Source organism: Gynuella sp., from assembly GCF_050297175.1.
Classification (GTDB): domain Bacteria; phylum Pseudomonadota; class Gammaproteobacteria; order Pseudomonadales; family Natronospirillaceae; genus Gynuella.
In genome coordinates this window covers 1-57,671 of sequence record NZ_JBNKSF010000061.1, presented here as the reverse complement: position 1 = coordinate 57,671, position 57,671 = coordinate 1, and the positions used below count along the sequence as shown (strand labels likewise).

At 47.5% G+C, this 57,671-nt stretch carries 55 protein-coding genes and 1 tRNA gene (1 of these 56 running past the window's edge); 21 read left to right on the top strand and 35 right to left on the bottom strand.

Annotation, left to right across the window (positions count from 1 at the left end; translation table 11 throughout):
- Positions 1-477, bottom strand: the 5' portion of a protein-coding gene (locus ACQY6I_RS23270; protein WP_428244241.1) for a lecithin retinol acyltransferase family protein. 12 nt of this gene lie to the left of the window's left edge; the window shows 477 of its 489 coding nt (coding positions 1-477); its start codon is at positions 475-477; its stop codon lies beyond the left edge, outside the window.
- 502 nt (positions 478-979) lie between these two features.
- Here ACQY6I_RS23270 and ACQY6I_RS23265 point away from each other — a divergent pair.
- A complete protein-coding gene (locus tag ACQY6I_RS23265; RefSeq protein ID WP_428243995.1) occupies positions 980-1,366 on the top strand; it encodes a helix-turn-helix domain-containing protein in 387 nt (128 codons plus the stop codon).
- Positions 1,367-1,414: 48 nt separating this feature from the next.
- A complete protein-coding gene (locus ACQY6I_RS23260; RefSeq protein WP_428243993.1) occupies positions 1,415-1,651 on the top strand; it encodes an antitoxin in 237 nt (78 codons plus the stop codon).
- Between the two features lie 28 nt (positions 1,652-1,679).
- Here the strand turns inward: ACQY6I_RS23260 and ACQY6I_RS23255 are convergent, their stop codons facing one another.
- The 4 genes from ACQY6I_RS23255 to ACQY6I_RS23240 all read right to left on the bottom strand — a co-directional run bounded on the left by ACQY6I_RS23255 (position 1,680) and on the right by ACQY6I_RS23240 (position 4,784).
- Positions 1,680-2,483 (bottom strand): hypothetical protein, encoded by an 804-nt coding sequence (locus tag ACQY6I_RS23255; protein WP_144407520.1) that lies wholly within the window; start codon positions 2,481-2,483, stop codon positions 1,680-1,682.
- Positions 2,484-2,530: 47 nt separating this feature from the next.
- The gene (locus tag ACQY6I_RS23250) at positions 2,531-2,788 is read right to left on the bottom strand and encodes a hypothetical protein (protein ID WP_144407519.1); all 258 of its coding nucleotides are present in this window, start codon (positions 2,786-2,788) and stop codon (positions 2,531-2,533) included.
- 635 nt (positions 2,789-3,423) lie between these two features.
- On the bottom strand, positions 3,424-4,077 hold the full coding sequence (locus ACQY6I_RS23245; RefSeq protein ID WP_428243992.1) for a hypothetical protein: 654 nt from the start codon (positions 4,075-4,077) through the stop codon (positions 3,424-3,426).
- A gap of 413 nt (positions 4,078-4,490) precedes the next feature.
- Complete coding sequence (locus tag ACQY6I_RS23240; RefSeq protein ID WP_428243991.1) at positions 4,491-4,784, bottom strand: type II toxin-antitoxin system RelB/DinJ family antitoxin; 294 nt, start codon at positions 4,782-4,784, stop codon at positions 4,491-4,493.
- 604 nt (positions 4,785-5,388) lie between these two features.
- On the opposite strand from ACQY6I_RS23240, the gene ACQY6I_RS23235 reads away from it, so the two are divergent.
- Both ACQY6I_RS23235 and ACQY6I_RS23230 read left to right on the top strand, forming a co-directional pair.
- Positions 5,389-10,713: an RHS repeat-associated core domain-containing protein gene (locus tag ACQY6I_RS23235; protein WP_428243989.1), complete on the top strand. Its 5,325-nt coding sequence runs from the start codon at positions 5,389-5,391 to the stop codon at positions 10,711-10,713.
- 11 nt (positions 10,714-10,724) lie between these two features.
- Positions 10,725-11,201 (top strand): SMI1/KNR4 family protein, encoded by a 477-nt coding sequence (locus ACQY6I_RS23230; RefSeq protein ID WP_428243988.1) that lies wholly within the window; start codon positions 10,725-10,727, stop codon positions 11,199-11,201.
- Positions 11,202-11,482: 281 nt separating this feature from the next.
- On the opposite strand, the gene ACQY6I_RS23225 is transcribed toward ACQY6I_RS23230, so the two are convergent.
- From ACQY6I_RS23225 to ACQY6I_RS23210, 4 genes are read right to left on the bottom strand one after another with little or no spacing between them, the layout of a single operon-like run.
- On the bottom strand, positions 11,483-12,559 hold the full coding sequence (locus tag ACQY6I_RS23225) for a TniQ family protein (RefSeq protein WP_082070500.1): 1,077 nt from the start codon (positions 12,557-12,559) through the stop codon (positions 11,483-11,485).
- The gene (locus ACQY6I_RS23220) at positions 12,556-13,446 is read right to left on the bottom strand and encodes a TniB family NTP-binding protein (RefSeq protein ID WP_044615390.1); all 891 of its coding nucleotides are present in this window, start codon (positions 13,444-13,446) and stop codon (positions 12,556-12,558) included. Before ACQY6I_RS23220 ends, ACQY6I_RS23225 begins: the two co-directional genes overlap by 4 nt.
- Complete coding sequence (locus tag ACQY6I_RS23215) at positions 13,443-15,368, bottom strand: Mu transposase C-terminal domain-containing protein (RefSeq protein WP_044615389.1); 1,926 nt, start codon at positions 15,366-15,368, stop codon at positions 13,443-13,445. The genes ACQY6I_RS23220 and ACQY6I_RS23215 overlap by 4 nt, the downstream gene beginning before the upstream one ends.
- On the bottom strand, positions 15,361-16,056 hold the full coding sequence (locus ACQY6I_RS23210; RefSeq protein ID WP_428243987.1) for a TnsA endonuclease N-terminal domain-containing protein: 696 nt from the start codon (positions 16,054-16,056) through the stop codon (positions 15,361-15,363). The genes ACQY6I_RS23215 and ACQY6I_RS23210 overlap by 8 nt, the downstream gene beginning before the upstream one ends.
- 75 nt (positions 16,057-16,131) lie before the next feature.
- Between ACQY6I_RS23210 and ACQY6I_RS23205 the strand changes: the two genes are divergently transcribed.
- The 6 genes from ACQY6I_RS23205 (at position 16,132) to ACQY6I_RS23180 (ending at position 23,591) form a co-directional block, all read left to right on the top strand.
- Positions 16,132-16,842, top strand: coding sequence for an ATP-binding protein (locus ACQY6I_RS23205; RefSeq protein ID WP_428243986.1), 711 nt, complete (start codon positions 16,132-16,134; stop codon positions 16,840-16,842).
- Between the two features lie 436 nt (positions 16,843-17,278).
- The gene (locus tag ACQY6I_RS23200) at positions 17,279-17,926 is read left to right on the top strand and encodes a DsbA family oxidoreductase (RefSeq protein WP_428243985.1); all 648 of its coding nucleotides are present in this window, start codon (positions 17,279-17,281) and stop codon (positions 17,924-17,926) included.
- A gap of 343 nt (positions 17,927-18,269) precedes the next feature.
- Positions 18,270-19,715 carry a magnesium transporter gene (locus ACQY6I_RS23195; RefSeq protein WP_428243984.1) on the top strand — a complete coding sequence of 482 codons (1,446 nt, stop codon included), beginning with the start codon at positions 18,270-18,272 and terminating at the stop codon, positions 19,713-19,715.
- A gap of 179 nt (positions 19,716-19,894) precedes the next feature.
- A complete protein-coding gene (locus ACQY6I_RS23190) occupies positions 19,895-22,180 on the top strand; it encodes an ATP-binding protein (RefSeq protein WP_428243983.1) in 2,286 nt (761 codons plus the stop codon).
- A 71-nt stretch (positions 22,181-22,251) separates the two neighbouring features.
- The gene (locus ACQY6I_RS23185) at positions 22,252-22,866 is read left to right on the top strand and encodes an FKBP-type peptidyl-prolyl cis-trans isomerase (RefSeq protein WP_428243982.1); all 615 of its coding nucleotides are present in this window, start codon (positions 22,252-22,254) and stop codon (positions 22,864-22,866) included.
- A 224-nt stretch (positions 22,867-23,090) separates the two neighbouring features.
- Positions 23,091-23,591, top strand: a complete 501-nt coding sequence (locus ACQY6I_RS23180) for a bacteriohemerythrin (RefSeq protein ID WP_428243981.1) — start codon at positions 23,091-23,093, stop codon at positions 23,589-23,591.
- 86 nt (positions 23,592-23,677) lie between these two features.
- Here ACQY6I_RS23180 and ACQY6I_RS23175 read toward each other — a convergent pair whose 3' ends face one another.
- From ACQY6I_RS23175 to ACQY6I_RS23140, 8 genes are all read right to left on the bottom strand, one after another.
- A complete protein-coding gene (locus tag ACQY6I_RS23175; RefSeq protein WP_428243980.1) occupies positions 23,678-25,021 on the bottom strand; it encodes a GH1 family beta-glucosidase in 1,344 nt (447 codons plus the stop codon).
- A 13-nt stretch (positions 25,022-25,034) separates the two neighbouring features.
- Complete coding sequence (locus tag ACQY6I_RS23170) at positions 25,035-25,889, bottom strand: carbohydrate ABC transporter permease (protein ID WP_428243979.1); 855 nt, start codon at positions 25,887-25,889, stop codon at positions 25,035-25,037.
- Position 25,890: 1 nt separating this feature from the next.
- A complete protein-coding gene (locus ACQY6I_RS23165) occupies positions 25,891-26,892 on the bottom strand; it encodes a carbohydrate ABC transporter permease (RefSeq protein ID WP_428243978.1) in 1,002 nt (333 codons plus the stop codon).
- A gap of 158 nt (positions 26,893-27,050) precedes the next feature.
- A complete protein-coding gene (locus ACQY6I_RS23160; protein WP_428243977.1) occupies positions 27,051-28,259 on the bottom strand; it encodes an extracellular solute-binding protein in 1,209 nt (402 codons plus the stop codon).
- A gap of 287 nt (positions 28,260-28,546) precedes the next feature.
- Positions 28,547-28,990, bottom strand: a complete 444-nt coding sequence (locus ACQY6I_RS23155; RefSeq protein WP_428243976.1) for a GNAT family acetyltransferase — start codon at positions 28,988-28,990, stop codon at positions 28,547-28,549.
- Positions 28,983-30,410, bottom strand: coding sequence for a nitrogen regulation protein NR(I) (gene ntrC / locus ACQY6I_RS23150; protein ID WP_428243975.1), 1,428 nt, complete (start codon positions 30,408-30,410; stop codon positions 28,983-28,985). Before ntrC ends, ACQY6I_RS23155 begins: the two co-directional genes overlap by 8 nt.
- Complete coding sequence (glnL, locus tag ACQY6I_RS23145) at positions 30,407-31,480, bottom strand: nitrogen regulation protein NR(II) (RefSeq protein ID WP_428243974.1); 1,074 nt, start codon at positions 31,478-31,480, stop codon at positions 30,407-30,409. The genes ntrC and glnL overlap by 4 nt, the downstream gene beginning before the upstream one ends.
- 249 nt (positions 31,481-31,729) lie before the next feature.
- Entirely contained in the window at positions 31,730-32,173 is a 444-nt protein-coding gene (locus ACQY6I_RS23140) for an acetyl-CoA sensor PanZ family protein (protein WP_428243973.1), read from the bottom strand.
- A 250-nt stretch (positions 32,174-32,423) separates the two neighbouring features.
- Here ACQY6I_RS23140 and hisB point away from each other — a divergent pair, with 250 nt between their 5' ends.
- Genes hisB through hisF form a run of 4 tightly spaced genes read left to right on the top strand, consistent with a single transcriptional unit; the run spans position 32,424 to position 35,231 of the window.
- Positions 32,424-33,014 carry an imidazoleglycerol-phosphate dehydratase HisB gene (gene hisB / locus ACQY6I_RS23135; protein WP_428244239.1) on the top strand — a complete coding sequence of 197 codons (591 nt, stop codon included), beginning with the start codon at positions 32,424-32,426 and terminating at the stop codon, positions 33,012-33,014.
- A 50-nt stretch (positions 33,015-33,064) separates the two neighbouring features.
- Positions 33,065-33,712, top strand: coding sequence for an imidazole glycerol phosphate synthase subunit HisH (gene hisH, locus ACQY6I_RS23130; RefSeq protein ID WP_428243971.1), 648 nt, complete (start codon positions 33,065-33,067; stop codon positions 33,710-33,712).
- 14 nt (positions 33,713-33,726) lie between these two features.
- Positions 33,727-34,467, top strand: coding sequence for a 1-(5-phosphoribosyl)-5-[(5-phosphoribosylamino)methylideneamino]imidazole-4-carboxamide isomerase (gene hisA / locus ACQY6I_RS23125; RefSeq protein WP_428243970.1), 741 nt, complete (start codon positions 33,727-33,729; stop codon positions 34,465-34,467).
- 2 nt (positions 34,468-34,469) lie between these two features.
- On the top strand, positions 34,470-35,231 hold the full coding sequence (gene hisF, locus ACQY6I_RS23120; RefSeq protein ID WP_428243969.1) for an imidazole glycerol phosphate synthase subunit HisF: 762 nt from the start codon (positions 34,470-34,472) through the stop codon (positions 35,229-35,231).
- Positions 35,232-35,352: 121 nt separating this feature from the next.
- Here hisF and ACQY6I_RS23115 read toward each other — a convergent pair whose 3' ends face one another.
- The 8 genes from ACQY6I_RS23115 to ACQY6I_RS23080 form a co-directional block, all read right to left on the bottom strand.
- Positions 35,353-35,889 (bottom strand): methylated-DNA--[protein]-cysteine S-methyltransferase, encoded by a 537-nt coding sequence (locus ACQY6I_RS23115; protein ID WP_428243967.1) that lies wholly within the window; start codon positions 35,887-35,889, stop codon positions 35,353-35,355.
- A 152-nt stretch (positions 35,890-36,041) separates the two neighbouring features.
- Positions 36,042-36,260, bottom strand: a complete 219-nt coding sequence (locus ACQY6I_RS23110) for a DUF6500 family protein (RefSeq protein ID WP_428243966.1) — start codon at positions 36,258-36,260, stop codon at positions 36,042-36,044.
- 396 nt (positions 36,261-36,656) lie between these two features.
- Positions 36,657-36,732 (bottom strand) — tRNA-Thr (locus tag ACQY6I_RS23105).
- A gap of 180 nt (positions 36,733-36,912) precedes the next feature.
- On the bottom strand, positions 36,913-37,632 hold the full coding sequence (gene phoU / locus ACQY6I_RS23100; RefSeq protein WP_044615357.1) for a phosphate signaling complex protein PhoU: 720 nt from the start codon (positions 37,630-37,632) through the stop codon (positions 36,913-36,915).
- A gap of 13 nt (positions 37,633-37,645) precedes the next feature.
- Positions 37,646-38,392: a phosphate ABC transporter ATP-binding protein PstB gene (gene pstB, locus ACQY6I_RS23095; RefSeq protein ID WP_428244238.1), complete on the bottom strand. Its 747-nt coding sequence runs from the start codon at positions 38,390-38,392 to the stop codon at positions 37,646-37,648.
- A gap of 163 nt (positions 38,393-38,555) precedes the next feature.
- Positions 38,556-39,860, bottom strand: coding sequence for a phosphate ABC transporter permease PstA (gene pstA / locus ACQY6I_RS23090; RefSeq protein ID WP_428243965.1), 1,305 nt, complete (start codon positions 39,858-39,860; stop codon positions 38,556-38,558).
- A complete protein-coding gene (pstC, locus tag ACQY6I_RS23085) occupies positions 39,860-41,347 on the bottom strand; it encodes a phosphate ABC transporter permease subunit PstC (protein ID WP_428243964.1) in 1,488 nt (495 codons plus the stop codon). The genes pstA and pstC overlap by 1 nt, the downstream gene beginning before the upstream one ends.
- 145 nt (positions 41,348-41,492) lie before the next feature.
- The gene (locus ACQY6I_RS23080) at positions 41,493-42,527 is read right to left on the bottom strand and encodes a PstS family phosphate ABC transporter substrate-binding protein (protein ID WP_428243963.1); all 1,035 of its coding nucleotides are present in this window, start codon (positions 42,525-42,527) and stop codon (positions 41,493-41,495) included.
- Between the two features lie 332 nt (positions 42,528-42,859).
- Here ACQY6I_RS23080 and ACQY6I_RS23075 point away from each other — a divergent pair, with 332 nt between their 5' ends.
- Entirely contained in the window at positions 42,860-43,255 is a 396-nt protein-coding gene (locus ACQY6I_RS23075; RefSeq protein WP_425402628.1) for an acyl-CoA thioesterase, read from the top strand.
- 119 nt (positions 43,256-43,374) lie between these two features.
- Here the strand turns inward: ACQY6I_RS23075 and ACQY6I_RS23070 are convergent, their stop codons facing one another.
- Entirely contained in the window at positions 43,375-43,764 is a 390-nt protein-coding gene (locus ACQY6I_RS23070) for a DUF3461 family protein (RefSeq protein WP_428243962.1), read from the bottom strand.
- 247 nt (positions 43,765-44,011) lie between these two features.
- Here ACQY6I_RS23070 and ACQY6I_RS23065 point away from each other — a divergent pair, with 247 nt between their 5' ends.
- Positions 44,012-44,758, top strand: a complete 747-nt coding sequence (locus ACQY6I_RS23065; RefSeq protein WP_428243961.1) for a TrmB family transcriptional regulator — start codon at positions 44,012-44,014, stop codon at positions 44,756-44,758.
- Between the two features lie 6 nt (positions 44,759-44,764).
- On the opposite strand, the gene ACQY6I_RS23060 is transcribed toward ACQY6I_RS23065, so the two are convergent.
- The 3 genes from ACQY6I_RS23060 to ACQY6I_RS23050 all read right to left on the bottom strand — a co-directional run bounded on the left by ACQY6I_RS23060 (position 44,765) and on the right by ACQY6I_RS23050 (position 46,386).
- Positions 44,765-45,328 carry a hypothetical protein gene (locus ACQY6I_RS23060; RefSeq protein WP_428243960.1) on the bottom strand — a complete coding sequence of 188 codons (564 nt, stop codon included), beginning with the start codon at positions 45,326-45,328 and terminating at the stop codon, positions 44,765-44,767.
- A gap of 149 nt (positions 45,329-45,477) precedes the next feature.
- Positions 45,478-46,056 (bottom strand): hypothetical protein, encoded by a 579-nt coding sequence (locus ACQY6I_RS23055; RefSeq protein ID WP_428243959.1) that lies wholly within the window; start codon positions 46,054-46,056, stop codon positions 45,478-45,480.
- Between the two features lie 87 nt (positions 46,057-46,143).
- Positions 46,144-46,386: an accessory factor UbiK family protein gene (locus ACQY6I_RS23050; RefSeq protein ID WP_428243958.1), complete on the bottom strand. Its 243-nt coding sequence runs from the start codon at positions 46,384-46,386 to the stop codon at positions 46,144-46,146.
- A 299-nt stretch (positions 46,387-46,685) separates the two neighbouring features.
- Here ACQY6I_RS23050 and ACQY6I_RS23045 point away from each other — a divergent pair, with 299 nt between their 5' ends.
- The 3 genes from ACQY6I_RS23045 to glnK all read left to right on the top strand — a co-directional run bounded on the left by ACQY6I_RS23045 (position 46,686) and on the right by glnK (position 48,737).
- Positions 46,686-47,024, top strand: coding sequence for a P-II family nitrogen regulator (locus ACQY6I_RS23045; RefSeq protein WP_044615346.1), 339 nt, complete (start codon positions 46,686-46,688; stop codon positions 47,022-47,024).
- Between the two features lie 26 nt (positions 47,025-47,050).
- Positions 47,051-48,289 (top strand): ammonium transporter, encoded by a 1,239-nt coding sequence (locus tag ACQY6I_RS23040; RefSeq protein ID WP_428243956.1) that lies wholly within the window; start codon positions 47,051-47,053, stop codon positions 48,287-48,289.
- Between the two features lie 109 nt (positions 48,290-48,398).
- Positions 48,399-48,737: a P-II family nitrogen regulator gene (gene glnK, locus ACQY6I_RS23035; RefSeq protein ID WP_044615344.1), complete on the top strand. Its 339-nt coding sequence runs from the start codon at positions 48,399-48,401 to the stop codon at positions 48,735-48,737.
- Positions 48,738-48,777: 40 nt separating this feature from the next.
- Here glnK and ACQY6I_RS23030 read toward each other — a convergent pair whose 3' ends face one another.
- The 6 genes from ACQY6I_RS23030 to ACQY6I_RS23005 form a co-directional block, all read right to left on the bottom strand.
- Positions 48,778-49,551 carry a DsbA family protein gene (locus ACQY6I_RS23030; protein WP_428243955.1) on the bottom strand — a complete coding sequence of 258 codons (774 nt, stop codon included), beginning with the start codon at positions 49,549-49,551 and terminating at the stop codon, positions 48,778-48,780.
- A 152-nt stretch (positions 49,552-49,703) separates the two neighbouring features.
- A complete protein-coding gene (speE, locus tag ACQY6I_RS23025; protein ID WP_428243954.1) occupies positions 49,704-50,558 on the bottom strand; it encodes a polyamine aminopropyltransferase in 855 nt (284 codons plus the stop codon).
- Positions 50,559-50,649: 91 nt separating this feature from the next.
- Positions 50,650-52,764: a RelA/SpoT family protein gene (locus tag ACQY6I_RS23020; protein WP_428243953.1), complete on the bottom strand. Its 2,115-nt coding sequence runs from the start codon at positions 52,762-52,764 to the stop codon at positions 50,650-50,652.
- 254 nt (positions 52,765-53,018) lie between these two features.
- Positions 53,019-53,231 carry a DNA-directed RNA polymerase subunit omega gene (gene rpoZ, locus ACQY6I_RS23015; RefSeq protein WP_428243952.1) on the bottom strand — a complete coding sequence of 71 codons (213 nt, stop codon included), beginning with the start codon at positions 53,229-53,231 and terminating at the stop codon, positions 53,019-53,021.
- A gap of 115 nt (positions 53,232-53,346) precedes the next feature.
- A complete protein-coding gene (gene gmk / locus ACQY6I_RS23010) occupies positions 53,347-53,988 on the bottom strand; it encodes a guanylate kinase (RefSeq protein ID WP_428243951.1) in 642 nt (213 codons plus the stop codon).
- Positions 53,989-54,027: 39 nt separating this feature from the next.
- Positions 54,028-56,211, bottom strand: a complete 2,184-nt coding sequence (locus ACQY6I_RS23005) for a putative bifunctional diguanylate cyclase/phosphodiesterase (RefSeq protein WP_428243949.1) — start codon at positions 56,209-56,211, stop codon at positions 54,028-54,030.
- A gap of 475 nt (positions 56,212-56,686) precedes the next feature.
- Here ACQY6I_RS23005 and ACQY6I_RS23000 point away from each other — a divergent pair, with 475 nt between their 5' ends.
- Positions 56,687-56,908: a LuxR C-terminal-related transcriptional regulator gene (locus ACQY6I_RS23000; protein WP_428243948.1), complete on the top strand. Its 222-nt coding sequence runs from the start codon at positions 56,687-56,689 to the stop codon at positions 56,906-56,908.
- Positions 56,909-57,483: 575 nt separating this feature from the next.
- A partial coding sequence (locus ACQY6I_RS22995; protein ID WP_428243946.1) for a hypothetical protein occupies positions 57,484-57,671 on the top strand: 188 nt, incomplete at its 3' end.

The window sequence follows — 57,671 nt, the reverse complement described above, 5'->3', positions numbered from 1 at the left end:
TTGCATGCTCATCCTATAGTCGTAATTTCTGACATGATTGTAGATCATGCAACCAATCATGCCGCCTGCAACAGCATATCCTAACCAGTTTTTATTTCCGGCTTTCCAGGCTGCAAAACCAGCGATCAAGGCACCTGCTATGGATGCTTGTATTTGAGGGCTGGAAGAGCGGCCCCATAGCAAATAGCTTGCAATGTGCTCGCAGTTTCGATGGGTTGCTCTATATTTGCGGTTTGCGTTGAGGATTTGATGCAAGCGGTGGCGTAATTGCTCGATATCATCGAATTCCATGCTAACAACCCTAATAGTTTGCCCTTCCGCGTAGGTTTGGATATTTACAACTTCGACATCGTTATTAGGAGAGTTATGAACAACTTGATCTCCCCCCAGATAGACGCCGACATGCTCAATGATTCCTTTGCGGCGATACAGTAAATCGCCAGGTCTTAATTTTGGATACATATTCTTTTTTCCTATTTTGTTACGTTTAACGCATATATACGCTAAACGTAATTGTATTCAAAGTCAATGCTTTGTAATATGCGTTTTTTAATACTTGGCTGGAATCCAGAGCACATAGGCCAATGTGTAGCTGACAGCATTCCTCTGGTGTCTGAAATGGGAGAAGCAAGGCCTTTTCTCTATGCTTGATAAAACCTAAATCCAAGTATTGAGAGATATACTACCGATCATGATGGAAAGGAGGCGTCAGGCCAAAGCAGACCTAATTCGGTATAAAAAAATAGAAAGCTAAAGAATCGAACAAATGACTAAGCACTGGATACCTGTTTATGAATATGAAGCAAAGGTGGGCAACTCTGTGATGGGGTACAGAGTTATGGCTGTGGCCAGAACAAATCATTTTCGGCATCAAGATAGTTATTGCAGGGTATTTCCAACACGCCTTCTCCCTGCCGGCGTTTATAGAAGTGTGTTAATCAGTATGAGTAAAAATGACTGAGCCTAATATGGAAGCTATATGAGTGTAGAACAGACATCCTATTCCGCAGTACTGGGTGTAGTGCTTAGAAATCTTCGGATAGACCATGGGATTGAGCAAAGTGATATGGCTGCACGAATGGGATTGTCCCAGGCAAGTTATAGTCGTTTGGAAGGTGGTATTTCTGTATTTTCTGTCGACCAAATGTATCAAGCTGCTGGTGCACTTTATGTAAGTGATGAAGAAATCAGCAATCGAATATGCCAGACCGTCGCCCATCTTCGGGCCAACGGCGTTAAGATCGTACACCCAGTAAGGAAAAATAGTACGCAGAGCCAGAAAGAGAGTTCCAAAAGTGGAGTGGGAAGTTTTTTGACTGGAGCGACATTGGGCGCGTTGTTGATGGGATTGCTATCCAAGAAATGATCATTTGCCTGTAACTTATTGTTAGAGAGTGTTCCTATGGCGTGGAAAATGGCGAAAGTATTAAGAAGGGGGAAAGACCAATTTGTCATACTGCCGGGAGAATATCAATTTGAAGGTGATGAAGTTTGTATTCGACGAGATTTGAAGATAGGCGATGTCATTTTGTCTAAGAAGCCCATTGACTGGGATAGCTTTTTTCTTGTCCGAGAAAAAGCGAATGAGGGAAGAAGCGATTTTATGAGTGATCGTGTTCAAGGCAAGATTGTTGATAAAGATTTGTTCTGATGAAGGAGTATGTTGATATTGTAATGGCTTACGGTAAAGGTATGAAATATTCCTGCTGACTTAAGACGAGCATTATCCCATCACCATCTCTAGTAAACTCGGAATTCATGATAGTGCTTCTAGTTTGTTTGGTAGTTTTGAAATTATGAAAATACTCCAGAGCTATAGGAATCCATTTGGCCAGAAAATCAGGATCAGACTTTTCATGAGTTAACTGGATTAATTTTTTCTCCAACTGTGTTTTTCTTTTTTTTCTAACCTTTGCCTTGTCAACTTTCGGTATCAAATGAAGCGAGTATTTATTATTTAAGAAGTTAATAAACCCAGTAATAGCAGCTTTCTGACCAGGTGATTCAAGTAGGTATTGGTCTAAGATAGCTTGTGTCGGGTAAGTAGTTTTGAATTTCTCTGTGAGATTGACTAATGCAACAGCTGGAGTCAATGCCAACCGAATGGACCGGATAGTGGTTTTGCCAGCGGATAACCGCTTTTGAAGTTCAGATCCATACTCTGCCAACAATCTGCCGAAAGTAGTATGAGGAGAATATTTTGAAAGGAGGTTCGTAATACGAATTGAGTCTGCGGCATATTCTCTAGCCTGTGGAATCACATGAAGCAAACCTGTCTTTTCCATCCACATCATAATACGCCGTACTCTCCGTAACCTCTCAGGATGAAAATATGAGACTAATGCTTCATAGGAGGGTATTTCTCCCCATTTTTTCTCAACTTCAATAAAAAATGGGATATATCGTTGTATGCAAAGAGCTGTCGTTTTTGCGCCCGAATAAGTCATGAGCCAATGACCGAAATTAACAAAATGACTAGCCATTAAGGGATTACTGAAAGCATTACGGTTCATTTTTATTTTTTTATTGGCTACATCGAGCCAATAACAAGTGTCGCATCGGATGCCTTTTCCACCGGGTATAGACTGACCACAGGTACCGCAAATATTTCTTCCACGTATACAGTATCGACAAAGAGTTCCATCTTGCGATGGTTGCAACAGGCGAAACTTCTGACACCCAGGGCAAGTACGAAAGTCAGCCCGCGCACATTTCGGACATCTTCGCAACCCGTCGGCGAAGCGAGATAGCCGTGTGAGTTTGGAAGACAATGTACCACAGACTTCACAAGATTCCTGTGATCTGAAATATAGGGAACAGGATGCGCATGCTGGTCCATATGGAGTTATCTTGCCTAATGGGTATTGTTTCTTTCCACATCGAATACAGGGTAAATCAGTTTCGCAACGTCTGCAGACCGTATTTGGTTCGCGCTTGAGTAATCTGGCTTGCCTACCGCACTTGGGACATGGCCTTTTCTTAAATTCCCGTAAATAGCAAGTTGAGCAGTATCGGTGACCATTACATTTTCGGTGCGTTTTGCACATCTTCCGTCCGCACTCGTCACAACGAATAACTGGCAGATGCTCATTGTTGTTCATTGGCATGGTACCTCTAAATGATGGATTTACAGAAAATCATGAGCAGTAGTGTAAAAGGATGTATTTAAATTTACTGATTAAATGGTCAAGGATTTACGTTCAGGTGCTGAGATTTATGGTGATTTAAAAGACCATATTGGCAGTGGTGAAAAGATCGTTGTAAAAATTGATAAACTGGATAGATAACGGAAAATGATTCAAACACTTACTGGAAAGCGTTGGCCAAAAAATACCCTCATCTCACCTCAAACAGCGACCCAGCGATGCTGGGTACACATAACGGAGAACCTGCTCAACAATAAGATAGGAAGAGCAGCTGCTATCAACTCACCATTTGCTCGAAGACCGATTGGACCTGTTTACTGATAGCCTCCACTTGCTCTCGCTCTTTTATAGATTTGGGTCTTATAGTAAATGATCGGTCCAGTTGAATAATGGGTGATCTTGAACTGAAGTTTAAAAATGCTTTTAATTCTTCAGTGGCATGCTGTTCAACCTCAAAGCCTTTAAAGATAGCGGCACATATAAAACAGCCATTTGCAACATATGGATTTATGCTTGAATCCACATATCGAATGACATTTTCGACACTGTGTTTGAGAGAATAACTAGATCTTGTCCAGTTTATTGTCTTTCTGGAGTGCATGAACTCCAAATATAAACATGCCCGATTACATTCATCAGTAGCCTGTAGGAGGCGTGCTCTATTCTCATGGAAGTCCTGTTCCATTTCATCCCGAGTTATTTGCCCAGAACGAAACTCATGCCACTTTTTGTCTGGCCCCCAATAGTTTAAATGCGGAAATGCATTCAAGATTGCCTTGATATCTGAACGGCTCATCCATTTTTTTGAGGGAGACTGATCAACCAGCAGCGATTGGGCCTTATGCCAGGGAAGCCTGACTTCTTGATGTGCAATAACATCTAAAGCCTTAGATAAAGGTATGAATTCGGTTTGTGCCAGTTGTTTGGCCATACGCTTTGCACGACGCACCGATAGGCCAGAAGGAAAATATAGTGTAGGTATACGCATCGTTAAACATCCATTGAGGTTACGTGCTTAGCCCACAAAACATCGTACAAGACGTTTAAAATACATATAGCATTCATTTCAGGTGTCATCACTTGGGATGTTCGCCACAACGGGTGGGCTGCAGGCATACACCAATGCCTGTTTGGCAGTCTAACAAAACAAGCTTATGTTACAAGCATTTCGTATCTCGGCCCATGTCGATAGCGTCGTTCATTTTTCCGGTTTGCAGAAACGGCATTGGTACACAATTTTTGCTGTTTTCGCTTCGATATCGTCCTTTATTCGTTGCGCAGCATCTGGATTGTCATCAGAGATGTAGTCCACAATGGACAGGAAGTCCCGCCAGCCATTCCAGATCAGGCACGCTTGCGCTTCCTGTCGATCAATGCCTGCACCTCATCCAGGACCTGCTGATGTGGTACCGTATTTTTTGCGTCCATCAGGGCCTCTTCCACTTTACTGCGGAACCAGGAGTCATGCGCCTCCGGATCAACCGTCAGTCCCACGGGCAATCCTCCCTCTTTGGTGATCCGTGTCAGCAGAATGCGAACAGCATCGGATACTGTCAGACCAAAGCTGGCCAGCTTTTCTGCTGCATCAGTCTTCAACTCATCGTCCACGCGAACGTGCAGCATTGAAGTACGAGCCATGATAGATTCTCCAAACGTTTGACATGACCCTATGTTGTATCTCATTTGCGATACAATCAAGACATCATCACAAGAAAGATTATCTAGCCTGAACAGACACCTGTAATTTATGCACGATTGATTTACCATCCCTGCTTAATCACAATGATATTCTGTACTGATTAGCTCGCAAATTTTTTCTCCCACCGCCTGAAAGCATGATTCCGAAGGGATACCAGGTTTTCTCTGTACAGCTCCATACCAGTCCACCCGCCAGTATCTGTCATCTTTGGGGAATTCCCTGATTGCAGGAATTCTGGTTGCCATATGCAGCCCTCAGTACAGAATATCGTTGTTCAGTCCAGTTTATCGTTGTAATTCACATCAACCAATAAACTGCAGTTTTTTGATGTCACAAGTGAATCTTCTTGATCAGCCTCATAAGCCGTCATGACATAAGTTGCACAGACAATGTGCGTGCTATGATGGAGGTAAAAACTCATCCTTTAATATGAGAACAGTTTTGTTTTTTCGTTCTGAGGTCTGCTTCGCGGAATGCCATGCATTCATTAAATAATATGCTACAGAGTTAAATTCTTACTTTCATCACGGACAAGGACACAAGATGAGCGATTCCTATTGGGGACTACCCGGGAATGATGAGCTGTATCCCGAATACTCCGCTAAACCGACCATACCCACTGAATTATCCAAAACCAGATTTTCCGGTAATAAAGACATCGTTTCACGCCTGCCCACAGACGTTCGCAGTAAACTGCCTGGTCACTGGTCAGATTGGGGTAGTATCACCACAGGTGAGGCACAGCGGTGGCTGAGTTTCGATCAGGATATATTCCGTATTTATGTCCGTGATGGCAGTAGTTATCGTCTGTCACACTATGCATCAGCTAATACCTTTACGAATACAGACAGCACCCTGTTTTTGTTGCGTGACTGTTCTGTAACGCGCAGTCAGGCAGACGTTCACCACAGCGGTAATGCTGGCACAGAATCATCCTCAACTCCCCGGTCTTCAGGGCCCGAAAACCCAAATCTGACTTACTTCCAACCAGCACCTGTTGTCACCCGCAGAGATCACGATCTGTTGTTGAACTATACCGATCAGGATGGTGCATCGGTGCCTAAACTCAAATACCTCGTTACCGTCGATGGCGTGGCCTATAAAGGCCAGCTCAATGAGGAAGGCAAAGCCGAAATCAAGCATCTGCCAGATGGTGAAGCTGAAGTTTCGTTCTCAGTGGACGAGGCTGAGATAAACCGTATTCGTACCGAGTTTAAATCCACTCTTTCAGAGATGATCGAAGACCGCCAGGCACGCAAACAAATGCTCGATGATCTGCTGATGGAATACAACGCGGTCGAGCGCGGCATGATTCTGGGCGTGGCGTTTTTACATGGGTTATTTGATGAGTCAGTAGAAATCGTTGAAGGCGTGATTGAGCCTTTTGTCAACATCGCCACCGGCACTCAGAAACTCATGGCGGCACTGTATGACAAACTTGCCGATGGCTACAGCCTCGATGAACTCAAGGACGATTACGCCACTGTGTGCAGTGAGCTTGGCGAAGCCATCGATCAGGCCCGCCAGACCTATACCATCTTAAAATGGCTGGCCACTGACACAGAGGTGTGGAAGGCGCTGATCCATTTTCCCAAAGACTGGTTTGGTTCGATGTCCCGTGTCGAGCAAGCCAAATTCTTTGGTGCAGCGGCGCTGGAATTGATTTTGATCATCGCTGCGGCGGTCGCCACCGGTGGTGTCGGCGCGGTTGTCGTAGCCGGAACCAGTCTGCTGAGCAAATCCCGTCATCTGGTGCGCATTGCCGAACTGCTCAAAACCCTGTTCCAGTACCTGACCTTTAAAGACCGCCTGCCTAAACCCATCCGCTTGCGCCTGGAAAAAGACAAACACCACGCCAATGGTCAGCACCATTACGAGCAGGAAGCGCTTAAGCATAAAAAGCCCGAAGATGCCCGGCACCAAAGCCAGAACGATAACGGCGAATGTTCACCAGTCAATGCCAGGTGTGATACCAAAGGTCACCCAATTTCCATGGTCACCGGTGAAGAAATTACCGAAATTACGGATTTCAGTTTACCCGGTCCAATACCGCTGATCTGGAAGCGGGTCTACCGCTCCAGCGCTATCCGCCGCAAAAGCGAACTCGGGTTTGGCTGGAGTCATCCCTGGGATATCACGCTGAAGCACAGTACTCAGATCGTTGAAATTCCAGCAGAGGATGCAAGTCAACCCACAACCACGGCGGAACAGACGGTGATGACCGTGCGCACAGAGGAAGGTCTGTCGGCTGCATTTCCGATTCCGCTGAATGACGCGTCATCCGCGTCCGTGCACAACATTCACCATCCTTGTGGTTTACAGCTTCAAGTCATCGGTGATGATTTCACTTTGATCAAGGAAGGTCTGGCCTATGAATTTGAAACTCGTCCCGGAACGGTGGATCAATATCGCCTTAGACAAGTACACAGCCGTGACCACGTTCATCACTGGAACTTGCGTTATGACCCAGCCCAGGGGCAACTGATCTCCGCCCACTCCAGTTGGGGACAGCATTTATGGTTCAGTATGGGTGAGTATGGTGGTTGGCGCGCCATTGATACACATTATACCGGCAAAGATCACGCTCAAGCTGAGACCCGCCGATGTCTGATCCGCTACCGTCTCAACCGGAATGGTGATCTGATCGCCAGCAAACAACCCGGCAAACCCGGTGAGCAGTTCCGTTATGATCATCACCTGTTTGTCCGTCATAAAACCCCTGGCGGTTTACGTTTCGGCTTTGAGTGGAATGAGTTATCACCCCATGCCCGTTGTGTCAGACAATTTGCCGAAGACGGTCATTATGATTATCGGTTTGCCTGGAATATCCGACCTAACACTCATGAAGTGACCGACGGTCGAGGCTGTGTTGAAGTCTATGAGAATGATGATCATGGCCGGAAAATTTACCGTATGGATGGTGAAGGCCATGAGCAACGCTGGTCCTATACGGACAAAGGCGATATTGCTCATTACATCGATGGCAATGGTGGCGAACACGACTATGAATATGATGACCAGCAGCGCCTAATCCGTTATACCGATCCCGCCGGCCAGATACAAACGATCGGTTACTGGCGTGAGACACATTTTCCCAGCCACATCACCAGGCATTGGCAAGGGGGGACAAAAGGCGGACCCGATACCCGTGAGACGACTCATTATCTTTATGACGCCTTTGATCAGCTTATTCGTGTCAAACATCCAAGCGGTGAAACCGAACACTGGGACTACCATGGTCAGACCCTGCGGCGCTATATTGACCGTCAGGGTCGATGCCACCAGTATTTCTGGAATAGCCGCTGGGGAACTTTAAGTGAATACCGGTTGTTCCATGAAGACGTACCATATCCGAGTTCGGAATTACCCGATTCTCTGAGTGAGACTAAAGGTATCTGGCCACACGATTCTAAAACCGATACCGGGCCCTCCAAGCCCATTCAGCAACTCTGGTTCGATTATGACGAACAAGGCCGTTTGCACCGCCAGCGCAGTCTGCACGGCCAGGATGACCAGTTTGTATATAACGATCAGGGACAACTGATTCTCAAAACCAACGCCCAGGGACAACACGAAAAATATACCTACGACCGCATGGGGCGTGTCATTGCCTATACCGATCAAGCCGGTCGTATTACGCAACGTCACTACGGTGCCTACGCACAAATCCTCGCCCAGACCCTACCGGATGGAACCCGGCTCAGCTACGAATACGATCAGGAACGCAACCTTACTGCGATCATCAACGGCAATGGCCAGGCGCACCGGTTTGAATATGATGGCTGTGAACGTATTAGCACCGAAATCGGCGTTGATGGCAGAACCATCCATTACCGCTACGACGGCAATGGCAAACTGATCGAACAACACGAAGGGGACATCACCGCCACCTTTGAGCGGGATGCCTTAGGCCGACTGATAAGCGAACGCTACCTGCACGCTACCGAGCCGGCTAAAAATGTCCTGCAAGCCTATCAGTATGATCGCAATGGCCGGCTTATTGGCGCAGTCAACGAACACGCCAAAGTTGAACTGGGTTACACCACAAACGGCCTGTTGTCGAAAGAGCACACAAGCCAGCGCTTTGTCGACTATAACGGTGAATACCAGTCATTTAAGCATGATATCGATTTTGTCGAATACACTGACGCAGGCTATATCAGCTCAGTGCGTTACTCCGCACACCAGCCCTATCAGCGTGGTGGGTACTTCGACTTTATTCATCGCGACAGCATCGGTCGGGCGTGGACGTTTGAGCAGAATTACGCCTGGAACACACGCGGTATGCTGAGCAGTATGAGTGTGCGCCCACATGAAGCCATATCACCTGTATCGTTGTTTGATCAGCAGTTTAATGCCCATGATCAATTAGCCAAACGTCATCAAGGCCAGCATACCGCGACCTGGAATTATGATCCTGAGCAGCGTTTACAACAGTATCAACGTACGTCGTTGCAGAACGACTCCAATCGTCTGACACTGCATGAACGGCACTATCATTACGATACCAAAAACCGTATTGCCGGAATTGACGAACTGCATGGCAGTACCCGCTATCACTACAACGATCTCGATTTGCTGACCAAAGTTGAAAATCGGGAAGGTCAGCAGGACCTCCATTTTGATGCTGCTGGCAACCGACTGCCGGAAGGCTTAACCCGGCTCGACAATAATCGCCTGCCATTTATGGGTGACCGGCATTTCAGCTACGACGAATACGGCAATCTCGTTCAGATCAAAAAAGGTAAAGATCAAAAGATCGTTCAAAGCCTGGAATACAATGCCAAGCATCAACTCATTAAATTTGAAGAACGCATCAACGGTACACTCAAACAAGCGCTGACCTTCCGCTATGACCCATTTGGCAGAAGGATCGAGAAATCCGTCTTCAAACAGGATAAACCCGAACAACAAACCGAATGGGCGACAAACTACAAACGCTATCGCACCCATAACCAACCCGATCTCTGGTATCAATACGCAGAACGCTACGTCTGGAACGGCGGCAATCTGATTCAGACGCGACACATCGATTGTAATCTCAATAACCGAACCTTCCAGCAATACTACCTCTACGAGCCTTACAGCCATAAACCGGTAGGCTTGTATGATTATGAACTGGGCCTGCTGGATATCGAAGCTGATCATCTGGGCACTGCCAAAGCCCTATACAGTCACGAGACCGGAGAACAACTCTGGGCAACTGAGCATGAGGTTTATGGTAAGACCCTCAACAGTCAAAGTCATAAAACCCATCCGAGGAATGGCTTTGCGGTTGATCCAAAGCTCAGATTCGCCGGGCAGTATGAAGATATCGAAACCGGGTTGTATCAGAACTTTAATCGGTATTATGATCCCCGGACCGGGCGGTATATCAGTCATGATCCGATAGGACTAAGAGGCGGTTTAAATCTGTATCAATACTGTCCCAACCCTGTTAGTTGGATTGACCCCCTTGGTCTGTCAAAATATCCTGGTGTTGATTTTACCGACTCTCCCGATCTGTATCCTGTTGGAGAAGGACAGAAAAATATTGTCAAGATCCAAATGCAAGGCACACGAGGGCGAGATTTCACTCAGGGATTTAAAGAAGCCGGTATTTCTCCAAAAAATGCAAAAGGATACACATGGCATCATGTGGATGATTTCAACTCAGAAACCGGCTATACAACGATGCAGTTGGTTAAAACAAAAGCGCACGAGGCTACCCTACCTCATGGCGGTTCTGTTTCACAGTTTGAAAAGACGTTTGGGGTAGAATATGGATCTCAAGAGGCAGTAATTATTTCTCAAGAACAAGGATGGTTACGAGGAAAACCTCCAAAACCAGAAAATCAACCAAAGAAAAACAAAGGCGACTGTGGTTAAGGTGAAAAGAAATGACAATAACGACATTTTCTGATATCGGATCACAACTCTCTAAATCTGATCTTGCTGAAATAGAAAAGCGGCTTGGTTTTCAACTACCTGATACATTGAAAGTATTTTATTTGCAGACCAATGGTGGGACTCCTGAACCGGATCATTGGATTGGCGATAATGATTTTGAACCAATCTACGTTTCAGGTTTTTTGAAAATGAAGGACGCGTCTCCCAATGAAAGTTCTCTTGAAGATACATATCAAAATGGAGTATCTAAAGGGATTATTCCAACTCACTTACTTCCATTTGCATTGGATTGGGGCAATAACTATATCTGTATTGATATGACAGGTAAGGTTTTTTTTCTGGCGACAGATTCATGGCATGATGATCTAAGTATGGAAGATAATGTCAAAAAAAATACCAGATTGCTCTGCAATACACTGGATGAATTTATTGATTCTCTGGTGAGTGAAGATGAAGCATATGGCTAATCATTATTTGCTAAATGAGAACTGAGACTTTCGTAGCTCACAAACAAAAACTAAGAGAGCAGCATCTGAACAATCCGTATATACATACGGCCAAGCTCGCTGGTACGGCGGTTGTCCGGCGCGAGGTGCCCGGTTTATTGGCAGATGCGGAAAACGGTCTGAGCGATACCATCCGAGATCTCAATTGATCTTAATCGAAGTATCATGCTGAAATCTCTAGAAAATCAATAAGTTAGCCTATTTGACCATTTTCACGCAGTCACTGAGTCCTCCTCATTGTATTAACTCCGAGTATTACGTCTCACTCGATGCCAAGCTATAAGGACAGCTCGCTTTGAGCGCGGCACTTTTGTATGAATTTCAATAGATCGGCGAGATCGATGACAAATATCTAACTGTGTTAAAAAGTGAAGTGTTGGAGGGATTGAAACCTTCCATTCAGTTAATGAATTCTGGCTTACACCTGCAGCATCAAGAGACTGTAGCAGTTGATCAGGATTGATATTCAGAAATTTGAATGTCGCAGCCATAAGTCGTTCCCGATTGGTCACCGACAACATTTCCAGTTGGTGACTGAATAGAGAAACATTCGGCTCGTAGACATCGATGCCAAAATCTTTGAGTACGGCTGTGAGTTTGGATAATGGTCTTCGCAGCACTCGACGAGTCAGTGCAATGATAAAACGACATAGAGCAAACCAATCATGTCCGAGAACTAACTGGTTCCAATATATGGCCTGCCTGTGTTTGAGTACTTGATCAGCTAAGTTTTGAAAATCCAGGGCATGTTTGTTGTGCGGCTGGCACTCGATATTCCGATAATCGAATTGACACCTCACGCAACTTACCAGATGTCCGTTATGTGCCTCCAGCCGATGAGGTTCAATCGGTGAGTCACATGATGGACAACGATCAATGAGTCGAATGGAGTGCCTGTAACAGGCTGTATGCCACGCAAATCGCCAATGCCGCCTAAAATATGGGTATTCGTCGTCGCTCAGACATTTTGGGCAAATTTGAAGTCCACCCCGGTATGTTCGGTTGCGTGTTCCCAAAGCCAGTATCCATGGCCAGGTACCATGTTTAGGTGGTGGCATCCCGGTGATTAACGATACATCAGAAATGAGAAAGGACTGCTGGAATCGCTTTATAGGAATGCCTGAATATCGAGTAAGCGCTGACAGTCTGTCCTCTGATATTTCTCTATCCAAGTCCGTGGTCCACGCTCGCCAGTCTGGCCACAGAAAGCCTGTTAAGGCTAACGGATCGCAGCCATGTGCCAGTGCTGTACGAATAAGCCAAGAGTACGTCGATTCCTGAGGTAAAAACGAAATAGGAATCGCCCAGCGTTCTGTCACACGCTGATCTCACGAATGCCTTTGGTTGGACGTAACCAGGATTTACTTTTGATCAGCTTTAACGTGATCTGCTCCTGCTCAGAAATGATCGCTTCCTTGGCGCATTCAATGAGTAATCTATGAAGGTTACCCAGGTTGCCACCAGATATGGTATGAAAGGTCGATGCAAATTCTGGCTGATGGAGAGCGGAGGGTTTTTTGAGCGGTAGTACTTTCTCAAAAGACGCCAGGAGTCGCTGAAAATCCTGATTAAGATACCATAACGGAAGACTGATGACATCGAATCGACTGGCATGCTGAGGATCGCTGTGTAACACACGTACAGCCTCGCGGGTACCGACTCCCACAATGGGGATACACAGTTCATTACACAGGAGCTTAATAGCGTTCATGACTTCACGCTGTTTAACCGCAGACCCTGTTAATAGAGAGTGAAACTCATCGATCACTAACATGCGGACATGGCAGGATCGGAAAAGATGAATCACCTGGTATCGTAACTTGGCGACTGGGTCACTGGCTCTGTAAGGGGTGAAAAATCGTTCAAGCAGAGAGATGTATAACCCTTTTTCATCAGCACTGGGTGGTGCTTCCGCAAGGATCACCGGTTTTACAGGGTTTGCCTCTTCATTCACGTATCCTTGACCACACAGATCATAGAATCGTCTTATGATGGTAGTTTTGCCATTGTTTGGATCTCCGACGATTAGCAAATTGGGCATCCGTGGTCGCTTGGGTTTGTCCATGAGTCCATAGAGTGAATCCATGATTTGCTGAGCAACTTGGTATCCTATCCATCGAGGTTCATCCAGAAAGGCGATGCGTTCCTTGTCTGTTAGCGCAAATAGGTGCTGGAAATCTGGGTGAATATGTTGATAAGCACTCATGCAATATCTCCGAAGGTATCGATATCACCGTCAATCAAATCTGAGGTTAGATCTGATTGAGTAGCAGGGACATTTAGCGGTTTATCATTTGATTTTCCTACCGGCAGTACTGGCGAGGATTTTGTCTCATGTTCTTTACGCCGTTGCGCTTGCCGTCTGGCTTTTTTGCTTTTTTCCTTGGCTTCATCCACTTGTGTTCGCAGTTCTGTGATGGCCTGAAAAACCTGGTGTTCGTTAACGCTTTTGGCTCCTTCTTTCTTGAGTTTTTCTTTTGCCTGTTTGAACTCCCAAATACTCATCGAGGGTAAGGACTGATCAGCAAAAGGGATTTTGAAATATTGCTTGATTTCCGGGTCAAAGAACCAAAGGCAACTGATGTCGCGAGGATCTCGTCGAAATATCAGTTTGCGTTTATCCCGGGTTTCTGGATCTACAGAATTAACCCAAGGCCGCAGGGCTTCAGCGTAATACTTAAGCCCGTCGATCATCACGCCAAATGTCTGTACCGTTCGCTGGAACGACGGCAAGAAGTCTAACAGAACGGTTAAGCGATCTGAGGGTTTGGGGGGAAGACCAACCCCTTGAATACTTCCGCCACCGAAAATGCCGATTTCCCATTGGCGTAAAGGCGTTAACCCAAGACTGGAGTGCAAACGCTGGTGATAAACCTTACATATTAGTGTCACCAGCCATATCTCGAATTCAGATTTTGTCATTACCGCATGTTTTTCTGAGTCATATCCATCACGATGTTTCACTGATGAAAAGGTAGTGCCCGGAAGGGTATGGATCTCTTTGAGTAGGGTTCCCAGCAATCTCTCAATATGGCCACCATAGCGTGGTTGTTTCACCGGCCTGAACTCAAGGTTGATACCATAGGCCAAACAGGATTGCTGAAAGTTATTGGAGCGAAAATCAGCACCATTATCGACGTGGATGGTTCTTGGAATACCCCAGACAGGCCATTGAGCATCGACATTGTTTTGCAGCAACCATTCTTCTTTTGGGAGCAAGGAGCATGCAACACACATGGCCACCGATGTCTCAGATGGTGGATCGAATGACAGGTAATAACCCGTGACCATTCGACTATGCACATCAATGGCTAGAGTAATCCAGGGCCGTCCTATCGGTAGTCTGTGAACATCATCAACCAAAATAATGTCAGCGGGTGTGTGATCAATCTGGATGACGGACAGCGGATAATCCGCATTGGGGAAGTTGCCAGGTGTTGGCGTAAAACGATTGATTGCTCTTTCCAGATATCCTCTTGCACGAAGTTGTTCCCGTTCTGGAACTGCGGCAATACGCGCTCTGATGGTCATATGTGAGGGCGGTTTAACACCTCTGTCATGACACAAGCGTAACACCTCAATGACCACTTTTCTGGGTGTAGGGCGCTGTTTGGTCAGATAGTAGTCCCTGATGACCTGATCAATAATGTCTTCCGCTGCCTTTGAAATTTTATTGTTACCCTGTTTCCAACCTCTTTTTTGAGGAATAAGGGCCGTCACTGTGCCGTAGGCGTTATATTTTCGGAGCCAGCGATACAGGGTGGCGACATTGATGTTCAGCTCTTTGGCTCGTTGTTCAGCGGCTTCTCTACCAACAGCGGCTTTACCGACCAATGAACTGATAGCGGAAAACCGCTTTTGAGCAATTTGCCAATCTTCATCAGCAATATCGGCTAGATCAATGGATGGAAGCGCATTATCTTCAATAGAGCGTAACTCTCCAGTCCTTAATGGGACGCTACGCCCTGTTTCCAAGTCCATACCGATGACCGAGTTGAAATCGAGTATCTGAACAATTCGGTAAGTTGAAGCGCCATGTTGGACAATGGCACCAGTGTCGATATTTACCCTCTCTCGTTTGGGTGCAAAAGCGTCATTTCCAAAGATTAAATCGTATTCATCACTCATCAGCAGGTACCCATAGTTCCGTCATCTCATTGAGCGGTTGCCCGATATCACAGTCAAGCTGCCTGGTTGCAAGCAAGTGCCAGACATGAGCAAGACCTTCGTTACGGTAAATTCCCATAAAATGACGAGCGAGAAGGTAATCTGGTGTGGCAGCCCCCATTTCCTGGACAGACTCAATGACCTTCTGGCTTTCTGTTTCCGGAAAATGCATGCGTTTATAACGGTCCAGAAAGCGGATATTATCCAGAGAAGTGTCCCGGATGCGGTTCTCATCGCGTATGTGAAATTCCCAGCCTTGGTGCTGGGCAAATCGCCAGGCGGCTTTCCATTTGGGTAGCCAGCGTCTCCAATTTTCCCGCCATTCTGTTTCAGGCTTTACTTCAACCAGAACTGGCTTGGGGTAGTCCACATGAGAGCGGAGGCCCAAGCGATAATAGACCAGATAATCTGGTGTGTAAGTGTAAGTCTGGCCATTTTTGCCCTTGAAAGGTATTTCTGCCGGTTGTGCAATGATATCCAGAACGGATAGGGAGAACTCGCACCGTAATAGAAAGTCCCTTTCCAAGGTTGATTCAAAAGGAATTGATGACTGTCCTCTGAATGCGAGGTGTCCGGAAACACTTCTCCGGGTAGGCCCAATCTTGCGCATTTGGCGTGGAAAAAATTGATCGCAGCTATTTGTAGACATTTCGGGGTCCATCGCAGTTATTACTGTAAAGATATCGCAACAATTAGCTTATAAACGCTTGTAAATCATTGAAACTTGGTAAGCATTGTCGCATTTATTGTTATACTTTACAGCGGAAGCTCTCCCCGCCCCGGTGAAATCACCTTGGCCCATAATGGTGTGCTGTTTCTGGATGAGTTACCGGAGTATTCCCGTGCAGTGCTCGATGTGCTGAGAGAGCCGCTTGAGAGTGGAAAGATTGTGATTTCCAGAGCGGCACGACAAATTACCTTTCCTGCCAGTTTTCAACTGGTTGCTGCCATGAATCCAACACCAGGTGGCTATGCTGCCACTGATCCACGTAGCCAGTCATATAGTGCCGAGCAGATTCGTCAGTACATGAGCCGTGTTTCCGGGCCATTTTTGGATCGTATCGACATGCATGTAGAGGTCCCACCGGTACCAACTCAGGTGCTGGCTGCCGGACAGGTTTCTGAATCCAGCGCTCAGGTCAGACAGCGCGTTGAACAAGCCTGGCAGATCCAGCTTGATCGTCAAGGTAAAGGTAATCACCTGCTGTCGACTCGGGAAATAGATCGTTTTTGTCGCCTACAGGACGCTGACAGTCAGTTGTTGCAGACAGCCGTTGATCGGCTTGGTTTGTCCGCGCGCAGTTATCATCGTGTTTTAAAAGTGGCAAGAACGCTGGCGGATCTGGACCAGACAAAAGAGATTCAACGCCCCCATCTCACCGAAGCGTTGGGCTACCGGCAGCTGGATAGAATTGGCAATAATATTGCTGGTTAGTGCCTGCCGAATTTGCCAATCATCAAGGTTTTTCCATCTTTCGTTAGGTTATTAATGAAGGTTGTCGTTTAGGGGGTTTTGGGAAAGGGGGCCCCTGCGTTTAAAACCATCGGTCCGCCACGATAGTGCAGTGTCAATGTCGCTTGGATCAGCAAGATCAAGTATTAAAAGGTGGTTAATCAGCGCTCAACCATGTTCGCTGAATTCCAGCCTGACAAGGTTCCAGAGCATTTATTGATGATTCACTGTAATTCGCTTCGGTATGCCATTGAATGTGGTTGTTTTGTCAGCACATTGTTTAAGTATATTTAATATACTGACTATTTATGGCTTGTTCATACGGAATGTTTATCATGGCACGCGAGTTCGATGCCACGAATGTCTGAATCCGGAAAAATTTCGGTTCGGAATCAGGTTGTGTAGCTGGTGAGGTTTTATGATAAGAGTCGATTTTATTTCAGATATTTCATGTCCCTGGTGTGCTCTTGGTGTTAGTGCTTTTGTGCGTGCCCTGGAACGGGTAAAAGGTGAAATCGAGGTGGATTTGCGCTTCCATCCGTTTGAATTGAGTCCGGCCATGCCACCTGAAGGTCAGGCGCTCGATCAGTATCTGATTCAGCAGGTTGGCATGTCGGTTCATCAGTTGGATGCTGCCAATGCAATGTTACGCGAGCGGGGCGCGCAAGTTGGATTCAGATTTGGTCATCGTACTCATATCTGGAACACTTTTTCCGCCCATCAATTGTTGTACTGGGCCGGTCATGAAGGTGAGGATGGTAGCCAGCTGAAGCTCAAGCTGGCACTTATGCAGGCTTATCATGGTGATAATCGTAACCCGTCGTCGCATGATGTGTTGTTGGAACTGGCGCAGCAGGTGGGGCTGGATGTTTCACGGGCAGCGGAGGTTTTACGATCACAGGAGTTTGCTGAGGCAGTTCGGAGTGAAGAACAGAAGTGGCAGAATATGGGGGTTCATTCTGTGCCGGCAGTCATTGTCGAGGGCGAAGCCGTGTTGGGTACCCGCAGTATTGAGCAGTATGAAGACATGTTGAAGTTGATGCATTCTGCTATGCAGGAACACTGAGTATTAGTCGACCCTGGAACATTCGCCGTACATCCTTCATCGTCAACACCAGATATCAACAAAACCCACTTTACCAAGGCGGACTTGTCAGATCCGTCGGCTTGCTGTGCTGCGAAGGTGATCGATATGTATCAACTAAAGTCATAATTGGCGCGGGGATCATCTATGGCCGTTTATGACATCACAGAAATGTCTCATAAATAGCGTATTTTGCAAAGATAGTAACCGCGAGTGTTTGAATCACAATGACAGCGTTGTTGTATAAGATGAATTTCAATTTCCCGGTATAGGGATATACGTTGGATGTCGTGTATTCTGACCGGAACGACTGAAGAGTTGAGCAATGGCAGTGAACGGTGAAGCCCTAAATAACAGCACTCGTTTTGAACATCAGTTGGAGCCGATTCTGGAGTTGCTGCGGCGTCAGAAGCTGGTCGAAAACCTCGCCCAGCGGCAGGCACAATCGCGGGCAGAGCTGCTTGAAACGTTGGTGCACAGGCAACACGAAGTGGAGCTGCGTCGTAAGCTGAAAATTCTCAACGCAGCTGATGCCGCTTACCTCTTGGATATGCTGACCCTGGACCAGCGTTGGCTGGTCTGGTCGATGCTGGAAGAGCATGTGGCGGCGGAAGCGATGCTGGACATGTCGGAAGCGGTGCTGACCAGTATTGTGGAAGAAACCGATTCGAACCGGCTGTTGACGCTACTGATTCATTTGGATGCTGATGAATTATCCGAGATTGCCGAGTTTCTGCCATCAGATGTGTTGGCTTCTGCCAAAGCACAACTGGAAGCCGCCGAACAGCAATGGCTTGAGGCGTCTTTGTCCTACCCCGAAGACAGTGTTGGCAGCCTGATGAGCCGGGATAGTTTCTTGGTAGGGCCCAGTCAATCTTTGGATGAAGTGATTGCAGCCTTTCGGGCGATGGAAGAAGTGCCAGAACAAATGGATAAATTATTTGTCGTACAAAAACCTCGCCATCTTGTAGGTGTTTTACCGTTGACTTCTTTATTGCGACACCCCGGCGATGAGCGGGTCAATAACGTGATGCAACCTAATCCTGTGACCTTTAGTGCTGATGAAGATGCAGAGGATGCTGCTCATGCGTTCGAACGATATGACTTGATTTCCGCACCGGTAGTGGATGAGAACCGGAGGGTCATTGGCCGGTTGACTGTTGAAACCATGATGGATTATCTGCGTGAGCATCACGAGGGCGCCGTACTGGCGAAAGAAGGTTTGAGTGCCCGTACGGATCTGTTTGGTCCGGTTATGTCCGGTGCCAGAGCCCGTTGGTTGTGGCTGTGTATTAATCTGGCCACCGCCTTTCTGGCCACTCGTTTCATTGCGTTGTTCGAACAGACCATTATCAGTCTGGTGGCACTGGCCACCCTGATGCCGATCGTCGCCAGTGTTGGTGGCAATACCGGCAATCAGACCATTGCATTGTTTGTGCGAGGTCTGGCATTGGATCATATTAACCGCGATAACCTGCGTTTTCTGGTCATGAAGGAATTGTTAATCAGTGTCATTAATGGCGCGCTCTGGGGATGTCTGCTCGGCGGCGTGGCGTTTCTGTTATATGGTAATCCGGGCATCTCGATCGTGATGGCGGTGGCTACATTGTTGAATTTGATCATCGCCGCGGTGGCTGGAATATTTACGCCATTAACACTGGCGAGATACGGTCGTGATCCGGCCATGGGGGCGAGTGTGGTATTGACATTCGTAACAGATAGTATGGGCTTCTTTATTTTTCTTGGGTTGGCAACCTGGTGGCTGGTTTAGTCCTGTCTAATACTTTAGAAGGATCGGCAGAAATGATACATATCGGTTCAGTGACTGTATTTTCCGGTAATCAAAAATAATTTTTTGTAATAAATATAAATACCACCGGTGACATCTGGAAATTTGTCTACACTGTAAACGTTATCAAGCATTTTCACTGTGGAGCTTCTGTTATTCCAATGACTACCCGTTTTTCAATCATGCAAAAAATGGTGATGCCGGTTATTTGGACATCGCTGTGTTTTGCTGTTGTTCTATGTGTGCTGGTCTTCGGTTTGAGCCAGCGAGCCTACACTCAACAACGCCAACAACAGTTGAACAGGGCTGAGATTGCTGTACAGGCAGGTCATTCGGATGAAGATATTCTGGCTAGTCCGGACATTCGTGGAGTACTGCATTTTTCCGTAGATCATCGGGTTGAATCCGCTTCCGGGAGTTTCGCAGGTGTGGCCGATTTGTCGGAGTTGCCGCAATCTGTTCGTCACCTGCTCGATAAACCCCAGGCACCGGCCACAATCAATACCAATTATTTTTTGTTGAACGCACCGCTGGCCGATCATTATGTGTTGTTGGCTGCCAGACCTTTTATTGCCAGTTCCCTGTTTTATCAGAGCATGATTTACAGCGCAGGAATTGTCGCCCTGGTTGTGGTGATCGGATTGGTGCTGTGGTTTCAATTTTGGCAGAGACTGGCTCGTCCGGTTGCAGAATTATTAGATTATATAAAGTGGTATCAACGTGATAATGGGCGTCATGGTTCATCACTTCCACACTCAATGGACATGTTAAGTGAATCCTATGTGTCCTTATTGAAAGATCTGCAACATCAGCAGGAACAGTTTCAGCTGTTATTGGAGAGTAGCCAGGATGTTGTGCTGATATTGAATGCGGAAGGGGATATCCAACAGACCAATACCAGAGCTGAAAATTTATTGGGGCTCCGTGTTTCTGTGCCAGGCCAACAAAACATTGCTGATTTGTTTCCGGAGCCTTTACGGGTCCGACAGACCAATCTCTATGAGGAACTGATCAACGCCAGGCAAAACCATCATTATGGTTTATCCGGCAATTTTGTCCTGTGCCATGAGAATAACAGCCTGATGGATGTAAGCTTGACCATTGCCTGTGTTGATAATACGGGCAGTGATCGTTATATCTGTTTGATACGGGATATTTCTGACTATCGCGACCATCAGCGACTGCAGCAGCAGATGACAGATTTTCAGGAACGATTACAGAAAGCCAGAGAATTGCAGACCGCGCGTGAGTCTTACGTTGTTCAAGCCAGTCAACAGGTCAAAGCTTCTCTGACTGGTCTGTTGGGTGCTGCCCGGCAGTCCTATACGTATGCGGTTGATGATTTTCAGCGCCAGTACCTGGAAAGTGTGGTGTTTGCGACCGAAGGGGCGATCGATATGGCAGAGCGATTGTTTGAGCGCCCGGCGCTGCAGGCTGGCCAGATGGCTCCGCTCAATAAACCGTTTTCTCTGCATCAAATTTATTCCCGTTTGCTCTTGCTTGGAGCATCCATGACGCAGCAGAGATCGTTGAAACTATTGGTGGATTTTCCACCGGATTTACCGGATCTGCTGATTGGCGATGTCATGTTGTATCGTCAGGTTTTACGGATATTGTTTTCCAATGCTCTGAAATTTACCCACCAGGGACATATTCGCATTCATGTGTCGTACCGGCGTTCTGGTGAAGACATTCGTTTACTGACGGAGGTTTCGGATTCCGGTATCGGCATCGACACGGAACTCGTTCCGCAGTTGTTTACCCGGTCAGCCGATGGAAGTTTGTCAGATACAGCAAGTGCCAGTCTATCCATGGCCTATAGACAATGCACCCAAGCCCACGGTTCTATGGGAGTGGAGAGTCAACTGGCAGTCGGGAGCCGTTTCTGGTTCGAGTTACCATTCGTGGCGGCTCCGGTACACTCCGCTCCCGCGTGGGAAGATATTCCGATTCCGCTGGTATGGTGGATCGACAAGCGTATCCATCAGCATAATGAAGCGTTGAAAGAGAGCCTGTCAGACTGCGGCATAGCGGTTGCGGTGCGGGATTTTACCGATGTGGAGTTGATGCATGAGCCGCCAGCTGACGTCCTACTGGCGCCATCCTGGGATGATGAGATTTTTGTGGCACACCTCAAATCCAGAAAACCTTCAGCCGTTTATATTGCCTTTGTTGATTTACTGGCAGGAGAATTTTCCGGAACTTCGAAGCAAACAGATGCAGTCGGTACCTATCCGATAACCGCACTGGATATTTTCAAACTGGTCAAAATAAGCCTGCATGATCGGTGGTATTTGAGAACGTCTGAAGGTGGTAGTCTGGCAAAGAAGCCCCGATCAGCCATGCACCTGGTCAATCGGGTTCAGCAGGCTGAAGAGCAGCAACCCGGTACGGTGTTACAGAATGTTTCTTTAACTTCCTGGGACGAGAGCAGCTCAGGTAATTGAGACAATTACCCAGGTAATAAAACCGCTGTCTCTGTGTTAGCATCGGCCCCTTTAATTGTTTTGGAAATCTCATGTCTAAATATTCAACCAATGAACTTAAAGTCAGCTATGGTGTTGGTCGTCAGTTTGGTGCCCAGTTGAAAGATAATCCTTTTGAAGGTCTTGATGTGAATGCGGTCGTGGAAGGGGTGATCAGCGCTTTTCAGGGGCAGGACAGTGATGTGAATGATGAAGACATGCAGGTTGCTTTTGGGGTCATTCGTAAACGTCTTGAACAGGAAGAAGCCAAAAAAGGCGCAGTAGCTGCGGAAGCAGGAGAGGCATTTCTGGCAGAAAATGCCAAGCGCGAAGAAGTCACGGTGACTACCAGCGGGCTGCAATATGAAATTCTCAGCGCGGGTGACGGTGAGCGTCCGACCGCCAGCTCGAAAGTACGTTGTCATTATCATGGAACCCTGATTGACGGTTCGGTTTTCGACAGTTCCTATCAACGTGGTCAGCCGGCTGATTTCCCTGTGGGCGGAGTGATTGCAGGATGGACAGAGGCATTGCAAATGATGCCTACAGGTTCCAAGTGGCGTTTATATATTCCCCATCAATTGGGCTATGGTGCACAGGGAGCTGGTGGTGCGATTGCTCCATATCAGGCCTTGGTTTTTGATGTTGAACTGTTGGAAATTCTTTAAGTCAGCATAAATACCTGTTTATTGACAGCCGGGAATGCCCGGTTGTCTATTTCTTAAGTCCCTTCTTGTCGTGATTCCGACAACGCTTATTTATCGATTGATCACTGATTATTTGACCTAAGTCACAATTGTCTGTTTTTCCATCAGCACAATGTGTGCACCTAATAATCAGGTATCGCTAGTGCCTGAACAATAATAATTTAGATAAATGGGTTGGATCGATTATGACTGCGGAAGTTTTAAAAACCATGTCTCGACCGAGTACCCTGATTGAGTGGAGTGATGAGCTTGCTGTCGGTATTCAGGAAATCGATGATCAACATCGGTTGCTCGTGTCTATATTAAACAGATTGCATACAGCCATGTATGAGCATCAGGGTAAAGAGGTCGCTGAAAATATCCTGGGTGAGTTGATTGATTACACGAAAATTCATTTTGCTGTTGAAGAGAGCCTGATGCGGATTCTGGGTTACCCGGAAGCAGATGAACATAAGCAGCATCATGAAGTGTTAATCAATGAAGTAAAAGCTCTACAGGAAAAGCTGCACAACGGTAACCGTTCGATATCATTTGAGCTACTGCACTTTTTGCGGATGTGGCTGACCAAGCACATTATGAATGAAGATCAGTTGTATGCGCCATTTTTCTTAAGTAAGGGTGCTGTCGCCACCACTGATCATAAGAAATCCATTGTTGGTAGACTTTGGCATTCCGTATTCAAATAGGATGTAATATTTGTTCTCTCGATAATCCATCCGATATGCCTATAGCATACCGGATTGATTACGTTTAATAGGCGGAAAATATCAGTTTACCGGGTTGTTCTGTGCTGTAAAAATTGTTGCCAGCTTTGGCCGGATCTTTTCAGTGTGCGTTGTTGGTTTTGATAATCCACATAAACAATTCCAAAACGCATCGAATAACCATAGGCCCATTCAAAATTATCCATCAGACTCCAGGCAAAGTAGCCTCGAATATCCACACCACTTTCAATAGCGTTGTGTACTGCCAACAGGTGTTGCTGATAGTAATTGACACGCATGGTGTCGTTGATTTCCCCATTTTCGGGTTCAGTATTGTCAGCGGCACCATTTTCAGTAATCAGAAGTGGCGGCAGTCTGGCATAACAACGAGTGATTTTCTGGGTCAAATGAGTCAGTCCGTCGGGATAAATCTCCCAGCCGATATCCGTTTTCGGATGCTCATTATGAACCTGTTCCGGCAAGCCCTGAGCGTTTGCTTTAACCACTCTGCGGGAATAATAGTTAATGCCGAGAAAATCGATTGGACGGGCAATAATTTCCATGTCGCCAGGTAAAATTACGGGCATAAAAACCGCATCCTGCTGAACGACTCTGGAAGGGTATTCAGCGGTCATCAGTGGGTGCAGGAACCAGAAACCATCGGCATCATCCGAGTATTCGACAGCTTCTAAGTCGGCGGCTGTATCCTCATGTGGATATGCAGGAGTAAAGTTCAGCACAATCCCATGTTCTGCTTCCGGGGCATTTTTCCGCATATAAGGCAGTGCCAGTCCATGCGCCAGCAGAACATGATGGGCAGCCTGGTAACCAAGTTTGTGATCGGCGTATCCAGGCGCATGTATTCCCCAGCGATACCCCACAAATGCGGTACAAAGTGGCTCGTTGAAGGTGCAGTAAGAAACGACTTTGTTTCCGAAGCGTTCGGTAATTTTTTCTGCGTAGCGAACAAAGCGGTAGGCGGTTTCCCGATTGATCCAGCCACCTTTGTCTTCCAGGTACTGTGGCAGATCCCAATGGTAAAGTGTCAGATATGGCTTGATACCACGGGCGATGAGACCATCGATTAATCGTTCGTAAAACTCAAACCCTGCTTCGTTCCATTGATCTGGTGCCGGCTCGATCCGGGGCCAGGCGACTGAGAAGCGATAAGCATCCATTCCCAAAGACTGGATCAGATCCAGGTCCTGCTCCAGGCGGTGATAGTGATCACAGGCAATAGCACCATCATCACCGTTATGGACTTTATCGGGCGTGGCGCAGAACCGGTCCCAGATGGACTCGCAGCGACCGTCTGCGGTGTTGGCTCCTTCTATCTGAAATGCAGCAGTAGCAACACCGTAAATGAATCCAGGTTTGGTTAAAGGACTGTTATGAGGTAATTCAAAGGTCATGTCGATTCTCTTGTTATTTTACTGCGCCGCTAGTCAAACCAGAGATCATCTGGCGGCTGGCAAGCATATACAGGGCGATCAACGGTAGAATGGAAATAGTTGTACCAAGCATGACAGCGCCCCAGGGCGTATTAGGGACGCCTTGTACACTTCGCAGCATTTGCGTGATAACCATTTTATCCGGGCTATTTAACACCACCAGTGGCTGCAGGAAGTTGTTCCAGAGGAATACAAACTGGACGATGGCCAGTGTTGCCAGCCCGGGTCTTAATAGCGGTAAAACAATGTTCCAGTAGATACGAAGTTCACTCGCGCCATCCAGTTTGGATGCTTCAAGCAGATCCTTCGGTACAGATGCAACCACATATTGGCGGATCAAAAAGATACCGAATGGATTGATGGTAAAAGGCAGCCAGACAGCCAGATGGGTATTAGCCAGGCCCAAGGTGGAAATCACCATGTAATAAGGAATAAGTGTTAACACGGGTGGAATCATCATCGACGCGATCATGACCCCGAAAATGGCATTTTTACCCCTGAACTTGAATGTTGCCAGTGCATAACCCGCCATAGAACAGAAGACCAGAGACACGGCAGTTCCAATAAATGCGATGGAAAAACTGTTTGCCATCCCGCTCCAGAAATCCATGATCTTCAGCAGATCCCCATAGTTCTGAGTCAGTTTGTCACCAATGTTAAAGTCTATACCGCCACTGAACATGGTGGTTCTGTCATGGGTGGCGAGAATGGCCGACCAGATAAAAGGAAAGATCGTAATCAATACGAACAGCAGCAGAATCAAGTTACGGAAACCTTTACCCGCTTTATGATAGAGGTTGACGATGAAAGTTGCCTGAGCGTGTGTCATGTTATTCTCCCCCTAATCCCTGACGGCCGAAAAACCAGAAGTAAATACTGGTAAAAATGCCGATGATCATAAACAAAATCCACGAAACCGCAGCGGCGCTACCCATATCGAGCCACTCCCAGGCAATCTGATACAGATAGTTTGAGATGGTTTTTCCTGCAGTCTGGGCAAATTGACCGCCAACTGTCAGTACGTAAGGTTCATCAAACAGATTCATATTGCCGATGATCGTCAGAGTGACACCAAAAAAGATAAAAGGTCTCAGCAATGGCAGTGAGATGTGACGGAAGCGTTGCCAGGAGTTGGCTCCATCGATGGTGGCGGCTTCGTAAAGGTCGTGATTGATCGTGGCCAGGCCCGCGGTATAGATCACAGTGTTAAAACCCACATATTTCCACCAGACCACAAACGATACGGAATAGCGGATGAGGCCGTTTTCCTGAACCCAACCAAGAGGTAGAACACTACTTAATCCTCCGAACAACCAGCTACTCCAACTGGCATCGGCAAGATACACCAGAACGGCATTAATAATTCCACTGTCCTTGGAGAACATGACATAAAAAATCATCGACACGGAAACTGTCGAGGTGATGTAAGGCAAAAAATAAGCCGTTGTCAGCCAGTGGCGCATACGGGTCGCCATCATGATCAGGAAATACGCCAGTGGCAGAGCAATAAGATGCTGAGGTACACCGGACAAGACTGCCATAACCAGTGTGTTCCAGAGAGTCTGCCATAATGTTGGATCGGTCAATGACAGGGCATAGTTTTCGAGACCGACAAACTGCATCGAACTCAGCCCTTCAACCGGATTCCAGGTGTGAAAAGAGAGGTACACCATGAAAAAAACCGGAAAAATGCCAAAAACCCCATAAATGATGAGATAAGGAGACAGAAAACCGTATGGGGTCAGTCTGTTCAAAATACGTCTTAAATCCCGGCGCTGAGCAGTTTTTTGTCGCGGGATGTGTTGTCCGGATGATATGGGGGTACTGTCCATAACAATACTCGCTTACAGTTGTAGATAACCTCTAACAGTATTTTGTTTAGGGAGGTTGTTTTTCCAGTGGTAAAAGCCAGGCGATAAAGTAACCCGCCTGAGGTCGAGTCAGCCAGACCGGACAATGCCGGTCTGGCCGAGAGTGTCATGGCTATGACTTAACGCACTCTTCGTTTCAACTGTTGTTCCACCCTTTTGAGGGCGGTCTTAATATCGACACCATCATTCAGGACTTGATCCAGTGCGAGCCCTACCAGATCTTCGGCAATCAGATCGCCTTTCATAGGAGTAACAGGGGTGATATTGCGGGCAATTTCTGCAAACATCAGGCGTGCTTTCTGACCACGCAGGAACTCAATGGATTCATCGAAGGAGGGGTCGCTGTAAGTACCAATATGCGCTGGGAACGCTGCGATGTTTTTAAAACCAGCCAGCTGGATATCTTTGGACACCATATAATTGATCAGATCCCATGCGGCATCAGGATTTTTGGATTGTTTGGGGATCGCCAGATACGAGCCGCCCCAGGTGCCATAAAGACCAGCAGGCAGGTTTGAAACCCCCCATTTGCCTGCAGTATCAGGCGCAATCCAGTTTTTCAGGTGACCTAACAGCCAGGCTCCGGACATTTGCGTGGCAAATTTCCCATCACGAAAGCTCGCATACCAGTCTTCGGTCCATTCGCTGATATTGCCATCCATGCCGCCATCACGTATTGCTTTGGCGATTTCAAAGGCTTTAACAAAACGCTCTGACGTGACCAGGGACTTGCCATTGGCATCAAAATAGAGGCCTTCGCCGGCCTTGGTATTGAAGCGATAATAGGCGTTGGCAACGGCGCTGGCATTGCCGATCAGCAGGATGCCTTTTTCTTTGAGTTTGGCACCGTACTCAAGATACGTATCCCAGTCAGTCATGACTTCATTGATATCAAAACCCATATCTTCCATGTAGTCACGGCGGTAATACATAACACCCGGACCCAAATCCACAGGTACCGCATACTGTTTGCCATCGCTGCCTTTACCGGCTTCAACGGCATAGCTGGCAAAATTTCCGGCAATGTCCTTATAACGATCAGTCAGATCCACAAAGCCACCGGAATTAATAAAAGAACCGACGAAACCGACATCGATCAATACCACGTCACCCGCACCAGTGCCCGTAGCCAGGTTGGTTTTGAGTTTGTTGTGATGGTCACCGTGGTTATTCTTCAGCACGGTAATGTTATGCTGGGGCAAGCCATCTTTGATGGCATTTATCTGGGTATCATAGTCCGGATAAAGATCAAACCTGATATCTGCTGCAAAAGCAGAGGCCGCAACTAATGACAATGCCGCCACGCCAGCTTTTACCTGAATTTTCATACTGTTTTCTCCTGATTGTTATTTTTTTTTGGTGTTAGATTCCGAAAGACAGTTTCATATTGTTGTGTTTTTACATGTAACCGTTTACAGAAAGGTAAGGAATTGTCCGCTGGTGTGTCAATAACTTCTATAAGAAAGATATTGATTAAACACAAAAGAAAGCTTTTTTTAGGTGGAGATCACAGAATTTTGGGGGGTTAGAAAAAGTCCCAGACAGGTTGCTGATTTTTAACGCAGGATTCGCAGTGCATCAGAAAATCAACAACCTGCTCAACGGGGCTGTTTTATCAGACGGTATAAGGATCATCCTCAATCAACCGTTTTCCGAATGCTACGGAGGTTTCACGGTGAAAGTCCTGATGATCATAAAAATCCAGCACTTTTGTGTTGCTGGCCCGGACAAATAGATTAATTTTGGGGCAGCCGAGTGCGATCAACTTTTGTTCGGCGATACTCATCAGCTTCATTCCCAGTCCCTGACCCTGAAGTTCTGGCGATACTGCCAGATAATTGATACTGGCCCGGTGGCCATCGTAACCGATCATGATACTGGCCAGCACTTGTTGTTGCTCATTAGTGGCAACCAGGAATAACTCTGGACTGTGGTTGATTTTCCGTTCTATGTCTGTCCAGGGGTTATTCCAGGACACCAGCAGACCACAGCGTTTCCACAACTGAATGACTTGATCCGTGTCTTCAGGTAAAAACGGGCGAATCTGCCAATTACTCATCGTCATCGTCCTCCGAACCGCTTTCCAGTCCCAGTTCCTTGATTTTACGGGTCAACGTATTTCGACCCCATCCCAACAGAATGGATGCATCGCGTTTTCGGCCGGCGGTATGTTTGAGAGCTGTTTCAATCATAACCTGTTCAAACCTGGGGACGGCCATATCCAGTATACCTTTGGCGCCTCTGGCCAGTTCGGCATCCGCCCAGTTACGCAGCGATTGCTCCCAGTCTGCCGAGGTCGAATGTCGATCATCCCCTTCCAGTAATTCCGGTGGTAGGTCAGAAACATGAACCTCGCGGCCGCTGGCCATTACTGTAATCCAGCGACAGGTGTTTTCCAGCTGGCGGACATTTCCCGGCCAGGGCAGCGCTGACAGAAAGTCCATGGCATCCTGGCGCAGGACTTTGGCTTCCACGTTCAGTTCTTTGGCGGCACGTTTGAGAAAGTGCTCCAGCAGTTTGGGGATATCTTCACGGCGATCCGCCAGTTTAGGCAGGTGCACTCTGATCACGTTCAGACGATGAAACAGGTCTTCGCGAAACTTACCGTCTTTTACCAGAGTTTCGAGGTTCTGGTGCGTAGCGGCGATAATGCGAACGTCCACTTTTACAGCAGTGTGGCCTCCAACCCGGTAGAACTCCCCATCAGCCAGTACCCGCAGCAATCTTGTCTGGGTCTCCATCGGCATATCACCGATTTCGTCCAGAAACAGAGTTCCGCCGTTGGCTTGTTCAAAACGTCCCTGACGCTGGGTGGCTGCGCCGGTAAATGCGCCCTTTTCGTGACCGAACAGCTCGGATTCAATCAAATCTTTAGGAATAGCCGCCATATTCAAGGCGATAAACGGGTGTTCTCTACGAGGGCTGTGGTTGTGTAGGGCATGAGCGACAAGTTCCTTACCAGTACCTGATTCGCCGTTGATAAGCACTGTGATATTGGAATGGCTCAGACGGCCAATAGCGCGAAACACCTCCTGCATGGCAGGTGCGGCACCAATGATTTCAGTATCCGGTTCCTTACTGGTCTGGGTCGATTGTGCCCGGTGCTCTTTGGAATGCTCGATGGCGCGTTTTGCCAGAACAACGGCTTCGTCGACATCGAATGGTTTGGGCAGATATTCGAAAGCGCCGCCCTGGAATGAAGCGACGGCACTGTCCAGATCTGAATGTGCGGTAATGATTATGACCGGCATGTCCGGGTGGTGCTCATGGATGCGGTCCATCAGTTTCAGGCCGTCAATACCTTCCATTCTGATGTCGCTGATAATCGCATCCGGGGCTTCCCGTGACAGCAGGCTCAGCAGGCTTTCGCCGTCTGTAAAACTCCGACAGTCTATGTGTTCTTTTTCCAGGGCTCGTTCAAGTACCCAACGGATAGAGCGATCGTCGTCAACGATCCATACTCGGCTGGCAGAATTCATTCATGGTCTCCCAAGGGCAAATATATGGTGAAACGTGTCTCTCCGGGTCTGCTTTGGCATTCAATAATCCCGTTATGTTGGCTGATGATCTGTTGGGCGATTGACAGCCCCAATCCGGTTCCGCCGGCTCGCCCACTGATCATTGGATAAAAAATATTTTCAGCAATCTCCTCCGGAATTCCGGGGCCGTTGTCTTCCACGTCGATACGGCATACCAGGCGATAACATTTTTGTCCGATGGTGAAGCGTCGGGCGATCCGGGTTCGAATAATAATGGTCGGGTCAGTAATTCGCGCTTCCATGAGTGCCTGTACTGCATTTCCGACAATATTCAATATGGCCTGGATCAACTGTTCGGAATCGGCATCCAGATCCGGAACACTGGGGTCGTAGTCCCGTTCGAGCAAAACCCCATTGTGGGTTTCTGCGCGAGTGAGCTGACATATGCGCTCCAGAACTTCATGAATATTGGTTTTCTGAGGCCGCAAAATCTTGCTTGAACCCAGCATCCTATCGACCAGATTCCTCAACCGGTCCGCTTCTTCTATGATCACATTGGTATAATCAGTCAGAGACTCATCCGGCAACTCTCGTGCCAATAGCTGGGCTGCCCCTCGTATTCCCCCCAGCGGATTTTTGATTTCGTGCGCTACACCACGCACCAGATGTCGTGTGGTTTCCTGCTTGGCAAAGAACTCCTCATCCCGGGAAATCTTTTTCAGGCGATCAATATGCTGTACTTCCAGCAGAATGTAGGGGGTTCCTTCGATCTGAATACGCTGCATCATGTAGTCGACGGTAATAACGCCGCGTTCATTGCCGAGTGTCCAGCGGGCCTCTCGTTGGGTCAGAGAGCTATTGGGGTTATCGAGAGAGGTGAACTCAGGTAGTGAGGAGTCTGATTGAAACAGGTCCGTGATATGTACCCCCTGAGCACGTGAGTCTGAGCGGGCAAACAGCAACTCGGCCGAGTTATTAAGGTAACAGATGTGGTGTGCTTCATCCATCAGCACTATCGCAGTGCACTGTTGTTCCACCAGTGCAGAGAAAAACTTTTTTGGGTCAGTCACTTTTTCGAGTCCATCATTTCACGCCATTTGGGGTTTTGAGCAATATCCAGACCAAAAACGGTGCACTATGAAACGACGGCTTAGGCTGAATTATGCTTTATTATGGTGCGATAGGTTTTTAATATGGACCGTTTTGGTTCCTTAGGCAATGACGGCTGAAGAATCGACCTGAATCATCGCAGCGAACAGCGGCTGGACTGCCCGATGAATACAACCAGGTCGAATCAGGAGTGATGTGATATCAGGAAGTTAGACATCCAGGCGCCAGAACGCCCTGCCTTCCTCTGCATTGAGTTTGGTGAAGCCAGCTTTGTCAAACAGTAAATCAGTGGCTGTGTTTTGCGGCATGTCGATATAAATCGGCATATCTGCCAGAGCTATGACATGATTCAGTAACTCTATGGCAACACCTTTACGACGAGATACTTTTCTTACCACCAGATAGCGCATTCTCAGCCCTTTGGTCCACGGGTGCAAAACAGCAGCTCCCAGTAGGCGGCCGTTATATCTCGCCGCATACAATGTGTAACCTCTGGCTGACAGCAGGTGATCAACTAGCTGTTCCGGGGTCAGGGTATCTAAAATCCGCTGTGGAGCATCGTTGTAAATCTTTATGAGATCTGATCTGTCTTCAGCTGAGGGAGAGTCGATCACCTCAACCTGAAAGCTCATTACGGGACTTGGCATAGTCATGATGGCATTCCTATGTTATTTCCGAATTATTTTACGAAATAGTCTGGTCGAAAATCCCAGACCGTTTATTGTGCTGCATCATTGCAGCCATAATTCATGCATCCCTCCTCAACAAAGTCAGCAAACATTATAGAATAACCTGCATCTATTCCAGTAGCCGGGAATAAAATTAAGTCTGCTTTAAGCGCTTAGCATGAGTCGCTATAATTTCAGCTTCATGACATCTCCCTCATCCAAAGGCCCGATATTTATGCCCCGAAGTGCCCAGGTAGACAGAAATACCGCGGAAACCCAAATCTCAGTTCGTTTAAATCTGGACGGTACCGGAACATCCCAATTTGATACCGGAATGCCCTTTCTAGAGCATATGATGGATCAGATCGCCCGACATGGTCTGGTCGATCTGGATATTGTTTGTAAGGGAGATCACCATATTGATGATCATCATAGCGCTGAAGATACGGGTATTACCCTTGGGCAGGCCGTGGCAAAGGCTGTCGGCGATAAAAAGGGGATTCGCCGTTATGGCCATGCCTATGTCCCGCTGGATGAAGCCTTGTCCCGGGTGGTGATAGATTTTTCGGGCCGTCCCGGTCTGGAAATGCACGTCGATTTTACCCGTGCCAGTATTGGCGGGTTTGATACGCAGTTGTTCTATGAGTTTTTTCAGGGCTTTGTGAATCATGCCGGTGTGACCTTGCATATCGATTGTCTTCGCGGAATGAATGCTCATCATCAGGCCGAAACCATATTCAAAGCTTTTGGCAGAGCCTTGCGTATGGCTGTCGAGATGGACCCGCGAATGGAGGGCATGATCCCATCGACCAAGGGGTCTTTGTAAATAATAGTTTACAGTTCTGTTCAAATAATAACCAATATTGGAATTCAAATATGACATCCAAGTCCGTTGCCGTGATTGATTACGGCATGGGGAACCTGCACTCCGCCGCCAAAGCGTTGCAGCATGTTAGCCCCGAAACGAAAGTAGTGGTCACCGGCGATGCCAGGACTATTTTGAGCTGTGATCATGTCATCGTTCCTGGTGTCGGTGCGATTCGCGATTGTGTTGGTGAGATCCTGCGATTGGAGCTGGGTCAGGTCATCGCTGAAGCCATGAAGAGTAAACCCGTACTGGGGATATGTATTGGTATGCAGACGTTCATGGACCATTCCGATGAAAACGGGGGGGTTGATTGTCTGGGATTCTTCGCCGGGCAAGTACACCACTTTGGTGAAATAGTTGATGAAAACGGTCGGACCCTGAAGGTTCCACATATGGGGTGGAACAATGTGTTTCAGCGAGAGCAGCACCCGTTATGGAACAATATCGACGATGGCAGCCGTTTTTATTTCGTCCATAGTTACTATGTTGAATGTGATGATGAAAACGAAGTGGCCGGTACATGCAATTACGGCTTGCCGTTCGATGCCGTAATCTTCCGCGATAACATCGCCGCCACACAGTTCCACCCGGAAAAATCGTCCACTGCCGGCTTGCAGCTGCTGAGTAATTTTCTGGCCTGGGACGGCACTCTCTAATTTCAGGAACCATTATGCTGATTATTCCCGCAATAGATTTAAAAGATGGAAAATGTGTCCGGCTCAAACAAGGGCGAATGGATGATTCCACGGTATTTGGTGATGACCCGGTGGCTATGGCCAGTCGTTGGGTTGAGGCTGGCTGTCGGCGGCTGCATCTGGTGGATCTGAATGGTGCTTTTGAAGGTAAGCCCGTACACGCCGAGGTCGTCGCCGCGATTGCCCGAAAATACCCGGATCTTCCGATTCAGATTGGTGGTGGTATCCGCTCTCTGGATACCATTGAACAATACCTGGCTGCTGGGGTGAGTTACTGCATTATCGGTACTCAGGCGGTCAAACAGCCTGAATTTGTCCAACAGGCTTGTGCCCGGTTCGCTGGTCACATCATTGTCGGCATCGATGCCAAAAACGGGCTGGTGGCCACAGAAGGCTGGGACGACGTATCCACCGTGAAAGCGACAGAGCTGGCCAGGCAGTTTGCCAGCAATGGCGTCAGCGCCATTGTATACACCGATATCAGTCGTGATGGCATGATGCAGGGAGTCAACGTCGAGGCGACTGTGGAAGTGGCGGAGGCCGGTGGTATTCCGGTAATTGCCTCTGGTGGTGTCACTAACATGGAAGATATCAGGCGACTGGTAACCGTGGCGGATCGAGGCATTTGCGGCGCGATTACCGGCCGGGCAATTTACGAAGGCTCACTGGATGTTGCTGAGGCTCAACAGTATTGTGATCAACAGGCAGGTAACTGAGTATGGCACTGGCAAAAAGAATTATTCCATGTCTGGATGTAGATAATGGCCGGGTAGTCAAAGGTGTTAACTTTGTCGATATCCGAGATGCCGGAGATCCGGTGGAAGTGGCGCGCCGTTATAACGCTGAAGGTGCGGATGAAATTACCATGCTTGATATCACGGCGACTCATGAGGGCCGCGATACCATGATCGAAACCGTAAAAGCGATTGCTGGCGAAGTCTTCATCCCGTTGACAGTTGGAGGGGGGATTCGAACGCTCGATGATATCCGCAATATGCTGAATGCCGGGGCAGATAAAGTCTCCATCAACTCTGCTGCGGTCAAGGATCCGGATTTTGTTCGTGCAGCATCAGAACGATTTGGTGCGCAATGTATTGTCGTTGCGATAGATGCCAAAAAAGTGGATGACGAACGCTGGGAGATTTTCACTCATGGTGGTCGTAATGCCACAGGCATTGATGCAATAGAATGGGCGGTCAAGATGGAGCAGTTTGGAGCCGGTGAAATTCTGCTGACCAGTATGGATCGCGATGGCACCAAGAATGGTTTTGATAATGAGCTGAACCGACGCATGACAGAGCGGGTTAAGATTCCTCTAATTGCCTCTGGCGGCGTTGGCAACCTCGATCATCTGGTGGAAGGCGTACTGGAGGGTGGAGCCGACGCGGTACTGGCAGCCAGTATCTTCCACTTTGCAGAATATTCCATTCAGCAGGCCAAGGAATATATGGCTGCAGCGGGTATTGAGATGCGCTTATAAGCGCCATGACGTTGGTGCCGGACAGGAAAGTGATGCACGGAAGCACAGCCTTTCTGTCCGACGAACCATGGTTGTTCCGATCACGAATCAGCCTGATTACCTGTCATCAAGTCCGTCATGCTCAAATCGGGTTCTGATCGAATAGCGAAGCCTGGACACTGATGCAGCCCTCTAACTCCAGTAGCCTTTTTTTGCGCCACAAACCACCACCATAACCAGTCAGGCTGCCATCACTGCCAATCACCCGATGACAGGGCACAATGATGGATACCGGATTGTCGCCATTTGCCTTGGCGACCGCACGAACGGCTTTATCGTTGCTGACTGTGCGAGCTTGCTCCAGATAGCTACGGGTTATGCCATATGGAATCGTGGTCAGAGCATGCCAAACCCGGCGCTGAAAATCCGTTCCTGCCAGATCAAGCGGTAGATCAAATTCTTTTCGATGACCGGAAAAGTACTGCTCCAACTGCAGTTGTGCCTGACTGATAAGTGGGTGATGATCTTTGCTCACCTCGCACTTAAATAATTTGGATAAACGCTGTACCTGCGAGGCCTCACTATAACGATCAGTAAATTCCAATAGACAGATACCGGCATCGCTGGATGCGATCCATGCCTCACCCAGCGGTGTTTCCAGAGTGTTATAAATGATCATGGTCCGTTCCTTTGAAAGGGGATGATCGTCATGTCTTGTTTTGCCTCATCATCTACCAAGAGTCCGTGAGTTGGCAAATGCCGGTTGGTTTTGAGAAAACATCATTGGCCGGATCAAAAGATGTTGTGGACCAAAAGTAAGGCGCTTAAAGATCAGATACCTGCCCGGACCATGTCTCTAATCTTGCTGGCTTTTTCGAAATGATCTAGTTGATGAGTTTCAATCCACCATTTGGCAGCTTCCATCAGGACTTCGGGCTGATCGTTTTTGTTTTTAAAAAAAGCATAAAAGGATAGTCCTACGTCTGGTCCCTTTTTGCTGATTTTCTGATCACAAACTTCAATGATTTTTTGTCTAAGTTCTTTCCGCAAAATCAGTCTCCCTTACTTCTAGTAATCATATAACGGCAGTATGGCAGATCAGTCGACATGAGTCGTCATGGCTGGAACAGCTAATCGGTTATCTATGTTCATCGGGTATTTTCTAGGCTTACGATTCCGGATACTGCATAAAGCCGCCTTCATCAATTGCACAGATTTTATGCACAGACAACTCTGTACATGCTGGTAATCAATGGCATGTCGTTCTGCTGATACAGGGGTTTTCGTTTATCGGTTAAGAGGGAGGGTTTATGACGGGTGAGTGAAAGCTAGCTGGACTTAATCTTGCCCTTGTCGCATCTTTCGGCCTTTGGGTCGGACTGAATTTTCATCACCCCAGAAACGCAAAACCCCCGCAAACACTGGTTTGCGAGGGTTTTAAATAAGTGGTGCCGGCTGCCGGAATCGAACTGGCGACCTACTGATTACAAGTCAGTTGCTCTACCAACTGAGCTAAGCCGGCCCATGCCCTAAGGCGTCGCGTAATATACTGTTGGCTAAGCCATTGGTCAACACTTAACTGATTGAATTTTTTAGGTTTTTGTAAGATTTCTTGTGAAGGGCGTAGATTTTGGTGGTTCAACAGGAGAGAAAACGGCCATGACAACAGTTGTATGGCCGCTGACGGAGATAACGGGCGAATTTAGCCCTGGATTTTATCTTCGATTTTTTCGATTTTCTGATGCCGCATGTCTTCGCCTTCCACCAGGTAGATAACGTGCTCAGCGATATTCCTGGAGTGGTCTCCAATCCGCTCCAGTGAGCGCAATGCCCAGACAATGTTCATGACCCTGGAGATGGTTCGGCCATCTTCCATCATATAGGTAATCAGGGTTCTGATGGCGGTGGTATATTCGAGATCGACGTCTTTATCCGCTTTCAATACTGCCAGTGCACTGGCACTTTCGAGGCGGGCAAATGAGTCGAGTGCTTCCATAACCATCTTGGCGACCTGTTCACCAATGTGGCGCATTTCGATAAAGCCCTTGGTCGGACCTGAGCCTTCATTGCCGCTAAGTTCCAGGGCCATGCGGGCTATCTTGGAGGCTTCATCGCCCATTCTTTCAAGGTCATTGACCGATTTTGTGACCGCCAGAACGAAGCGCAGGTCGCTGGCGGCCGGGTGGCGTCGGGCGATGATGTTGGCGCATTCTTCGTCAATTTTGACTTCCATTTTGTTGACGCGTTTATCGGCCTGAATCACTTTTTCAGCGAGTTCGGAATCACCATCGACGATGCTTTTGATGGCGTCACGTACCTGTTGTTCGACGATTCCACCCATTTGCATCAGGTTTTTGCGAGCCTCTTCCAACTCCTGATTGAAGCGTTGGGAGATATGATGATCGAGGTTTAATTTGTCCATGGTTCCGGTTTCCTCAGCCAAAACGGCCGGTGATGTAATCTTCTGTCAGTTTGTGCGACGGCTTGGTAAATATGTCGTTTGTTTCGCCAACCTCGACAAGATTACCGAGGTGGAAGTAGGCAGTACGATTGGACACCCTGGCTGCCTGTTGCATGCTGTGAGTGACAATGGCAATGGAGTAGTTGGCGCTCAGTTCGGCGATCAACTCCTCAACCCTGGCCGTGGCAATTGGGTCCAGCGCGGAACAGGGTTCGTCCATCAGAATCACATCCGGGCTGACAGCAATGGTCCGGGCAATGCAAAGACGTTGTTGCTGACCACCAGACATGCCGGTAGCAGGCTGGTCGAGCCGGTCTTTCACTTCATCCCACAAACCTGCCTTTCTAAGACTGGTTTCGACGATTTCATCCAGTTCTGCCCGGCGACTCGCCAGGCCGTGGATTTTCGGTCCGTACGCAATGTTTTCATAGATGCTTTTGGGGAATGGATTCGGCTTCTGAAACACCATCCCTACTCGTGCGCGTAAATTAACAACATCCATTTTTTTATCATAGATGTTTACCCCTTCAAGGCTCAGCTCACCCGTCACTCGGCAGGCCTCAATGGTGTCGTTCATACGGTTCAGGCAGCGCAGAAACGTGGATTTGCCACAACCGGATGGTCCAATCATGGCCAGTACCTCGTTTTGACCCAGGTCGAGGTCAACGTTGAAGATGGCCTGTTTCTCGCCATAGAACACACTGACGCCACGCATGGTCATTGCGGGATCCGGGTGGGTAATGTCGCCAATGGTTTTGAAATCCTCGCTGGCAACGTGACTCTCGCTATTGGATTTGACCTTAACCGGGTTGTTCATCACTGTTGTTTGATCGCTTCTAGTTACAGTTGTCATAACGCTTTAGTCTCCCATGCTGGAGTAATTATTACCACCGACGCTCAAAGCGTTTGCGCAGAATAACAGCAGTAATATTCATAATAAGAAGGAACCCAAGCAGAATCAGAATGGCTCCAGATGTTCTTTCGACAAATGCTCTTTCCGCCTCATTGGCCCACATAAAGATCTGTACTGGCAGAGCCGTCGCAGGATCCAGTGGTGTGGTCGGAACATCGGCAACGAACGCGACCATGCCAATCAGCAGTAGTGGTGCAGTTTCTCCCAGCGCCTGGGCCAGACCAATAATTGTACCCGTCATAATGCCGGGTGCGGCCAGTGGCAGAACATGGTGGAAAACCATCTGCATTTTGGAAGCACCGAGTCCCAGCGCAGCTGTACGAATAGATGGTGGGACTGCCTTCAGTGCTGACCGGGTGGCAATAATGATGGTTGGCAGAGTCATCAGTGTCAGTACCAGACCCCCTACCAGAGAAGCGGATCTAGGCAGGCCAGCGACGTTAATAAATGCCCATAAACCCAACAGACCGAAAACAATCGAAGGTACTGCAGCCAGATTATTGATGTTGACTTCAATGAGATCGGTGAAACGGTTCTTGGTGGCAAACTCCTCAAGATAAATAGAGGCGGCAACCCCGATAGGTAGTGCCAGTACCAGCACGATCAGCATCATATATAGGGATCCGACCATGGCTGCAGCAATACCAGCGGTTTCAGGCCGGCTTGAGGCACCAAAAATAAAGATGCCGGTATTGAAGCGTTTTTTCAGCACTCCCTCTTTCTGCATACGCTGAATCCATGAGACCTGCTGATCTTTAACCGGACGCCGGCTCTCATCAATTTCCAGGCTGAACTGGCCTTTGACGACACTGTCAACATTCCCACTGGCCAATATCCAGACGGACTGGGTAGTACCGATAATGGAAGGATCAGCAACCACCATGTTACGCAATTGTGTACGTGTACCGGCGGAAATCATGGATTTGACCATCTTCAGATTTATTTTATCTTTCTTGCTGATCCCCAGATATTTCGCCAGAGCATTTTTAGCCAGTACCGGATAGTTGGCGATCAACAGGACATTGGGGTCTTCCGCTGCCAGATCATCCGGATCGATCACGGATTTGGAAAACTCAATGTCGAGCTTGATTTCGGTCTGTTGAAAAGCAGTATAGCCTTTGGATACGACAGACCAGAGCAGCAACGCAAGGAATATCAGACCGACGGAAATTGCCAGAATGCCATACAGTTTGAACCTGAACTCTGCGGCATAGCGACGTTTCAGGTTCGCATCGTTAATCTTAGGTTTTGCGGAAGGGGTGGCAGTCGTAGTCATTAATCGTATTGCTCCCGATATTTACGAACGATGTACAAGGCGTAGACATTGAGCGCCAGAGTAACGGTAAATAATGTAATGCCCAGGGCGAAAGCCACCAGCGTTTGAGGGGACGTGAACTCATTGTCTCCGGTTAGCTGGTTAACGATCTTAACGGTGACGGTGGTCATCGGTTCAAAGGGGTTCAGGCTTAGTCTTGCGGCCACGCCGGCGGCTAATACCACGATCATGGTTTCGCCGATGGCTCTTGAGGCTGTCAGCAACAATGCCCCGACAACTCCCGGTAGGGCAGCCGGCAGGATGACCTTGCGCATGGTTTCCGAACGGGTAGCGCCCAGCCCCAGGGAGCCGTCCCGCAGGGACCGTGGGACTGCGGTAATGATGTCGTCGGACAGCGAAGAGACAAAGGGGATTAGCATAATGCCCATAACAATACCGGCGGTGAGTACGCTTTGTGCCTGAATAAAGGGCATTACCTCACCGGTGGCCAGATTGTTCAGGTTGCTGCTGAGATCACGAAAAAAAGGTCCAACGGTGACCATGGCAAAAAAACCATAAACAATAGTAGGAATACCCGCGAGGACTTCGAGCAGAGGCTTAACAGTTGAGCGAACTTTCGGAGTGGCGTATTCGGCCATATAAATAGCCGAGTAAAGACCAACCGGCACCGCAAACAACATAGCCACCAAAGCGATATATAGTGTGCCTGCCAACAATGGAATCAGGCCGTATTGACCAACTGCATTGGGATTGTCTGCGGCTGCAAAACGAGGATCCCAGACGGTACCGAAGAAAAACTCATGCAGCGGCACCATGCCAAAAAAGTGGATGGTTTCGCTGATCATCGACAGAACGATGCCTACCGTTGTCAGAATGGCGATCATAGATGCGAGTAATAAGGCACCTAGCATGACCAGTTCGACCCGGTTGCGGGCGCGAAGTGATGGTTTGAGCGTGGCAATCGAGGCAATCAGCCCGGCCAGAGCGATCAAAATGACCACCACGGTCTGGACGTTACGAGTGTTTTTCTCCCAATGATTCAACTTGGTCGCAAGGTCGACCATGTAGGTTTGACCTGCACTTGCCAGCACCACGCCGTGTTGTTGCAGAATGGGTTGCAGGTTAGCGACATCTTTGTTGATCTGATCCTTTTCATCTTCATTGATGAGGTCCAGACCGGTGGCAATTGAATAAATGGAATTCAGTATCAGACTTCGCTCAGCATCGGAGGTATTCTGTTTCAGTTCTTCAGGCAGAGCGCCAGAGAGTTTATTGTTGATAATGGTGGGTGCGACAGAAGCCCATAACATCAGCACGATAACGGCAGGTAGAAACGTTGCCAGAGCAATATAAGAGCCGTAATAGCCCAGGCGGGAATGAAGTTTGGATAATCGCCCCTCAACAATGGCAGAGGATTTCCTCCTTCCCCAGGCATAGCCAATAACCGCTAGCGCTAATAATACAAGTAGAAGACTGGATATATTCACCAAGGCCTCCTCAGGATCAGACTCCACATCGGCAACATTATTCGGACCCTCAGAACTTCAAAAATAGACGTCTTAGAAAAAAAATGCAGGGCAACATAGTCGCCCTGCAGCTAAGATTCAACTTTTTTATTGAATCACTGTGTCATCAAAGAGTCTTGCCGGCTTTAAAGTCTGCACGAACGGCTTTACGCTCGTTGGCGGGTGCTGCGACCAGACCATATTCAGCCAGAGGAGAGTCTGGTCCGACCATGGCGTCGGAGATGAAATATTCAACATATTCTTTCAGACCGGCGATGGCACCCAGATGCTTTTTCTTCACATAGAAGTACAGCGGTCTTGATACAGGGTATTTGCCGGAAGCAATGCTTTCTGTGGAAGGCACGATACCGTTAACAGTTGCCACTTTCAGCTTGTCAGTGTTGTTTTCATAGAAGGCCAGACCAAAAACGCCCATGCCTTGTTTGTTGGCATCGATGCGAGCCAGTGTTTCTGTGTAGTCACCATCGATATCAACTGCGCGACCATCTTTACGAACTGCGTAACATGCTTTCTTGGCGGCTTTCTTGTTCATGCCAGCGCCCACGTAAAGGTCGTAAGCACCAGTGGCTTTACAACCGGCTTCCAACAGCTTGGTTTCGAATACTTCACGAGTACCGTGTTTCTCACCGGGGATATAGGCAGTGATATCCCATGATGGGAATTTGCTGTTTACGTCAGACCATTTGGTATAGGTGTTGTTAACCATTTTACCGTTTGAAGGCACTTTGGCCGCCAAAGCAAGATAGATATCTTTTGGACTGATAGCGAAATCAGGACCGTTGATATCTGTAGCAAATACGATTCCGTCGTAACCGATACGGATTTCCTGAATTTCGGTAACGCCCTTCTCTGCGCAGACTTTTATTTCAGAATCTTTGATTTTGCGAGAGGCGTTGGCGATATCAATGGTATTCAGATCAACACCTTTACAGAACTCTTTGAGACCAGCACTGGAACCACCCGACTCAACAACAGGAGTCTTGAAGTTAGGGTAGGTTTCGCCAAAATTTTCGGCTACGATTTTGGCGTAAGGCAGAACGGTGGATGACCCTGCAATCTGAATCTGATCGCGGGCAGTGGCGTGACCGGCTAACGCAAGCGATGCAACCAGAGTTGCTGCTGTTAAAGTAATTGATTTCATAACTGATCCCATTGTTAGAATATGTGCTAATTCGTATGGCTGTGGCGCTCATACCGCTACTACGGGAGTTAAGGTAAAAAACATTTGTGACACTTTCATGACAACTATAACAAATGATTGAATGTCTGTCGGTTCTGACCGACTGGTACTGGAAATAATGAGAAAAGTCGAAATTCGGGTATTTGTCAAAGTCTGGAATAACGGTACAAATGTTTAAAAAAATTGCCTTTTATGACTGATTTGTGACTGTCAAAGTGGCTTGAAATGGTAAATCTGATACTTTGGCAGACAGAATAAGAATTTAATTGTGGTTTTAAATTTAAGGATACATTGTGACTGAAGATGAGCTTGATCCGGTTCCGGTCGGAGAATTGATATTGCGTGTAACAGCCATGCCCAAAGATGCCAATGCCTGTGGTGACATCTCTGGAGGCTGGCTGGTCACTCAAATGGATGCAGCCGCAGCGATTGCGGCAGGTCGTCTGGCAAAAGGCAGAACGACCACGATGGCTATAGGTGAAATGTCATTTGTCAGACCGGTGAAGATTGGTTCGGTAGTGTGCTGTTACGCCAAAATCGTCCACATTGGCAGAAGCTCCATTCGCATCAATGTGGAAGTCTGGAGCCGTATGCCGGAAGATGAAGTCAGACAGAAAGTGACGGAAGCCGAATTTGTATATGTTGCCATAGACGCTGATCGTCGCATTCGAGCATTGCCGAAGGACTAATCTTTCGGTGATTAACCCGGCGGTGAAGGTTGCCGGGTTAATATGACGCATAATTGTCCGCAGGTTAAGCGGTTTCAAAATCCCTTATCGGTCTTAGGGATGTTGAGTCATCACGCTACTCAGGGGTGGTCCAGTTTTTCGAGATCTGCTTCAATTTCAGCGATTTTATTGGTAACCACTTTTTCGAGGTGGCGCAGGTCTTTAAGAATCTTGGATTTCAGGTCTTTGTGAGTGCTACCGAATCGTTCAATCTGGTCCAATTCTTCCATAACGTATCGGAGAGAGGGGGCGATTTCAGAAAATTCCTCCATGTCTCCTGTACCGCCATCCACTTTTACACGTTTGTGCTGGCGTGGATATTTAAACTTCTCGCTACGGGCAAACAACTCTCCCTTGCGCTTGTGATAATAAATTTTCAAAATATCGTAGTCCGATTCCGTTCGCAGGGTATATTTTTCGATTGAATCGACGTCTTCTATCCCCAGGGCTTTTAAACTTTCGTAGGCCATCCACTTTTCTCCAAACCGTTTACTGTCGTGTTTATTAATTGTTTGTGCGTTAATGTGTTATGCATGCTTTCACATGCTATCAATTTGATTATTGTGCTTTGCTGAATAATTACCAACACTAATAATACAAGCTGTAAAAACCTGATTTGTCAGCTTTTATTGCCGAAATATTTTTATGACTATACAGGCATGTGAGCTGTATCAACCTTAATGCCTTAATAATGAATGGAACGTTTTAAATTCGCAGATGCAAACAATTGAAGTACTCCAGACATTGGGAATTGAGCCGCGGGAGAGCCGCATTTATTTTGCGTTGTTGGAATATGGGCCAGCCTCTATCAGGGATATTGCAGACAAAGCGCGTCTGAATAGAGGAACCGCGTATGAGCTGCTGAAAAAGATGCATGACAAAGGCATTGTCAGTTATTTTCCGCGCGGTAAGCGCAAGTTTTTCAGTGCCGAACCCCCTGCCAGATTGCTTGATCTGGCAGAACAGCAGCAACGAAATGTACATACCGCAATACAGCAATTGCAGAGTCAGATTATTCCTGCGCTCAACTCGCTGAAGCCAGAGCAGGTTAATACCAATGTTCACTACTATGAAGGTGATGACGGATTGGAGTTGGTGCTTAAGGATATTCTCAATACCGTCGCTGCCACGCCGGATAAACAATATTGCGTGTTTTCAACCAAGTTAATCCGAAACTTTCTCTATCGCCCCTTTCCCAACTACACCCGCCAGCGGGTTAGGGCTGGTATCAAGGTACGGGTAATTGCCATAGGCGACGGTGGTGAAAACGCAGAGTTGTCGGAAAGAAAGTGGATAAATCTGGGAGGGTTGGGAGAAGCTGCTGCATATATCGCAATTTATCCCCCCAAGCTGGCAATGATATCGCTCAGTCAGGGAGATATACCAACGGCGACGGTGATCGAGTCGGCACCGCTGGTCACAACTCAGCAGTTGCTGTTTGACACTCTGTGGGAGCGCCTTTAAAGCACTTTATTGGGCGAAGAACGGTGCCCAGTTCATATCTCTGAAGGCAAGGGAGTAACGGATACCGACAGATACCGCCAAATAGGTATCAATCGTGTCAACGTCGTCACCGAAGACATTAATATCAAGTGCTCTGACTTTGCCATACACAGCTACCCGAGGAGTGATGTAATAGTTGCCTTGATAATAAGGGGTAATGGTCAGATAGCTTTTGCTGTCACCCTGGTCAGGAGAGATGTTATACAGTGAGGCATCAGCACCCACTTCGTGTACTAGTCCGGATACGGCAGCATGGTTGTAAGGCAGGCGATATACCGCACCTCCCTGAACACCGACTTTGGTCCAGTCGTCATGTGATTCAAGAATAGCTCCACCACTGATACCCAGTTCATGGGAGAGGTTGAACAACACACCTGGGTCGGCGTAGAAAACGCTGTCGTTATCGTTGGATTCAATATTGACTGATCCTTGTAATGCAAAACCGCCTGGCTCGAAGTTCTCTCCCAGATTAGCCGTCATGCCAAATGCAGACAAAGACGTTAGCGCAAAAGTAGTAATTACTTTTTTCATTTTAATATCCTGTTTGTGGTTTTCCTGAAGGTTTCGTGCTTGCACCTGCCCGCAGGCCATACGGAAAGATGCTGGTATGAGAAAACATGGTATAAGGCTTGTTTCCATGGTTCCGAGTAACCAGTCAGATACTGGGAAGTCAGAATGACTTAATGGAAATAACCGAATTCGAAATCAATGCTGATGCCTGGGCCGGAAAGATCATCGGCAGAAATACCTTCATGATCGGGTTCCGTTGACAGTCGATAAAAGGCGCCGACGCCTACCTGCAGAAAATCGGTTACGTTGAATTCTGCTCCGCCATACAGTTCACCCAGCAGTACGCTGTAGTTCTTGTCACCTTTAACTCTGTTGTCGTCCAGAATGGTAATATTGCCAGCTCCTAACAGGCACTCGCTTTTCCAGTGCACGAGTTTTTCCGGTTGATAGGTGTATCCCAGAATCAGGCCACCATAAACAAAGGTGTAGTCTTCAGAATCCGCGATCGAAACTGGCTCTAACATACCGTACCCGGCACCACCTATATAAAAAGCATGGATATCGTTACCAAAAACGGTACCGCCTTTGGCGCCCAGCATGAAACGGCCATCGCTGCCTATTTCCGCGTATTTTAGTTGGGGGCCGCCAAACCAGCTGGTATTGGAGGGAGTTGAGAAGAAAGAGTCTCTACCGTGGCATAAGAAAGACAGCAATAGAAGGCCAATAACGGAAATGATTCTGAATGTCATATTGTTTAATCGTTATATCTAAACCGGTAAAGTCGGGTGAACGTTAGCAGAATCGGCTGTCAGGCTAGAAGTGGGCCGAGGATATTTTCATGGATGATTCAGTCTTTGTTCAAGTTGTTCAACCTGTTTGTTAAGTTGTTCAACTTTTTCGCGGGTTTTCATTAACACCTTCTGCTGAACCTCAAAATCCTCCCGGCTGACTAAATCCAGTCTGCCAATCAGGCTTTGTAGTAATGAAGACATGTTGTTTTTCAGATCCTGACCAGAACCCTCCATCAATTTACCCGCTTTGGCAGTGAAATCTGTAATCAGGTCATCAGGTATGTTCATAGATAGTTCCTTAAATGAGTGTTCATGGTGCTTCGATAAGAGCGCACTGCACCGTTATGGTGCTAATAATGTCGCTTTGATCTCTGTGATCACCGTCACGATCCGGCCAATCCGTTGATTTTACTGGCATATTTGGATTGGCACAGTAGCTGCAATTTGACCTCCGTGAGTAGCGATACCGTTGAATTCGTGCACTTCAAGCAATCAATGTTGTTGGAGGTTGCATAGTTAACCGGTCCGGCCAAGCGCACTTGTCCGTGTAGCTTCCGGTCAATAATAACTTGCAGGAGAAACAAATTATGAAGCTCGTGTCAGCCATCATCAAGCCATTTAAGCTCGATGACGTCCGCGAGGCGCTATCCGAGATTGGGGTACAAGGCATCACCGTTACTGAAGTGAAAGGATTTGGTCGTCAGAAAGGGCATACGGAATTGTATCGGGGAGCAGAGTATGTGGTCGATTTTTTACCAAAGGTCAAATTAGAAATCGTGGTTTCTGATGCCCTGGTAGATAGCGCTGTTGAGTCGATTACGAAAGCAGCAAACACAGGAAAGATCGGTGATGGGAAGATCTTCGTTTCAGATGTGGAACAGGTCATCCGTATCCGGACTGGTGAAACTGGCGAAGACGCCATCTAAGCAGAAAAAGAATTAGGAGACTTAGGATGGAAGAATTATTTCCGATTAAATACGCCCTGGATACTTTTTATTTTCTGGTAATGGGTGCACTGGTAATGTGGATGGCTGCGGGCTTTGCCATGCTTGAGGCAGGTCTGGTTCGTAGTAAAAATACAGTAGAAATTCTGACCAAAAATATCGTGTTGTATGCAATTGCCTGCATCATGTATCTCGTTTGCGGCTATTCCATTATGTATGGAAGTGCCGGTTATTTTCTTTCCGGAATCATGGGAAGTGGTGTTGATGGTGGCAGTACCTATGCTCCGTCTGCTGATTTCTTTTTCCAGGTTGTGTTTGTCGCTACGGCTATGTCGATTGTATCCGGTGCGGTTGCTGAGCGCATGAAATTGTGGGCGTTCCTGGCATTTGCCGTGGTTATGACTGCATTTATTTATCCGATGGAAGGCAAGTGGACCTGGGGTGCCAGTTCTGTCTTCGGCATGTATTCGTTGATGGGCGATGACGGTTTGGGCTTTAAGGATTTTGCTGGCTCAGGCATTGTTCACCTGGCGGGTGCGTCTGCTGCCTTGGCAGGTGTTATGCTGTTGGGTGCCCGTAAAGGTAAATATGGCAAAAATGGTGAAATCAACGCGATTCCTGGTGCCAATCTGCCACTGGCGACACTCGGTACATTTATCCTGTGGTTAGGATGGTTTGGATTCAACGGTGGTTCGCAGCTGGTGGTTTCATCGGTTAATGATGCGAATGCCGTAGCTTTGATTATCGTCAACACCAATATGGCCGCTGCTGGTGGTTGTGTTGCAGCATTGATCCTGGCTCGACTCATGTTTAAAAAGGCTGACCTGACTATGGCTCTCAACGGTGCTCTTGCAGGTTTGGTGGCCATTACGGCCAGTCCGGATACACCATCGCCTGTATTGGCTACCTTGTTTGGTGCCATTGCCGGTGTGATTGTCGTGTTCTCTATCGTCGTGATCGACAAGCTGAAAATTGATGATCCGGTTGGTGCGATCTCTGTGCATGGTGTTGCTGGTTTCTTTGGTTTGATGATCGTGCCAATTACTGCCGACGGCACCAGTTTCTTCGTGCAATTGGTTGGTGCTGTCACCATTTTTGTCTGGGTGTTCGTGGTATCGCTGATTGTCTGGGCAATTCTGAAGGCAGTTATGGGGCTTCGGGTTTCCGAAGAGGAAGAATACGAAGGTGTGGATATCGCCGAATGCGGTATGGATGCATACCCCGAATTCACCGGTGCAGGTAAGTAAGCCTGTAGTTCGGTTAATCCTCCAATGAACTAAGGGCACTTCGGTGCCCTTTTTTATTTTAGTGCATCAAGGTATCTTTGTGCCCGAATCTAATAGAGAGAGTAGAACTATGAAGCTAGTTGCAGCCGTCATTAAACCATTTAAGTTAGATGATGTTCGTGAGGCTCTGTCGGAAGTCGGTGTACAAGGTATTACTGTGACTGAAGTGAAAGGTTTTGGGCGTCAGAAAGGCCATACCGAGCTATATCGTGGTGCCGAGTATGTGGTTGATTTTCTGCCAAAGCTGAAGCTTGAAGTGGCTGTTGCAGATGACCAGGTGGAAAATGTAGTGGAAGCCATCTCCAAAGCGGCCAATACCGGAAAAATTGGTGACGGTAAGATTTTCGTCTCCAATCTTGAGCAGGTTGTACGTATTCGTACCGGCGAAGAAGGGCTGGACGCTCTTTAAGGCTGGTGCCGCGATTGCGGCACCTTTGTTTGAAAGCGGATTACAGATTTAGTTTCTCAATCATTTCTGTCAGCATTTTATCAATGTTTTCAAATGGCTGAGCACCATTGATGGGTACCACCGCACCTGTTTCATGATGGATCAGGAAGGTTTTAGGGGTACCTGTTACACCGGCTTGCATACCGTTTTGGGTATCGTCCAGTACTTTTTGACGATATTTGCCTGAATCATAACAGTCCTGGAATGCCGAACCGTCAATGCCGATTTCTTTGGCCAGAGGTGCCAGTTGATCCAGTGGAAAGCCATGTCCGTTCGAGCGGGTGCGCTCATAAATGGCATCGGCAAATTCCCAGAATTTATCGTTACCGCCCAGCTCTGCAACGCACTCTGACGCTTCTGCTTCTTTCTGAGCTCCGGGGTTGTGCATATCCAATGGGAAATGACGATAAACCCAATTCACCTGAGAATACTTACCCGTCACTTTTACCATGGTTTCGTGGAAACGCTTGCAGAACGGGCATTCAAAATCCGAATATTCCACCAGCGTGAGAGGGGCCTTAGGGTCACCTTTAATATGATCTGTCTTAGGGTCAACTACTCGGAGATTGGCAGGATTGCCTTCATCTGGTTTTTGTTCTTCGATAAATGCCAGAATGCCTTCCCTGACTTTGTTTTTGAACTCATCGCTTTCCAGTAGTTGCTGCCAACGCTCATCAATACGCTGCTGTATCAGTTTTTCCATTTCCGGGTCGAGATTCGCAGCTTGCGATAGAACCGAAATACAGGTGAATAAAATTATGAATAAATAACGCAAGGCTTTCTCCTCGGTTTGCTAATGGTACTTATAGTTGTGATGGGTGGTTAATACCTTATTTGTCGTGACTTAGACAGTCGTTCCAGACGGTGAGTTCATTCTGTCGGGTGGGCGGTAACGGAATTGTGAAACCGCCCACACTCTTATGATTGTTATTGTTCGAGGTTCCGTTTCATGAACTCAGGCAGTGCCATTGCCCCGCGGTGTAAGTCTGCATTGTAGTAATGGGTCGCAAAGACTTTTTCCCTGGCGTGATCGTAACGGAACTCGTTGACCGGTACATTTTTAGCCGCCATGGTACAGCTCCACCAACCGGATGGATAAATCGGCTGGGGAAATGGCAGGGTCTGAAAATGGCAGAATCCCGCCTGACGCATCTCGGCAATCATGTCCCGGATAATGGTCTGGCTGTGAAATAATGGTGATTCACTCTGTTGCACCAGAATACCGTTATCGCCCAAAGCCTGTAGGCAGGTTTCAAAAAACGCCTTATTAAATAGCCCCTCGGCCGGACCAACCGGGTCGGTGGAGTCAACAATAATAATATCTATGGAACCTGGCTCAGCATCTTTGATCCATTGGATGCCATCACCGAAGTAAAAATGCGCACGCGGATCATTGTTGGAGCTGCACAGGTCGGGGAAGTATTGTTCCGACAGACGGGTTACCCGTTCGTCGATTTCCACCTGCCATGCTTCTGTGACATTAGGGTGTTTCAGCACTTCTTTCAGTGCGCCACAGTCCCCGCCACCAATAACCACTACTTTGAGCGGATTGGCATGAGTGAACAGAACAGGGTGGGTCATCATTTCGTGATACAGAAAATTGTCCCGGTCAGTCACCATGTAGCAGCCATCCAGTACCATCAGATTGCCCCAATGCTTGGTACGGTAAATCTCAATTTTTTGAAATTCACTTTGCTCTTCATGGAGTTTTTCTTCGATTTCCAGAGAAAAAGCCGACCCTTCCGGTGTCCAGATTTCAGTAAAAAATGAATCGTTATTCATGAAATTATCCTGTTGGGTTTGATTTTAGGTGACAGCACCGTGCCTTAAGCTGTTTGACCTGAATAGCAGTGGTCAGGCTCCACTGTTATTGTCAGTTTTTGATTCGCTGTACTTTGATAACATCACGCAATACCCGAATTCGTCGCATGACCTTGGATAGATGTATGCGGCCGGTTACCCCGACAGAAATATTTACCTGTCCAGTCGATACATCTTTCTCGATGATGTTAATCGCCTCGATGCTGGCATCAGTAGAAGCCACAGCAGTTGCCAGATGAGCAATCACCCCACGTTGATTTTTCAGCTCCACTCGTAGCTCGACAATAAACTCGCTGTGCATTTCTTTGTCCCAGCGCATTGGCACAATACGATCATAGTCGTTACGAGCTTCTGCAATGTTATTGCAGGATTCGATATGTACCACCATGCCTTTACCGGCGGTAATCAATCCAATAATCGGATCACCTGGGATTGGGCGACAGCACTTGGCATAACGCAGCGCCATGCCTTCTTTGCCGGTAATCATCATGGAGTCGGATAAATCAACATTGGACAATTTCATTTTGGCTTCGGTGCTGAGCTTTCTGGCAATCAGGAATGCCAGCCGGTTTCCGAGGCCGATATCCTCAAGCAGATCTTCGAAGGTATTGAGATTGGATTCCTGTAACACCTGCTGGAGGTTATCCGGATCGAGTTTGTCGATACTCATATTGATTGCCATCAGCGCCTTGCTTAGCAGTTGCTGTCCCAGATTAATGGATTCGCTGCGGCGCTGGTGTTTTAGATAATGACGGATAGAACTGCGGGCTTTACCCGTGACGACAAAATTCAGCCAGGAAGCATCCGGGTGGGCATTGGAGGCGGTAATAATCTTGATGGAATCACCGCTTTCCAGAGGTTGCGACAGGGGGGCAATCTTTTTGTTGACCAGACATCCAACGCAACAATTACCAATATCCGTATGAACCGCATAGGCAAAATCCACAGCTGTGGCCCCTTTGGGCAATTCCATGATTTTGCCTTTGGGCGTAAAAACATAGACCTCATCGGGGAACAAATCGATTTTAACGTTTTCGATAAACTCCAGTGGGTTGCCGGCTTGATGCTGCATTTCGAGGAGGCCTTTGACCCAGGCTCTGGCGCGCGACTGCGACAGATTGAACGTATTTTCCTCACCACTTTTGTACAACCAGTGAGCGGCAATACCATTATTGGCCATGGCTTCCATATCGTCGGTGCGGATCTGAATCTCAATTGGAACGCCATTCAATCCCAGCAATGTGGTGTGCAAGCTCTGGTAACCATTGGCTTTGGGAATAGCAATGTAGTCTTTGAAGCGTCCGGGAATCGGCTTATAAAAATTGTGAACGGCACCAAGTATGCGATAGCAGGTATCGACTTTATCCGTGATGATCCTGAACGCATAAACGTCCATCAGTTCGCTGAAGGACTTTCCCTGAACCCGCATTTTTTCGTAAATGCTGAGCAGATGTTTTTCCCGACCGATTACCTTGCCGGGCAGGCTTTCGTGAGCCAGATGATCCGATAGCGCCTGTTGTATTTTGCTGACGACTTCCCGGCGGTTGCCACTGATTTTTTTAACAGCGTTTTCTATCCGGGTTGAGCGCATAGGAAAAATGAACCGGAAACACAGGTCCTCCAGTTCCACCCGCAGATCGTTGAGTCCCAGGCGTAAAGCAATGGGGGCATAGATATCCAGAGTTTCGCGGGCTATTCGGCGCTTTTTGACTGCAGGCATATGGCCGAGTGTGCGCATATTATGCAGCCGGTCGCCCAGCTTAACCAGAATGACCCGGATGTCTTTGGCCATGGCCAGTGCCATTTTCTGAAAGTTTTCGGCCTGCTCTTCTTTCTTGGTTTCAAACTCCAGGTGCGTCAGTTTTGAGACGCCATCCACCAGCTCCCCAACTTCCGGACCGAACTGGGTGCTCAATGCCTCTTTGGTTACCTGAGTATCCTCAATGACATCATGCAGCATGGCCGCCATCAGGCTCTGATGGTCCATTTTCAGTGATGACAAAATGTCAGCAACGGCGAGGGGGTGAGTGACATAGGGTTCGCCCGAGCGGCGGTGCTGACCATCGTGTGCCTGTTCAGCAAAAAAATAGGCTCTCCTCACCAGACTGACCTGATCGGGCGGTAGATAAGAGCTGAGTTTTTCGGCTAAAGAATCTATGGTTTGCACTGATTTTCTGACACCTGGTGATATCCGTCGACAAAGGTACTGCAAGTCACTTCGGCCATGCCGCTACCAGGCCGGGTAGCAGGAATATACCGTATGCACACTTTTGCACCGTTTGTTGATAAGATTACTGAATGTGGGTCCGAATACCAAGAAAATAACTGAATGCTATTAAAAAATAACCGGCGGTGAGGGAAAGGGAAATGGCCGGTGGGAAGTAGGATCAGACGATGTGATTGTCTGATCCGAAAATCCGATCAGTTTTCGCTGTGTTCTTCCAGAATGGAGGCATTGACTTTGCCAGCTGCGATTTCACGCAGAGCAATAACCGTGGCTTTGTCATTTTCTTCCGCGACTAGCGGATCAGCGCCTTCATTTGCCAACTGACGGGCACGTTTGGCACCTACCATGATTAATTCAAAGCGGTTATCAACGTTTTCCAAACAATCTTCAACAGTTACTCGTGCCATTCTCTTCTCCGAAGCAGGTGTTGACTGGCCAAAAAGGCGCGCCAGTTTAATGAAATACAGCAAGAAAAGCCAGTAATATACGCCAGCGGGAGCGGCCGGCTGACGTATCAGCCGTTCAATTGCCCAGCAGGTTCGTCAGCAGCTCCTGATTACGAATACTTTGCTGATCGACCTTCATGCGTTCAGCGACGAAAATGGCACACATATCGTCCAGTGCTTTATAGAAATCGTCGTTGATGACGAGATAGTCGAACTCACCATAGTGGGACATTTCACTGACTGCTTCCTGCATACGCCTGCTGATGACTTCGTCGCTATCCTGGGAACGTTTCTCCAGCCTTTCAAGTAATGCTTCTTTGGAGGGAGGCAGTATATATATGCTGCGACATCCCGGGATCTTCTTGCGGATCTGTTGACCACCCTGCCAGTCGATTTCCAGAATCACGTCGTGACCCTGGGCCATTTGTTTTTCGACATAGGCCTGGGATGTGCCGTAGTAGTTTCCAAATACTTCTGCATGCTCCAGGAAATCACCCTGGGTTACCATATCCAGAAAAGTGTTTTTATCGACAAAGTGGTAGTGTTCGCCCTCTTCTTCGCCGGGGCGCATGTTGCGGGTGGTATGCGAAATAGAGAGATACACGAACGGCAGTCGTTTGATTAGGGCGTTTACGAGGCTGCTTTTACCCGCCCCGGAGGGCGCTGCAACAATATAAAGAGTGCCGGGTGTCAGTGTTTCTGGAATTGTATCTGTCAAAGTGTTTTGCCTGTTGTCGGTCAAGGATGGACCAGGCCTTTAACCAACATACTGTTGCTTCAGTAAGTTGGAAAAATCAGTGTGATCCATCGGTTTATCAAAGTAATAACCCTGGCCGAAGTCGCAGCCAAGGCGTTTGAGGTAGGTATATTGCGCCTCTGTTTCGATTCCCTCAGCAACTGCCACACATCCCATGCGGTGGGCCATGTTAATGATCGTGTCAGTCAATGCCTCGGATTTGTCATCCAGGCCGATCTTGCTGATGAAGGATTGGTCGATTTTAATGATGTCGATCGGAAATTTCAGTATGTAACTTAATGATGAATAACCGGTACCGAAATCATCGATAGCGATGGTAACCCCCCGATCCCTTAATTGATGCAGGATTGTGTTGACCTGATCAGACTCGGTCATTAACAACCGTTCGGTAATTTCCACAGTCAGATTGATGGATTCAGCGGTATTGAGGATCAAATTAAGCCACTTAAGCAAAGCTTGATCTTTATTTAAAAACAAGCGAGGGGACAGGTTCACCGATAATCCCAGTCGAACATTGAGCTCTTGAGACTGTTGTGTCAGGTAGGCAGCGGCTGTTTCCAGTACAAAATGGTCAATTTCATTGATCATCCCGGTTTCTTCCGCCAGTTCGATGAACTGGTAAGTTGGAATTTGTTGGCCATCACTGAACCAGCGGACCAGCGCTTCACACTTACCGATGAAATGATCATTCAGCCGTACAATCGGTTGGTAATAAACATCCAGGGCACGCTCTGCAATGGCATGCACCAATTGGGTATACAGAATGTGCCGGTTCTCCGATTCGGCCTGCATGGATTTGGTGAAATAATGCCAGCCGTTACGACCACTGTTTTTGACTTCGTACATGGCCTGGTCAGCCTTGGAAACCAGTTCTTCATTGGTTTCGCCGTCATCAGGAAATACCGAGATGCCAATACTGGCGGAACAGAATATCTGATTGTTTTTCAAAATGAACGGTGCATTGATCGTCGCCAGAATATCCTCTGCCACGGTATCCGGCATGTAGTCATCATGAATATGGGTGAGGATGGCAATGAACTCGTCGCCACTGTAGCGGGCCAGTGTATCGGAATCACGAATATGGAGATTGATCCGTTCTGTTACCTGTTGCAGCAGTAAATCACCCGCTTTATGGCCGAGGTTGTCATTAACCGGTTTAAAACGGTCCAGATCAATGAACAGAATGGCCAGTTTATAATGGTCGCGACTGGCAAGGGAGATAGCCTTTGCTAGATTATCTTCAAACAAGGTGCGGTTGGGCAATCCCGTCAGTTGATCATAGGTGGCCTGTTTTTCCAGTATTCTCTGATAGCGTAGATCCTGTGTATGCTTTTGATAGCGACTGTAAAAAAAACCGCACAACATGATAAATGTCACCAGGAAACCGGTTCTGAATATTCCCAGAATAGGAACTGCACTGTCCCAGCCACCTTTGGGTTGAGCGGCAAAACACCAGGTGCCGTTGCCCACCGGGATTGTCGTCAGTTGCGATCTGGCATCCGTAAACAGTTCCGGATTTCCCCAGATCATGTCACCTTCAAAACCGAGACCATCTTTACCACGAATGGCCAGATCAATGCCCAGTTGGTTGCCCAGCAACCCGGCAGTGTAAAACAGAGCGTCGGCGTCGATGGCGGCAGCGACGACTCCCCAAAGATCACCCTCTGGACCACGGATTGCCTTACGCGCCACCAGCCCCTTGCCTCCCTGAACCAAGTCAATCGGACCGGCTACAATCAGGTGGTTGGTTTCAATGGCTCGGGCCACTGCCGGCCACTGAACAGCATCAGTTCGATAATCAAAACCGATGACCTCCTTATTCTGCGGCTCCGGATAAACCATTGTCACCACTAAACCTGGCGCAGCAGCCATGTTAATCAGCAAAGGTTTTTGGAACAGTACGGTTTTGGCATATTTGTGAAACTCCAGCTGATTAATGTCCTGATGGATACTGATATGAGCCGCCAATCCGTTAACCCAGGAAATATTTTCGGTAATAGTCGCGCTGAGACGGGCAGCTACGGTGTCGAGTTCACGGGTTGTATCGAGTTGAAGGTTTTGAAGATAGGTACGCTTAATAGTGTTTTCCAGATAGGTCATGACTATCAGCAATAACACTGACAGGAATACGAAGAACAGACCGGTTCGTAGGTTCCAGGTGTCAGAAAAAGAGTGCTTTGCCATATCGAAATAAGTGTTGCGTTGTCGCTGATGGTTAAAAAGTGTATTACGAATAATTTATTTCAGTGTAGGCGATATTTTCTGCCTGTAACGACTAATTTGAATATGACTTCGTTTTTATGAGCGTACCGAAGTGAATTGAATATGGGCAGGTTTTCATAATGGTTAACCAGGTTCATAAAATCAGGTTAATGCGATAATTATCTGGGATTTTAAGGAGAAAATCAGCCTATGATAGCCGGTCCAGGACTTTCTGTAGCAGGATCTACTCCAAGTCAAATTCTGCCAACGTTATAACCTCAATCCCTAATATTTCAGCTTGAAGTGATTCAAGAACAAGACGGGCAAAGTTTGCACTTTTATATAGGTGGCTGTTTTGTCAAAGTGAATAACGGAGCAAAGCCATTTGCGGAACCGTAGAAGGCAAACACTATCTTGGTCCCCAGGTAGCCGGATTACTTTTCAGCAACGATACCGCTTGTCGGTCACCATGTCATCGTGGTTATTAGAACTGAACGAACGTGAACCGGCCGTATTGAAACTGATCGGACAGACACTCAGTGAATCGTGCATTGCCATCTGGTTGCACCTGTCAGAAGGCACCATACGCTACTATGCTTTCACCGTATTAAACAAACCCGAAATCACTTACCGGACACAGGCGGCGATTCTTGTCTTTCAGTATGGATTGGATCGTTGATTTACTTGTTCGATGAAAATGATTGTTTTGGCTGGTTTGATGTTTTGGTTTTGTTGGAGACTGAAAGAGTTGGAGTGGCATTAGGGTGACTAATAACGGTCAGTCATGCAAGTTGATGTGTCCATGAATTTTCGAATACTTCTTTAGAATGATGCACTATTGGCCGGTGTTCATGGCCCGGTTGATTTCGGTCGGTGGTTGTATGACCTCTCTAACCATTCTCAGGTATTTGATTGACAACTTTCTATGGCTTAGTAGAGTTTTCGCCGTCTTCCGCTGTCGTTCTTTTTTGGTTTTGCTAAATCAAGCACTTTGTTTTGGCTGTTTTTTAAACATTGTTTTGTTTATCTCTTGTTTTGAAGTGGGATAACCATTCTGATTAAAAGGAGCGTGCTAAGGATTATCGTGTGATTCTGTTAAGGGATTTTTATGTCATACCGCGCGTATATCAAAAGTATTTTTTCCAATCACATCACTGGTTTTCTATTAGTGATTTCCAATGCATTGCTCATATTCTCAATCACTGAGAATGCCGCAAATGACCGTGATGACTTCTTTTTTTATGGAGGGGCCGTATGAGGTCAATTGTCCAGAAATTTATTCCGATTTTCTTTTCATTTTTTTTTTTTTCTATAAGCGCGAATGCTTCAGAAATATGGTGGTGGGATGCTGAATATAGCTTTGTTTGTTCTGATATTGTAGAAAAACATCCTAATGGTAAGGGATATGTTTCTGGCTATGCTTCCAGTTATGAAGAAGGGAT

What these genes read in the sequence shown, in the direction of transcription:
- ACQY6I_RS23265 (WP_428243995.1), top strand. Translation starts at nt 980, where the DNA reads ATGAGTGTAGAACAGACATCCTATTCCGCAGTACTGGGTGTAGTGCTT.
- ACQY6I_RS23260 (WP_428243993.1), top strand. Translation starts at nt 1,415, where the DNA reads ATGGCGAAAGTATTAAGAAGGGGGAAAGACCAATTTGTCATACTGCCG.
- ACQY6I_RS23255 (WP_144407520.1), bottom strand. Translation starts at nt 2,483, where the DNA reads ATGGCTAGTCATTTTGTTAATTTCGGTCATTGGCTCATGACTTATTCG.
- ACQY6I_RS23245 (WP_428243992.1), bottom strand. Translation starts at nt 4,077, where the DNA reads ATGGCCAAACAACTGGCACAAACCGAATTCATACCTTTATCTAAGGCT.
- ACQY6I_RS23240 (WP_428243991.1), bottom strand. Translation starts at nt 4,784, where the DNA reads ATGGCTCGTACTTCAATGCTGCACGTTCGCGTGGACGATGAGTTGAAG.
- ACQY6I_RS23235 (WP_428243989.1), top strand. Translation starts at nt 5,389, where the DNA reads ATGAGCGATTCCTATTGGGGACTACCCGGGAATGATGAGCTGTATCCC.
- ACQY6I_RS23230 (WP_428243988.1), top strand. Translation starts at nt 10,725, where the DNA reads ATGACAATAACGACATTTTCTGATATCGGATCACAACTCTCTAAATCT.
- ACQY6I_RS23220 (WP_044615390.1), bottom strand. Translation starts at nt 13,446, where the DNA reads ATGAGTGCTTATCAACATATTCACCCAGATTTCCAGCACCTATTTGCG.
- ACQY6I_RS23215 (WP_044615389.1), bottom strand. Translation starts at nt 15,368, where the DNA reads ATGAGTGATGAATACGATTTAATCTTTGGAAATGACGCTTTTGCACCC.
- ACQY6I_RS23210 (WP_428243987.1), bottom strand. Translation starts at nt 16,056, where the DNA reads ATGTCTACAAATAGCTGCGATCAATTTTTTCCACGCCAAATGCGCAAG.
- ACQY6I_RS23200 (WP_428243985.1), top strand. Translation starts at nt 17,279, where the DNA reads ATGATAAGAGTCGATTTTATTTCAGATATTTCATGTCCCTGGTGTGCT.
- ACQY6I_RS23195 (WP_428243984.1), top strand. Translation starts at nt 18,270, where the DNA reads ATGGCAGTGAACGGTGAAGCCCTAAATAACAGCACTCGTTTTGAACAT.
- ACQY6I_RS23190 (WP_428243983.1), top strand. Translation starts at nt 19,895, where the DNA reads ATGACTACCCGTTTTTCAATCATGCAAAAAATGGTGATGCCGGTTATT.
- ACQY6I_RS23185 (WP_428243982.1), top strand. Translation starts at nt 22,252, where the DNA reads ATGTCTAAATATTCAACCAATGAACTTAAAGTCAGCTATGGTGTTGGT.
- ACQY6I_RS23180 (WP_428243981.1), top strand. Translation starts at nt 23,091, where the DNA reads ATGACTGCGGAAGTTTTAAAAACCATGTCTCGACCGAGTACCCTGATT.
- ACQY6I_RS23175 (WP_428243980.1), bottom strand. Translation starts at nt 25,021, where the DNA reads ATGACCTTTGAATTACCTCATAACAGTCCTTTAACCAAACCTGGATTC.
- ACQY6I_RS23170 (WP_428243979.1), bottom strand. Translation starts at nt 25,889, where the DNA reads ATGACACACGCTCAGGCAACTTTCATCGTCAACCTCTATCATAAAGCG.
- ACQY6I_RS23165 (WP_428243978.1), bottom strand. Translation starts at nt 26,892, where the DNA reads ATGGACAGTACCCCCATATCATCCGGACAACACATCCCGCGACAAAAA.
- ACQY6I_RS23160 (WP_428243977.1), bottom strand. Translation starts at nt 28,259, where the DNA reads ATGAAAATTCAGGTAAAAGCTGGCGTGGCGGCATTGTCATTAGTTGCG.
- ACQY6I_RS23155 (WP_428243976.1), bottom strand. Translation starts at nt 28,990, where the DNA reads ATGAGTAATTGGCAGATTCGCCCGTTTTTACCTGAAGACACGGATCAA.
- ntrC (WP_428243975.1), bottom strand. Translation starts at nt 30,410, where the DNA reads ATGAATTCTGCCAGCCGAGTATGGATCGTTGACGACGATCGCTCTATC.
- ACQY6I_RS23140 (WP_428243973.1), bottom strand. Translation starts at nt 32,173, where the DNA reads ATGACTATGCCAAGTCCCGTAATGAGCTTTCAGGTTGAGGTGATCGAC.
- hisB (WP_428244239.1), top strand. Translation starts at nt 32,424, where the DNA reads ATGCCCCGAAGTGCCCAGGTAGACAGAAATACCGCGGAAACCCAAATC.
- hisH (WP_428243971.1), top strand. Translation starts at nt 33,065, where the DNA reads ATGACATCCAAGTCCGTTGCCGTGATTGATTACGGCATGGGGAACCTG.
- hisA (WP_428243970.1), top strand. Translation starts at nt 33,727, where the DNA reads ATGCTGATTATTCCCGCAATAGATTTAAAAGATGGAAAATGTGTCCGG.
- hisF (WP_428243969.1), top strand. Translation starts at nt 34,470, where the DNA reads ATGGCACTGGCAAAAAGAATTATTCCATGTCTGGATGTAGATAATGGC.
- ACQY6I_RS23115 (WP_428243967.1), bottom strand. Translation starts at nt 35,889, where the DNA reads ATGATCATTTATAACACTCTGGAAACACCGCTGGGTGAGGCATGGATC.
- phoU (WP_044615357.1), bottom strand. Translation starts at nt 37,632, where the DNA reads ATGGACAAATTAAACCTCGATCATCATATCTCCCAACGCTTCAATCAG.
- pstB (WP_428244238.1), bottom strand. Translation starts at nt 38,392, where the DNA reads ATGACCATGCGTGGCGTCAGTGTGTTCTATGGCGAGAAACAGGCCATC.
- pstA (WP_428243965.1), bottom strand. Translation starts at nt 39,860, where the DNA reads ATGACTACGACTGCCACCCCTTCCGCAAAACCTAAGATTAACGATGCG.
- ACQY6I_RS23080 (WP_428243963.1), bottom strand. Translation starts at nt 42,527, where the DNA reads ATGAAATCAATTACTTTAACAGCAGCAACTCTGGTTGCATCGCTTGCG.
- ACQY6I_RS23070 (WP_428243962.1), bottom strand. Translation starts at nt 43,764, where the DNA reads ATGGCCTACGAAAGTTTAAAAGCCCTGGGGATAGAAGACGTCGATTCA.
- ACQY6I_RS23065 (WP_428243961.1), top strand. Translation starts at nt 44,012, where the DNA reads ATGCAAACAATTGAAGTACTCCAGACATTGGGAATTGAGCCGCGGGAG.
- ACQY6I_RS23060 (WP_428243960.1), bottom strand. Translation starts at nt 45,328, where the DNA reads ATGAAAAAAGTAATTACTACTTTTGCGCTAACGTCTTTGTCTGCATTT.
- ACQY6I_RS23055 (WP_428243959.1), bottom strand. Translation starts at nt 46,056, where the DNA reads ATGACATTCAGAATCATTTCCGTTATTGGCCTTCTATTGCTGTCTTTC.
- ACQY6I_RS23050 (WP_428243958.1), bottom strand. Translation starts at nt 46,386, where the DNA reads ATGAACATACCTGATGACCTGATTACAGATTTCACTGCCAAAGCGGGT.
- ACQY6I_RS23045 (WP_044615346.1), top strand. Translation starts at nt 46,686, where the DNA reads ATGAAGCTCGTGTCAGCCATCATCAAGCCATTTAAGCTCGATGACGTC.
- ACQY6I_RS23040 (WP_428243956.1), top strand. Translation starts at nt 47,051, where the DNA reads ATGGAAGAATTATTTCCGATTAAATACGCCCTGGATACTTTTTATTTT.
- glnK (WP_044615344.1), top strand. Translation starts at nt 48,399, where the DNA reads ATGAAGCTAGTTGCAGCCGTCATTAAACCATTTAAGTTAGATGATGTT.
- speE (WP_428243954.1), bottom strand. Translation starts at nt 50,558, where the DNA reads ATGAATAACGATTCATTTTTTACTGAAATCTGGACACCGGAAGGGTCG.
- rpoZ (WP_428243952.1), bottom strand. Translation starts at nt 53,231, where the DNA reads ATGGCACGAGTAACTGTTGAAGATTGTTTGGAAAACGTTGATAACCGC.
- ACQY6I_RS23005 (WP_428243949.1), bottom strand. Translation starts at nt 56,211, where the DNA reads ATGGCAAAGCACTCTTTTTCTGACACCTGGAACCTACGAACCGGTCTG.